Raw genomic sequence first — 46,683 nt, 5'->3', positions numbered from 1 at the left:
ACCCGATCACGCGGGGCGCACAAACAGACACCGGCCGAAACCTCTGCGGTAGCGCCGCGTTTTCCCTCCCCTCAAAACAGCGAACCGGACCCTTCTGGAGTTTCCGAATCCTCGCCCGCCCCACGCGCCCAGCCTCCCGCGCCGTAAGGGCCCGGCGACCGCGCTGCCGGCTTGGCGGCACGAGTCTGCGCCTGGCGGTGCGCCGCTTCGGCCATCACCTTGAACTGGCGTTCGCGCTGCAGCCACAGTTCCTCGGCAGTGTCGGCAGGTTTGCGCGCCGCCACGTCCTCTTCCAGCCCCGTTTCCGGGATCTTGGAGAAGGGAATCCGCATCGGCGCCGCGTCCTGCTCCAGCGCCTCCTGCATCGCCCCGAAGTAGAGCGTGTTGTTGCCATAACGTTGATTGATCGAATCCAGCGCGGCGCTGATCGCCTTGGCTCGCCCGCGTGACGCCATCAGCTCCTGGGTAATGCTGCCCGCGGACTCCAGTTGGGTCAGCGTCACGGCCACCGATAGAGGCGGATTGCGCTTCGGATTCCAGCGCCGCTGCCGGCTGTCGGATTCGAGCGATGCCAGTTCGTCGCCCAGCAGGCGCAGCAGTGCCGGCGTATCGTCCAGCGGGGCGAACGCAAGGTCGCGTTCGAAGCGGGCATCCGCGCCGACGAAGCGGATCCGTATCGACATGCCGCCGGCCAAGTGCCCTTCATGCCTTAGCCGCATCGCCGCCTTGGCGAGAAGCTTGAACAGCACCGCGCGCGCTCCTTCGAAGCTGCGCAACTCCGGCCCCAGAACGTGCGAGTGCCCGAGCGAGCCGCGTTTTTCGCTTCGCCCCGGCAGTTCATGGCCGCGAAGTTGCAGCCAGTAGCGTTCGCCCTCGATGCTTCCCCAGGCGGTGCGCAGTTGCTGGCGCGAGGCCGCGCATAGCTGTTCCGCGGTCTGGATGCCGGCCCGACGCAGGCGTTGCTCCACCGCCGGACCGATCCCGCAGAAGTCGCGCAGGTCCAGCGCATGCAGCGCATGAGGAAGGTCCTCTGCCTCCAGCACGGTCAAGCCGTCCGGCTTGCGCATGTCCGAAGCGGTCTTGGCGAGGAAACGGTTGGGCGCGATGCCGATCGAGCAACGGATCGCGGGGCTCAGGCCCTCGTCGACGAAGCGCTGCTTGATTCGCTGCGCAATCGCTTCGGCATTTGAGCGCTCGCGCTCGCGACCGATCAACCAGCACGGCACCTCATCGATCGATTCGGCCTTTCCGTGAGGAATGCAGTCTTCGATCGCCGCCATCAGCCGGTGATGCATGGCGATGTAACGCGCGGGCCGTGCCTCGCGCAGCACCAGGTCGGGGCACAGCTCCAGCGCCTCCCAGACGGGCGTTCCCGTCTTCACGCCGAAGGCCTTGGCCTCGTAACTGGCGGCGATGGCGCAGGTGGTGGCCGACATCACCGGCACGACGGCCACCGGACGCCCCAGCAATGCCGGCTCGTCGTACTGCTCCACCGAAGCGAAGTACGAGTTGAAGTCGACGAAGAGGCAGCGCAGGGTCATGTCGGGCCGGGCCGGTCGATCGGACCAGGAAAGTGTCGCCCCGCGGTGTCGCCGCGGGGCATGCGATGCGATGGTCGGCCGAGCGGATCTCAGTAGACGAGACTCGCAACCCCGGAGATCCTCGAAATCACAGGACCGTCGGCGGCTCTCCGCCCACGATCACCACGTCGGCCGGCCGACGCGCGAACAGGCCCACGCTGACCACGCCGGGAATCTGATTGATGGCCTGCTCCAGTGCGACCGGATCGACGATCGACAGACCATGGATGTCCAGGATGACGTTGCCGTTGTCGGTGATCACGCCGGTGCCGTCCGCATTCTGGCGCCATACCGGCTGTGCACGCGTCATGGCCTGGATTTCGCGCGCGACCAGACTGCGCGCCATCGGGATGACTTCCACCGGCAGCGGGAACTTGCCCAGCACGTCCACGCGTTTGCTCGGGTCGACGATGCACACGAAGGTGCGACTGGCCTCGGCAATGATCTTCTCGCGCGTGAGCGCCGCGCCGCCGCCCTTGATCAGACGCTTGTGGGGATCGCACTCATCGGCGCCGTCGACATACAGCGACAGCGTGCCGGTGGCGTTGAGGTCGAGCACTTCGATGCCGTGCGCGCGCAGGCGTTGCGTGCTCTGTTCCGAGCTCGAGACCGCGCCCTTGATGCGGTCCTTCACGCGCGCCAGCGCGTCGATGAAGAAGGCGACGGTGGACCCGGTGCCGACACCGACGATCATGCCGTCCTCGACGTACTCGATGGCTTTCTCGCCGGCCAGGCGCTTGGCTTCGCTCATGTGGTGTTTGCTTCGATGAGGGGGATTCGGGGAGCGCGTCGCGTCCGCGCGCGCAGCGTCATTCGAGGGAAAGCAGGTACTTCCACTGCGCCGACGACACGGGCAGCACCGACAGGCGATTGCCCCGCCGGATCAGCGCGAAATCCTCGCCGAGCTTGTCAGCATGCAGCTTCAGTTCGTCCAGCGTGATCGTGCGCTTGAGCTTGCGATCGAACGCGACGTCAACCAGGAACCAGCGCGGTTCCTCGCGCGAGCTCTTGGCGTCGTAGTAGTCGGATTTCGGATCGAACTGCGTCGCGTCCGGGTAAGCCTTACTCGCCACCGTCGCCGTACCGACGATGCCGGGCACGTCGGTGTTGGAGTGGTAAAACAGCACGCCGTCGCCGACCTGCATGCCGTCGCGCATGAAATTGCGCGCCTGGTAGTTACGCACGCCGTTCCACGGCTCGGTGCCGACACGTTGCAGATCGTCGATGGAGAACGTGTCCGGTTCGGACTTCATCAGCCAGTAGCGGCGGCGGGCGCTCATGCGGGGCTCCTGCAGTCGAGCGTGGTCGATCCGGTGCAGACCGCATCCAGGGCTACGTCCCAGTCGGCGCGGTCGAGTGCGTCGACGCGCTGCACGTCGAACGCGGCTCCCACCAGCCACGGTGGTGCGGCGTGCTGGTGGCGGAATGCGAAACTTCGATCGTACCAACCGCCGCCCATGCCGAGCCTGTGCCCGCGTTCATCGAACGCCACCAACGGTGCCACGACGAGGCTCATCTGCTCCGGCTCCAGCAGTGACGTTTCGGCGATATCGGGCTCCGGAATGCCGTGGCGGTTACTGACCAGGGGATCGCCCGGACGCCAGGGTGCGAAGCGCAGGCGGCCGTCCTCGCTGAGCACCGGCAGGCAGTAGATGCATTCGCGCGGCAGGCGCAGCTGCCAGACGTGCAGCGCGATCTCGCCGTCCGTGGCCCAGTAGCCGGCGACGTAACCCGATGCGGGCGCGAAGGGCAGGGCCAGCAGTTGTTGCGCGAGGCGTTCGGCGGCGGCGATGCGTTCCGCCGCGGGAAGCTCACGGCGACGGTTGCGGAGTTCGCGGCGCAGCGCCGTGCGGTCGACCGTCATGCAGCGCGGAATCCTGTGGTGCGGCGGCGTGGGGCCGGCCGGTGGACGGGAAACATCGGGTGGACGCGCGCTCGCGTCCTGCACAAAAAGTTCGGGCGCGAATCCGCGCCCGAGCTGGGTGGCGGCGTTTCCGCCGCGACCGTGAGATGGAAGTCCTCCGCCAATGACGATGCTTGCGAAACGACCTTGAACCCGGGGTTCAAGTGGGGACGCTTGGATGCCTTCGGGCTTCCCGCTACAAGGCGGACTTGCACTCCGGGCCTCCGTCGCACCCCCGGTGTCGTCATTAAGGGGCAAGGCGAATGTTTGCGCACGCTGTCGCGCACAGCAGAGGACGAGGCGGAAGTATAGCGCGCTGACCTGTTCGTGCGTGCCCGCTCGTCGGTGCCGGCGATGGAATGATTCAGTGCGGAAACGCGTAGCGCCGTTCAGCGTTGCGATCAGCGCGTCGGCGCGTCGAACAGATCGTCCAGCCGACGGTGCAACGTGCTCAGCGTGCGCTCCAGCTCGCGGTCGCGCGCGGCCAGTTCGTCACGCAGCTGCTGCAGATCGTGTGCGAGATTCAATGCCGCCAGCACCGCGACGCGATCGAGCGCCGCCATGCGGTTATTGCCGCGGACTTCGCGCATCTTGCTGTCGAGCAGCTTCGCCGCCGACTGCAGGCTGTCGCGTTCGCCGGGCTCGCAACCCACGGTGTACTCGCGGTCGAGCAGGCGGATGCTGACGACTTCGCTGGTGGTGCTCATGGCGTGCTCATGTGTGCTGTTCCAGCGACTTCAGCCGCGCGATCATCGCCTCGACCCGCGTGCGCGCCTGTTCGTTCTTGGCGAGCAGCGTGGAGCGTTCGCCCATCAGCTGTTCCTGTTGCTGGCGCAGGCTGCGGTTCTCCTCGTTGAGGCGACGCGCACGTTCGGCCAACTGCTCGACACGGTCGGCCAGCGACTGCAGTTGGGCGATCAGTTGGGCCTGTTCCATGGCGGGCACGATAGCAGGGCGGGGTGACGGGTCAAGGGCGCGCCCGGACGGGGCGGCGCGCCCGTTCACCCGGTCAGGAGACCGTGCCCACCGTCCCGCTGCCCACCGGCACCGAGTGCGGCGTCCAGGCGCGGATGAAGGACAGGCAGCTGGCGGCCTCCAGCGGGCGGGCGAGCCAATACCCCTGGATCTCGTCGCAGCCGCGCCCGCGCAGGAACTGCATCTGCGCCTCGGTCTCCACGCCCTCGGCGATCACGGTCAGGCCCAGCGAATGCGCCATCGCGATGACCGTGGTGGTGATGGCCTCGTCGTCGGCGTCGCGGGTGAGGTCGCCGATGAACTCCTTGTCGATCTTCAGCGTGTGGATCGGCAGGCGCTTGAGATAGGCCAGCGACGAATAGCCGGTGCCGAAGTCGTCGATGGCCAGGCCCACGCCCAGCGAACGCAGCGCGTCCAGCGTCGCCGAGGTCTGCCCGGCGTTGGCCATGATCACGCTTTCGGTCAGTTCCAGCTGGAGCATCTCCGGCGGCACGCCGCTCTCCACCAGTGCACGCGCGACCTGCTTGGGCAGGTTGCCGCGCAGCAGCTGCAGCGCCGACACGTTCACCGCCATCGTCAGCTGGTCCAGGCCGCGCAGGCGCCAGCCCTTGAGGACGCTGCACGCTTCGCGCAGGGCCCATTCGCCGATGTCCAGAATCTGCCCGCTTTCCTCCGCCAGCGGGATGAACTGCGCCGGCGAGATATCGCCCAACTCCGGACTGGTCCACCGCAGCAGCGCTTCCACGCCGGTGATGCGCGAATGGTCCAGCGACAGCTTCGGCTGGAAGACCAGGCGCAACTCGTTGCGATCGAGCACGCCGCGCAAGGCCGCGGAGATCGTCGCGCGACCGCGGATCTCCACGTCCATCGCCTCGGTATAGCGCATGAAGGTGCGACGGCCCGCGGCCTTGGCCTGGTACATCGCGGTGTCGGCATGCTTGAGCAGGTCCGTCGGCACCGTCGCGTGATCGGGGTACAGGCTGATGCCGATCGAGGGCGAAATGACGACGTCATGGCGCTGGTCCAGGTCCAGCGGCGCTTCGAAAGCCGCCAGCACGTCGCGCGCGACCTGCTCGGAATGCTCGACGCTTTCCAGGTTCTCCAGCAGCACCGTGAACTCGTCGCCGCCCAGGCGCGCGACCGTGTGCTGCGCGCCCACCGCCTGTTGCAGGCGATGCGCGGCCGCGCGCAGGATGCGGTCGCCCGCAGCGTGGCCGAGCGAATCGTTGATGTCCTTGAAGCGGTCCAGGTCCAGGAACAGCATCGCGATGCGCGTGTTCTGCCGGCGCGCTTTCACGATCGCCCGCGACAGGCGTTCCGACAGCAGCGCGCGATTGGGCAGGCTGGTCAGCGTGTCGTAGTTGGCGAGGTAGCGCAGTTCCTGCTCGGCGCGCTTCTGGTCGGTGATGTCGCCCAGCACCGCGACGTAGTGGCCGTGCTGGCCGCCCGCGTCGAGCACTTCGCTGCCCTGGAACCAGCACAGGAATTCGTCGCCGTTCTTGCGCTGCTGCCAGATCTCGCCGGACCAGCGGCCATTGCGGCGCAGTTCGCTGCGCACGTGCTGGTAGAACGCCGGGTCGTGCTGGTCGCTGTCCAGCAGTCGGGTCGGGCGGCCGATCACTTCCGCGTCGGTGTAGCCCGTCATGCGGGTGAAGGCGGGGTTGACCGAGACGAAGCGGAACTCGCGGTCGAACACCGCCACCGCTTCGATCATGCTGTTGAGCACCTGGCCGGCGATGCGGCGGTCGCGCTCGGCGCTGCGGCTGGCGGTGATGTCGCGCGCGGTGCCGGCCACGCGCAGGGCGCGGCCGGTGGCGTCGCGTTCCACCACGCGCCCGCGTGCGCGCATCCACACCCATTTGCCATCGGGTTCGCGCACGCGGTGTTCGGACAGGTACAGCGCCGACTCGCCGCGCAGATGCCGGCGCAGCTGCGCGATGGCATGCGGCAGGTCGTCCGGGTGGATCTGCAGGTTCGCTTCCACCAGCGTCTGCACGCCGAGGTCCGGTGTCACGGCCTGGTCGTCGGCGCGCGTGCGGCGCAGCACGCGACGTTCCAGGTCGTAGTCCCAGAACTGTTCGCCGGAAGCCCACAGCGCGAGCTTGAGGCGTTCGTCGCGTTCGCGGATCTGGGCGAAGTAGCCACGCTCGCGACGGCGATCCTGATGCCGGCGCCATGCCAGTCCGCCGATGAGCGCAAGCAACGCCAGCACGCCCGCGGCGATCACCAGCGGATGCCGCCACAGCGGCGGCGCGACGTAGACCGGGATCTCCAGCGTGCGTTCGTTCCAGACGCCATGGCGGTTGGTGGCCTGCGCGAGGAACGTGTAATGGCCGAACGGAAGGCGCGAATAGGTGACATCCTGCGCGGTGCCGTTGTCGATCCAGTCCTTCTCGAAGCCGTCCATGCGGTAGCGGTAGCGCGTGGCCGCGGTGGGCGCGAAATCCAGCGCGCCGATACGCAGGCGCAGCAGGCCGTCGCCTTCGTCCAGCTCCAGGTTCGGTGCCCGCCACAGCGATCGCGGATCGGCCTTCGCCTGGCTGCCCACCCACGCGCCCAGCAGGCGCAGCGGCGCCGTATAGCCGGATTCGGGCATGCGCCTGGGGTCGAACAGGTTGAGCCCGCGAACGCCGCCGAAGACCACCCGGCCATCGTTGAGCTGCGCGACCGAGCCGCCGTGGAACTCCAGGTCCTGCAGGCCGTCGGCGAGGCCGTAGTTGCGCGTGCGCTCGTTGTGGATGTCGTAGCTGATGATGCCCGCCTGCGTGCTCAACCACAGGCGCCCCGCGGGCGCTTCGGCGATGGCGAACACCACCGGCACCAAGCTGCTGCTGAGCGTGCCCGTGAGCGGGTGGGCGAAGCGCACGCGGCCGTCCTTCTCTTCCACCACGCGGCTCAGTCCGGCGTGCGTGCCGACCCACAGCGAACCGTCGTGCGCCAGGTGCAGTGCGCGCACGCGGTTGCCGGGGAGGCTTTCCGCGTCGGTGTTGGAGTGGCGGAAATGACGCAGGCGTCCCGTCGCGGGATCGAGCACGTCCAGACCATCGCCGGTGCCGAACCACACGTGGCCGTGGCGGTCTTCGACGATGGCATGCACGACCGGATAACTCAGGCCGCTGGGGTCGTTCTCGCGATAGGCGTAGTGGGTCAGTTCACCACTGTCGGGACGGTAGCGATACACGCCGTAGCCATGGCTGCCGATCCACAACGTGCCGTCGCGGCCCAGGCTCAGCGTGCGCAACGGCGTGCGGCCGAGTTCCGGCACCGGCATCGACCGCGCCGCGCGTCGCTGCGGGTCCAGGCGGAACAGGCCGGCGTCGGTCGCCACCCACAGGTCGTTCGGGTCGGCGGGGGCGAAGGCGGTGACGTGCGGCGAGCGTCCGTCTTCGGTGAGCAGCGCGCTCAGGTCCTCGAAGCGGTCTTCGTCCTGGGCGTAACGGAACAGACGTGCGTTGTCCGTGCCGAGCCACAGCGCGCCGTCCTGCCCCTGCACGACCGAACGGATGCTGTCGGCCGAAGCCGGGCTGTCCGGCCGGCGCGGGTGCTCCAGGTTGAACACGTAGCGGAACCGCGTGCCGCGCGGGTCGGTGACGGCGATGCCGCGGAACTGGCCGCCGGTCCACAGCATGCCGCCGCGGTCGATCATCAGGGTGTTGATGGAGTCGTCCGGGAGACTGGCATCGATGCCCGGCTCTTCGCGCACCTCTTCGACCTGACCCGACACCGGGTCGAACCGGCGCAGGCCGTAGCCGTACACGGAGAACCACAGGTGCCGGTCCGGCGCCTGCGCGATCGCGCGCACCATCGGCACGGAGTCCTCCGCCCAGGCTTGCTGCGGCCAGGCGCGCACCAGCTCGCGGCCGTTGCTGTGCAGCCGGAACAGCCCGTCGCGACGGCCCAGCCAGAGCTGGCCGGCGCCGTCCTGGAACAGTGATGTCACCGCGTCGGCCGGGCCGATGCGTTCGGGCAGGCTGCCGTCGAGCCGGTACAGCCCCTGCGGGCCGCCCCACCAGGCCACGCCATCGCGCGTGACCAGCAGGCTCTGCCGGCTGGCGCTGCCCAGCACCTGCGTCTCCAGCGGCACGACGGTCTGGCGCTGCGTGGTCTGTGGGTCCAGCCGCTCCAGGCCGGCCATCGTCCCGACCCAGACCTGCCCGCGGTGCGGCAGCACGGCCATCACCTGGCGATGCGGATGCGCGTTGCCCGACGCGCGGAAACGGCGGATCTGACCGTTGGCCAGGTCCAGCCGGCTGAGGTATTCGGAATAGGTGCCGACCCACAGCGCCTTGTCGCCGTCGAGCGCCAGCGCGGTGATGTGGCTGTCGGGCAGGCTCGCCGGGTCGCGCGGGTTGTGCCGGTAGGGCAGGTAGCGCTGGCCGTCGTAACGGTGCAGGCCGCCCTGCGTGGCCACCCAGACGTAGCCCTGGCTGTCCTGGGCGAGCGCGGTGACGGTGTTCTGGACCAATCCCCGATCGCTGCCCAGGCGGTCGAAGTAGAAATCCCGCGTGGCGGCGCCCGCCGTCCCGGCCAGGGCTGCCACGAGCACGAATGCCGACCCGGCCAGCCGGGCGGCGGAGAAGAAGGTCTGGCGATGCAACGAACACCCCTTGGCAGCGTCTGCAGCGCTGCTGTGCGCAGTGTAGGCAGGCGTTCGCGCCGGCAACAACCATCGGGTTGTTACACTGCGGCCCGTCCCCCGCTTTCAACCCAGTTTCCAGTCCTCGTGTCCGAAATCGAACTGCCCGACGTGACCGCAATCGAGGCCGAGAGTCGCCAGCTGGCGCTCGCCGCTTCTCCCTATGAACTCCACGGCGGCCTGTGCGGCTGGCTGGCCGGCGGCGGTGCCTCGCTGCGGGAGTGGCCGGCCAAGGTGCTGGCCGACGACGCCCTGCCGACGCCGGCCCCCGGCACTGCGCTGGACGAACTGCGCCTGGCCAGCGCCGCGCAGCTGGCCGACCGCAGCTTCGACTTCGCCCTCCTGCTGCCCGACGCCGACGCCTCCCTGGCCGAGCGCAGCGGCGCGCTGTTCGAGTGGTGCCGCGGATTCCTGGGTGGCTTCGGACTGTCCGCCGGCGCCAAGCCGCGCCTGTCGGAAGAGAGCCGTGAAGCGCTCGGCGACCTGGCCAAGCTCGCCGCCGCGCAGGCGCAGAGCGACGGCGACGAGGAAGACGAGGAAGCGCTGGTGGAAATCGAGGAGTTCGTGCGCGTGGCCGTGCTGCTGCTGCACGGCGACTGCGCGCTGGCGGCGCAGCATCGGCAGAAGTTGAACTGACTTAGGTATTCGGGATTCGGGATTGGGGATTCGCAAGAGCGAAAGCATGAATGCCCCGCTTTTCCATCGAATCCCGAATCCCGAATCTCCAATCCCAAGTCAAATGCACAAAGCCCTCCGAATCCCCGACAAGGCCTACGCGAAGCGCCGCAAGCAGCTCATGCGCATGGCCGGCGACGACGCGATCGCGATCCTCCCGTCCGCGCCCGAACGCATCCGCAGCCGCGACACGCACTATCCGTACCGGCAGGATTCGGACCTGCTCTACCTCACCGGCTTTCCCGAGCCCGAAGCGGTGCTGGTGCTGGTGCCCGGCCGCAAGCACGGCGAGGTGATCCTGTTCTGCCGCGAGCGCGATCCCGAGCGCGAAGGTTGGGACGGCCCGCGTTTCGGTCCGGAAGGCGCGGTGGAAGCATTCGGCCTCGACGACGCGTATCCCATCACCGACCTCGACGACATCCTGCCCGGCCTGCTCGAAGGCCGCTCGCGCGTGTACTACCACTTCGGGCGCGACCAGGAGTTCGACCTCAAGCTGATCGGCTGGCTCAACCGCGTGCGCGCGATGGTGCGCCAGGGCGCGCAGCCGCCGCACGAATTCCTCGAGCTGGGCCACTTGCTCGACGAACTGCGCCTGTTCAAGGACCGCGACGAACTGCGCCTGATGCAGCGCGCCGCCGACATCAGCGTGCTGGCGCACGAAGCGGCAATGCACGCCGCGCGACCGGGCGTGCACGAGTACCAGCTGCAGGCCGAAGTCGAACGCGTGTTCCGTGCGAACGACGCCGATCCGGCGTACAGCAGCATCGTCGGTGCGGGCGCCAACGCCTGCGTGCTGCACTACCGCGCCAACGGCGCGCAGGCGAAGGACGGCGAACTCGTCCTCATCGACGCCGGCGCCGAGTACCGCGGCTACGCGGCCGACATCACGCGTACGTTCCCGGTCAACGGCCGTTTCACGAAGGAACAGCGCGTGTTGCACGACCTCGTCGGCGAGGCGCAGGCCGCCGCGCTAGCGGTGGCTCGTCCGGGCATCCCGTACGAAGCCGGTCACGTTGCCGCAGTGGAAACGTTGACCGAAGGCCTGCTGCGCCTGGGCCTGCTCAAGGGCAAGCTGGAGAAGAATCTCGCCGACGGCAGCTACCGCCGTTTCTACCGGCACAAGACCGGCCACTGGCTCGGGCTCGACGTGCACGATGTGGGCGAGTACCGCCTCGACGGCGAATCGCGCCTGCTCGAACCGGGCATGGTCTTCACCATCGAACCGGGCCTGTACGTGTCGAGCGACGACACCACCGTCGATGCGAAATGGCGCGGCATCGGCATCCGAACGGAAGACGACGTGCTCGTGACGCGCGACGAACCCGAAGTGCTCACCAACGCGCTGGCGCGCAGCGCCGACGAAATCGAAGCATTGATGGCCGCGCGCGGCTGAGCTGCCCGTGTTCCCTCTCCCCTTGCGGGAGAGGGACAGGCCGCCGAAGGCGACCAGGGAGAGGGGGGCGCGTCGCAGTAAACCGCACCGCGCAACCGCTTTGATCCGCATCAAACAGCCGCGTCCGCGGAAGCCTATGGTCGAACCATCACCGCCGTCGAACGCGGTGTCCGGTTCCCATAGGAGACAGACCATGCTCAAAGAAGTGGAAGGCGATCTGCTGCTGACGAACGCGCAGGTCATCGCACACGGCATCGCGCCGGAAGATCATTTCGACAGCGGACTGGCGCTGGCGCTGCGCGAACGGTGGCCGTCGATGGTGCGCGACTATCGCCACGCGATGCGCCGCGAGCCGCTGGAACCCGGCGACATCTGGGCGTGGAGCGGCGTGGACGAGGGCGGCCGGCGCATCGAGATCGTGAACCTGCTGACGCAGGACATGCATCGCGGCCATGCGGGCAAGGCGAGCCTGCTCAACGTCAGTCACTCGCTCAAGGCATTGGCGCGGCATGTGCGCGAAGAAGGCATCCGCAGCCTCGCGTTGCCGCGACTGGCGACCGGCGTGGGCGGCCTGGAATGGGTGGACGTGCGGCCGCTGGTGCAGCAGCACCTGGGCGAACTCGGGATTCCGGTGATCGTCTACACGACCTACCACGCGGACGTGGCGGCGAACGAAGGATTGAGCGCGCAGCGGGACTTTTCGCCGGCTTGAGTCGATCCAGCCCCGTAGCCCCGTAGCCCCGTAGCCCGGGTAAGCGAAGCGCACCCGGGAACCCTGCCGCCCCGCGCCCCGGGTGCGGCCTACGGCCTTACCCGGGCTACGAGGAGCTCCGGGTGCGGGGCCCTTGTTCCGGCAGTTCGGCATCGAAGACGCACGGCTGCCATGGCGATGGCGCGCCGGCTTCGGATCGCCCGGCCCGGCCATCCATCCATGGCCGGTCGTTCGCAGCCTACGCGGCAGTGCGCAGCTAGGCTGCGAACCCCTCGCGCGTGAGGTTCAACGGCGCCACATCGGTGCAGGCCACATCGTCCTCGATGCGGATGCCGCCGAAGGGTTTGAACGCGTCCACGCGCGCCCAGTCGATGCTGTCGCCGTGGCCGTTCTTCTTCACTTCGTCCAGCAGCATGTCGATGAAGTACAGGCCCGGCTCGATCGTCACCACCATGCCAGGCTCCAGTACGCGCGTCAGGCGCAGGTACGGATGGCCGTCCGGCTTGGCGATCGTGCCGCCTTCGTCGCTGGCCGCAAAGCCGGCCACGTCGTGCACCTGCAGGCCGATGCCGTGGCCGATGCCGTGCGGGAAGAACGCGCTGCTCACACCCGTGGCGACGGCGGCTTCGGGCGAGACGTTGATGATGCCGAAGTCCTTCAGCACGTTCGCCAGCGCGAGGTGCGCGTCGAGGTGGATCTGCCTGTAGTCCACGCCCGCGCGCACCTGGTCGCACATCTTCAGCTGCGCGCCGTCGACGGCGTCGATCATCGCCTGGAACTCACTGCCGGCATCGTGCGCGTAGGTGCGCGTGATGTCGCAGGCGTAGCCGTGGTGCGCGGCGCCGGCGTCGATGAGGAAGCTGCGCGGCGATTGCGGCGCGACCACGTCGCGGTCGGTGTAATGCAGCACGGCGCCGTGCTCGTTGAGCGCGATGATGTTGCTGTACGGCAGGTCGTTGGCGTCCTGCGCGGCGGCCTGGCAATAGACCAGGTGGATGCCGAACTCGCTCGCGCCGGCGCGGAACGCGCGCTCGGCCGCGCGGTGCGCACGCACGCCGCGGCGCGTGGCCTGGCGCATCATCTCGATTTCGTACGGCGTCTTGAACGCGCGGTGGTACTCCAGGTAGTTCACCACCGGCGCCGGGTTGTTCGGCACGAAGCCGCCGACCGCGCTGAGCGGCTCGCCCAGGATCGCGCAGCGCGCCGGATTCGCCGGCAGGTGCTGCAGCGCTTCCTGCGGTGTGCGGATGACGACGATGTCGAAGTGCTCGACCCAGTAACCGCTCGGCGCCGACGGCACGACGTGCCAGTAGTCGAACGGCTGCAGGAAGATCAGCTTGGGCTTCTGGCCCGGCGTGACGACCAGCCAGCTGCCCGGCGCGCGCGTGAGCGGCAGCCAGGCCTTGAACTGCGGGTTCACCGCGTACGGGTAGTCGCGGTCGTCGAAGACCTGGTAGTGCGACGTGCCGCTGGGCACGACCAGATGCTCGAAGCCGCCGCGGGCCAGGGCCTGCTCGGTGCGGCGGTGCAGCTGGGACAGGTGGTGCGGGTAAAGCTCGGCGACAGTGGTCATTCGAATGCGGTCTGGGGCGAATTTCTTGCGCCTATTCTGCCGCAAAGCCGCGGGCATTCTGCTTCTCCCCGCTTTGCACGGGGAGGTTGGGAGGGGGTGTGAGGCGCGTATGCGCCGAACGTTCGTACAGGGAGCTCGCCGCTGCGCGGCTTCGCGACTCATCCGCACCCCCCTGCACGCAGGGGAGGGAGACTCAGGCGCGCCTCATGCGCGGCGCGCGGCACGCGGCCTGTTCAGATCGGCTTGCCGTGCCCGGATTCCAGCCAGTGGCGAAGCTGCTGCAGCTCGCTCTCCAGCATGGTGATGAAGCGGAAGCCCGACCACGTCTGGCCCGGCGTGCTGGTGTCGTCCTGCCACAGCAGGTGCGCGCCGACTTCGATCGGCGCGCTGTTGGAATAGCCGTTCTGGTGCGGGGCGCCGCGCAGGTTGAAGCGCAGCTGGTACAGACCGTCCTCCACCAGTGGCGTGGTCGCGATCAGCAGCATGCCGGTCTCCGACAAGTTGCTGAGCTGGCCGATCACGGTGTCGGTCATGGTGTCGACGACCTGGACCGGGTCCTGGATCGCACGGCGGCGTGCGCGGCGGAACTCTTCCATCATGCGTGAGCCTCCGAGGTGCTGTTGTGTCCGACGAGCTGGCCGAGTGCGCCCATCACGGCGCTCCAGGCGCGATCCACCAACCGGCTCTTTTCTTCGGTGACGATACGCACGCGCCCGGCGGACATGTGCCGCGCGAGGCTGTCCAGCGACTGCTCCGCCACGCGCTGGCCGCGCTGGTTCACGAACAGCGCGTTGTCGGTGACCGGACTGAACCACGACAGGCGGCGGCGCACGACCTCGCCGGTTTCGCCCAGGTCGAACTCGAACCACGTCCCGAACGGAAGCGTGCGCAGGTGGCGCCAGCACTCCTGTTCCTTGGGCGAGCGATCGGGAAGCTTCGGTGCAGGCGCTTCTTCGGTGCCCAGGCGGGTGCGCGCCTTGAGCTTGAGCGCCAGTTCGGTGCGCGAGGCGGCGTCGTCGTCATTGGCCGCCGCCGCGCCGGTGACGAGCTGGCGCGAGATCGCGCCGGCGTCCTCGACGTGGTAGCCGACCTGCGTCAGCGCGGCCTCGATGTCCTCGCCCAGTGCATGCGTGACCTGCCCGCGTTGCCCCGCCACATTGGCGGCGACGATCTCGCGCGTCGCGGCCAACTGGCGTTGCCATTCCTCCGAATCCTCGCCGCTGCGCAGCAGGGTCAGGGTGAGCACGTCCGTCCACGCCTGGCTCAGCAGCGTCTGCACGAAGCGCGGCAGTTTCTGGTCGCTGATGATGCCGGTGATCGCCTCGCTGGCCTGGCGCTTGGCCATCACCAGCTTCTCCTTGCCGCGCGCGGCTTCGACGTGCCGGCGCTCGGCGACTTCCGCCTTGCGCGCCATCGAACGCAGGTGGTCCTGCAGCTGGCGGTTGGCGTTCTCGAACACGCCGGGGTCGCCGTCGTAGTTCTCCACGACGTGGTCCACCGCACGGCGCAGCTGGTCGTTGAGCTGCGGGTCGGTTTCGTCCTTGGGAACCCAGTGCGCGCCCGCCTCGGCGACGGCGTTGAGCAACTGGCGTGCCGGATGTTCGTTGCGGACGAAGAAGCCGCGATCCTGCAGCGCCAGCCGCACCAGCGGCACCTGCAGGCGGTTGAGCAGGGTGGAGACTGCGGCGTCGGTGCGCAGTTCGCGGCCGATCTCGTTGTAGAACAGGTCCAGCAGCTCGAAGGCATCGCTGTCGTCGCGCGACAGGAATGCCGCCTCGCCACGCTGCTGGCGCGCCTGCGCGAGCAGCGTCTGGCGCACGTCGGTGAGGTTGCGCGGCGGGCTCTGGTGCAGCGGCAGGTCCTGCAACGAGGCCAGCGCGTTGACCAATTCATCCCGGGTCAGCGTGGGCCGCGCCGCGCCGCTGTCAGAGCCGGGGCGCAGCTTGCCCACCAGGTCGCGTCGCGCGGACAGCAACTGCTGCAACAGCGCGAAGGCCTCGTCCTCCATCGCCGGGCTCGACGGATCGTCGTCGGGCTGGCCGGGCCAGGCGGTCATCGGTCGCTGGCGGCCCGGGGCCGCATCGGTCGGGTCGCCGCCGCGTCGCGGGGCGTCCTGCCGCTGCGGCGAGCGCGGACGCACCGGCACGAACGACAGGCTCGGCAGCACGTTCTCGCGCGCGAGCAGGGCGTTCATCGTCTCCACCAGCTGGGCGTAGCCGGTCATGACCTGGTGATCGAAGACCTTGTACAGATGCAGTCGCGCTTCGGCGCTGATCTGCAGCGCGTGCGCGGCCTCGGACAGGATGCGCCCCAGCGCATAGGGCCCCACCGGCAGCCGCTCCGCATCGAAGGCCGGCTGCCCCGCCAGCACGCCGAAGCGCTGGCCGAGCAGCAGCAGCGGCAAGCCGGCGCGGGATTCCTGGCGCGCGGCGATGGTGTGCAGTTGGTTGGCCTCGTCGACCTCCCCGTGCTCGACCAGGCGCAGGTCGCGGAAGGCCGGCACGGCGCCGTCGCCCTCTACGGGCGCGGCGATCGGATCGCGGATCGTCGTCAGCTCGCTCTCGACCAGCGCCAGGAAGCGCGGTACCAGGTCGGCGCGGTTGAGTCGCGTGGTGCGCAGGGTTTCAAGGTGGCTGGCCTGCTGCGCGGGATTGCGCGCCAGGTCGGCGTGCTTGAAAAGTTGCTGCTCGAACTCGCCGAGCATCGCCTCGAGCTGGCGGGACATTTCGTCCGAGACCAGCGCGTAGAGATGCTCGAGCACTCGCCGCACGCGCCTGGGCAGCGCGGCCGAGGCGAGGGTAGGGCGAGGGATCGAACTGCCAAGAGGTTCGAACGTTGCGGACATGCGGGATCACCGTGTCGATCGGGACGATCATGCATCGGCCCATCGTGCCCCGCCAGCCTTGCCGCTCAGGCGGTCCCTCAGGGGGCGACCACTCGATGAAACGGCGCGAGAGATAAACAGCGGCCAGCGTGACCCGGCGAACGCGATTGTCCACTGGACAATCCGAGCGGCCGCGACCGCCCTGCCGGCGCGGGAGCGAAGCGCCACTTTCGAAGGAATGCGCGGCGAATGCCGTGTTTCCGCGACGATCAGACCACCGTGTAGCCGGCCACTTCGTGCGCGGACGTGGTCCCGGTCCCGCCGTCGAGGAAGAGCTCGATGACGTCGTTGGTGAAGCGCCGGCCGAGCTCGGTCGGACGCACGCGATCACCGTCGATCGCCAGCCACCCCTGCGCGACTGCAGCATCGAGTTGCGCGGAGATGGTCGAACGCGGCAGCCCGGTGCGCGCATCGAAAGCGTCGAGCGAGAACCCGTCCACCAGTCGCAGCGCATTGAGCATGTATTCGAACGCGCGCCGGTCCGGGGCGATGCGGTCGTCGCCGCCGATCGCCTCGGCATGCCCGGCGCGGGCGAGGTACTGGGTCGGGTGCTTGACCTTCCAGCGACGCAGGATGTCCTGTTCGGCGCCCAGGGTGATCTTGCCGTGCGCGCCCGCGCCGATGCCCAGGTAGTCGCCGTACTGCCAGTAGTTGAGGTTGTGCAGGCACTGCCGGCCGGGCTGCGCGTAGGCGCTGACTTCGTACTGCGCGTAGCCCGCCTGCGCGAGCATCGCCTGGCAGTGCTCCTGCATGTCCCAGCTGGCGTCGTCGTCGGGGATGTCGCGCGGCGGGCGCGCGGCGAAGACGGTGTTCGGCTCCAACGTCAGCTGGTAGTGGCTGACGTGCGTGGGCTGCAGGGCGAAGGCGCGCGCCAGGTCGTGCTCGGCCATCGCCAGCGTCTGCCCGGGCAGGGCGTACATCAGGTCCAGGTTGAAGTTGTCGAAGCCGGCGTCCTGCGCCAGCTTCACCGCCGCCTCGGCCTCGGCGCTGTCGTGGATGCGGCCCAGGCGCTTGAGGCTGTCGTCGTCGAAACTCTGGATGCCGAAGCTCAGGCGGTTCACGCCGGCGGCGCGGTAGAGCTCGAAGCGGCCGTGCTCGGCGGTGCCGGGGTTGGTTTCCAGCGTGATCTCGCAACCCGGCGCGAAGCGCAGGCGGCTGCTGGCGGCCTGCAGGAAGCGGTCGATGTGCTCGGGCGGGAACAGGCTCGGCGTTCCGCCGCCGAAGAACACCGAGTGCACGGTGCGACCCCAGACCAGCGGCAGGTCGTAGTCCAGGTCGGCCAGCAGGGCATCGACGTAGGTGTCGAACGGCAGCGCGCCGCGCCCTTCGTGCGAATTGAAATCGCAGTACGGGCACTTGCGCACGCACCAGGGCAGGTGGACGTAGAGCGAGAGGGGCGGCGTGGTGAGCACGTGGGCGTGGCGTGGAGCGAAAGGTCAGTCGTCGGCGTGGAACGTGCCGAGCGGGCGTTCGGTGAGCGTCAGGGCGTCGCCGCGCGCGTCCAGTTCGGCGTAGCGCGACGGCAGGTGGGCGCGGAAGGCAGTGTAGTCCTGCTCGCTGCGCCAGCGGTCGAGCGTGAGGTAGCGGCCGTCGCCGCGCAGCAGCTCGGTGCCCAGGTAGCCCGGAAACGTCCGGAACAGCGCGACCCAGTCACCGTCGGCGCCGTACATCGCTTCGAACGCGGCTTCCGAGCCGGGCCGAACCTCGTACTCCCAGACGATGACGTGCACGTCCGTCTACCGCGCCGCGTCCAGCAGCTGGCGTCGCAGCGCGGCCAGCGCGAGGCCGCGGTGGCTGATGCGGTTCTTCAGTTCGGCATCCAGTTCCGCCGCCGACAAGCCCTGCTCCGGATCGAGAAACACCGGGTCGTAGCCGAACCCGCCCGCACCGCGCCGTTCGCGCAGCACGCGGCCGCGCCAGATGCCTTCGGCGATCAGCGGCTGCGGGTCCTCGGCGTGGCGCAGCAGCACGATCACCGCATAGAAGTGCGCGGTGCGCTGCGCATCGGGCACGTCGCGCAGCGCGTGCAGCAGTTTGTCGATGTTCGCCTCCGCGTTGCCGTGCTCGCCGGCATAGCGCGCCGAGTAAAGGCCGGGCGCGCCGCCCAACGCATCCACGCAGATGCCGGAGTCGTCGCCCAGCGCGGGCAGGCCGGTTTCGCGTGCGGCTTTTCGCGCTTTCAGCAGCGCGTTCTCGACGAAGGTCAGGCCGGTCTCGTCGGCGTCGCTCACGCCCAGTTCGCCCTGCGTGACGATCTCGATGCCGCTGTCGTCCAGCAGTTCGCGGATCTCGGCCAGCTTGCCGCGGTTGCTGCTGGCGATGACCCAGCGTTCGGATGCGGCGCTCACGCCTTGGGCTCCAGCAGGTCCCAGCGGTTGCCGTACAGGTCTTCGAACACCGCCACGGTGCCGTAGGGCTCGTGGCGCGGCGATTCGAGGAAACGCACGCCGTGCGCGAGCATCGACGCATGGTCGCGCGCGAAATCGTCGGTGTGCAGGAAGAAGCCGACACGGCCGCCGGTCTGGTTGCCGACGCTCGCGCGCTGCTCCGCGCCATCGGCCTGCGCGAGCAGCAGCGCGGATTCGGCGCCGCTCGGCGCCACACGCACCCAGCGCTTGCCGCCGCCCAGGTCGATGTCGTCCAGCAGTTCGAAGCGCAGCGCGCCGGTGTAGAACGCGATGGCCTCGTCGTAGTCGTCCACGACGAGCGTGACGGTGGCGACGAAGCGCTTCATGGCTCAGCCTGCCAGCGCTTCGCGCTGCTTGACGATCAGTTCGGCGATGCCCGCTTCGGCCAGCGAGGTCAGCGCGTCGAGTTCATCGCGACGGAAGGCGTGGCCTTCGGCCGTGCCCTGCAACTCGATGAAACCGCCGCCGTCGTTCATGACGACGTTCATGTCGGTGTCGCAGTCGCTGTCCTCGGCGTAGTCCAGGTCCAGCACCGGCACGCCGCGATACACGCCGACCGACACCGCGGCGACGGCGCCGAAGATCGGATCGCGCGTGATCTCGCGCCGCGCCATCAGCCAGCGCACCGCATCGGCCAGCGCCACGTAGGCGCCGGTGATGGCCGCCGTGCGCGTGCCGCCGTCGGCCTGCAGGACGTCGCAGTCCAGCGTGATGGTGCGTTCGCCCAGCAGCTTGCGGTCGATGCAGGCGCGCAGCGAGCGGCCGATCAGGCGCTGGATCTCCAGCGTGCGCCCGCCCTGCTTGCCGCGCGCGGCCTCGCGGTCGGAGCGCGAATGCGTGGCGCGCGGCAGCATGCCGTACTCGGCCGTGACCCAGCCCTCGCCCTTGCCGCGCAGGAACGGAGGCACCTTGTTCTCCACGGTGGCGGTGCACAGCACGCGCGTTTCGCCGAAGCACACCAGCACCGAGCCCTCCGCGTGGCGGGTGAAGCCGCGTTCGATGCGGACCTCGCGCATCTGCGCGGGCGCGCGGCCGCTGGGGCGGGCGACGGTGGCCGGGGAGCCGGCGGAGGGGGCGACAGGCGAGCCGGACATGACCGAATTACCGTTTAGAGGGCGCGCGAGTTTACCATTCGCTCCCTGTCGGCCTTGGATTTCCTGATGATCCGCAGCATGACCGCCTTCGCAAGCGGCGAACGCTCCACGCCCTGGGGCACGCTCGGTTGCGAGCTGCGCTCGGTCAACCACCGTTTCCTCGAGCTCGGCCTGCGCCTGCCCGACGAACTGCGCGCGCTCGAGCCGGCCCTGCGCGAGCGCGTCTCCGGACGCGTGGCGCGCGGCAAGATCGACCTGACGCTGCGCCTGCGCGCGCCGGAAGGCGAGGGTGCGTTGCAGCTCAATAACGCGCGCCTGCGCGAGCTGAGCGAACTGGCGATGGATCTGGAGTCCCGCTTCCCGCGCCTGCGCACCGAACTGACCGAACTGTTGCAGTTCCCCGGCGTGCTGCAGACGCACGCCGGCGATCCGGCCGCGCTGCAGGCGCAGGCGCTGGCGTTGCTCGACGAGGTGCTGGACGAATTCGTGCGTTCCCGCGAGCGCGAGGGCGCCAAGCTGGCTGCGGTGATCTCCGAGCGCATCGACGGCATCGCCTCGCTCGCCGCCGAAGTGCGCACGCTGATGCCGCAGATCCGCGCCGGCCAGCGCACCAAGCTGGAGACGCGCCTGGCCGACCTCGCCCAGCCGCTCGACAATGGCCGCCTGGAGCAGGAACTGGTGATGTGGCTGCAGAAGCTGGACGTGGACGAGGAGCTCGACCGCCTCGACTCGCACGTCTCCGAAGCGCGCCGCGTGCTCAAGCTGAAGGAAGCCGTCGGCCGCCGCCTCGACTTCCTGCTGCAGGAATTCAACCGCGAAGCGAACACGCTGGGCTCCAAGTCGGTGGACGCGCGCAGCTCGGCGGTCGCCGTCGAGCTGAAGGTGCTGATCGACCAGGTGCGCGAGCAGATACAGAACATCGAGTGAGGCCGGGATTCGGGATTGGGGATTCGGGATTCGCAACAGCGGAGGCCGGGAACCCACCCCGACGACAGCATCACCGACGCAAGCGCTTCGTTTTTGCGAATCCCGAATCCCGAATATCGAATCCCGGCCAACCATGCGCGGAACCCTCTTCATCGTCGCCGCCCCTTCGGGCGCCGGAAAGTCCAGCATCGTCAACGCCGTGCTGGCGCGCGATCCGAACATCTGCCTGTCGATCTCGTTCACCTCGCGCAAGCCGCGTCCGGGCGAGCGGCATGCCGAGCATTACCACTTCGTCAGTGCGCAGGAGTTCGAGGACATGGTCGCCGCCGGCGATTTCTTCGAGCACGCGCTGGTGCACGGCGACTGGAAGGGTTCGGCGCGGCAGTCGGTCGAACCCCAACTGGCGTCCGGCAAGGACGTGCTGCTGGAGATCGACTGGCAGGGCGCGCGCCAGGTGCGCGACAAGGTGCCCGATGCGGTCAGCGTGTTCATCCTGCCGCCTTCGCGTCAGGCGCTGGAGCAGCGCATGCGCAATCGTGGCCAGGACAGCGAGGAAGTCATCGCCCAGCGCCTGGCCGCCGCGCGCGAAGAGATGTCGCACTACGGCGAGTTCGACTTCGTCATCGTCAACGAGGATTTCGAGACCGCGGTGGGCGAGATGTGCTCGATCTTCATCGCCAGCCGGGTCCGCCGCGACCAGCAGGTGGCCCGCCATTCGCGCCTGATCACGGCCCTGCTGGCGGACGATCCGGGCGTCTGAGGCCCGATTCGGGCGGTATTCGCCCGTAAGCGACTGATTCGAAAGGGCGCGCTTGCCACCGCAAGGGCGCACGGCTACACTCTGCGGTCCCTTAAAGCCTGTATGGACGGCCCGCCGGCCGCCAGGAGCCCCATGGCCCGCATCACCGTTGAAGATTGCCTGGAAGTGGTCAACAACCGCTTCGAACTCGTCATGATGGCCGCCAAGCGCGCCCGTCAGCTGGCCAATGGCGTGGATCCGCAGCTGGACAACAGCGAAGCCAACGACAAGCCGACCGTGCTGGCGCTGCGTGAGATCGCCGCGCGCCGCATCGACACCGACTACATCGACGCCGTCGAGAAGTCCGAGCGCGAGCGCAAGGAGCGCGAGGCGCTGGAATGGGCCGCGGCCGAAGTGGTGGCCGACGACGACCTGTCCAAGGGCGACGACTGATACCCCGCTGCAGCCGGTTTTCCATCGGCCATGCAGCTTCGACGGCCCCGCTTCGGCGGGGCCGTTTGCGTATGGGGCGCTGCGCGCGCGACCCCGGTTCCACTTTCGCGATCCCGCGAGATCGCCAGCGGGGGATCCCGGCATGCCGGCCCGTTCCTGCTCCTTGCCTGGCGAACACCGGACCCCATTCAGTCAATGGAGCCGTCTCGCATTGCGTGCACATTGCCCCGCGCTTAGATTCCATCCATGACCCCCGCCCAGCCCGCGCCGATTACTGCCTCCACGCTGCGGGTACCTCCCGTCCACGACGACGCGGATGTGCCCGACTACGTGCGCGAGCTGGAACAGTCCGCCGACTACCTGCCCGATGAGCAGCGCGCCCAGCTGCGCCGCGCCTGGGCGATCGGCGCGGCCGCGCACGCGGGGCAGACGCGCAAGTCGGGCGAGCCGTACATCACGCACCCGGTCGCGGTGGCGAAGGTGCTGGCCGACCAGGGACTGGACGTCGAAACGCTGATCGCCGCGATCCTGCACGACACCATCGAGGACACGCCGCTCACGCGCGAGGGCCTGGCCAGCGAGTTCGGCGAGACCGTGGCGGAGCTGGTCGACGGCGTCACCAAGCTGGACAAGATCCAGTTCCGCGATCGCCAGGAGGCGGCTGCCGAGAGCTTCCGCAAGATGCTGCTGGCGATGTCGCGCGACCTGCGCGTCATCCTGATCAAGCTCGCCGACCGACTGCACAACATGCGCACGCTCGGCGCGCAGAGCATGGAAGCGCGCCACCGCATCGCGCGCGAGACGCTGGAGATCTACGCGCCCATCGCCCAGCGCCTGGGCATGAACCTGATCAAGGCCGAACTGCAGGACCTGGGTTTCCGCGCGCTGCATCCGTGGCGCCATGCGGTGATCGAGAAACGCCTGCGCACGCAGCCGGTGGTGCGGCGCGAGTCGCTGGTGCAGATCGAAGCGCAACTCGCGCAGCGGCTGGCGAAGGAAAAGCTGATGCACCGCCTCGTCAGCCGAGTGAAGTCGCCGTGGAGCATCTACACCAAGATGCGCGCCGAGCACAAAACCTTCGCGCAGGTGATGGACGTGTTCGGCTTCCGCATCGTCGTGCGCACAGTGCCGGATTGTTACCACGCGCTGGGCGTCGTGCACGCCGCGTACAAGCCGCTGGATTCGCGCTTCCGCGACTTCATCGCGATCCCGAAGGCCAACGGCTACCAATCGCTGCACACGGTGCTGTTCGGCCCCTACGGCTCGCCGATCGAAGTGCAGATCCGCACCGAGGAAATGGACCTCATCGCCGAGCGCGGCATTGCCGCGCACTGGTCCTACAAGCACGGCGGCGACGGTCCCAACAGCGCGCAGAGCCGCGCGCACAGCTGGATCGCCAACCTGGTGGAGACGCAGCGCGCCACCGGTTCGTCGCTGGAATTCCTGGAGAACGTGAAGGTCGACCTGTTCCCGGACGAGGTCTACCTGTTCACGCCCAAGGGCGACATCATGTCGCTGCCGCGCAACTCCACCGCGCTGGATTTCGCCTACGCCGTGCATACCGACGTGGGCAACAAGGCCGTCGCCGCGCGTGTGGACGGCAAGCTGGTGCCGCTGCGCACCAAGCTGGCCAGCGGCCAGCGCGTGGAGATCATCACCGCCAAATCGTCCTCGCCGAAGCCGCAGTGGCTGGAGTTCGTGGTCTCCGGCAAGGCGCGCACCTCGATCCGCCAGCAGCTCAAGCAGCTCGAACACGAGGACGCGGTGCAGCTGGGCCATCGCATGCTCGATCGCGCGCTGGAAGCGCTGGGCATCTCGCTCGACCGCGTGCCGCCGGTACGCCTGGATGCGTACCTGGGCGAGTTCCGCTATCCGCGCCTGGAGGCGTTGCTGGCGGACATCGCGCTGGGCAACCGCATGCCGCAGCAGGTCGCGATGGCGCTCGCGCGCGAAGCGCCGGGCAAACCGCTGCGCGACCCGACCGCCGGCATGCTGCCGATGTCGCAGGACAAGATCCTGATCACAGGCGCCGAGCGCGGCGTGATCAGCTTCGCCAACTGCTGTCTGCCGATTCCCGGCGACGAGATCATGGGCTACCACACGGCCGGCAAGGGCATCGTGGTGCACCGCCTGGATTGCCCGAACGTCGCCGATTACCGCAAGTCGCCCGACCGCTGGGTGCCGATCGGCTGGGACCGCCAGGTCGCCGGCGATTTCGCCGCCGCGCTGCGCATCGAAGTCGACAACCGCCCGGGCTCGCTGGCGCAGGTCGCCGCCGCGATCGCCGAGGCGGAGTCGAACATCGACCGCGTGGAGTACATCGAACGCGACGCCAACGTCGCGGTCATGCGCTTCGCCATCGAAGTCAGCGACCGCCGCCACCTCGCCGACGTGATGCGACGCGTGCGCCGGCTCAACGTGGTGCTGGGCGTGCAGCGGATGTGAGGCCTCGGGATTGGGGATTCGGGATTAGGGATTCGCAAGAGCGCAGCAGCACCCGCTCCTCGCTTTTGATCTAATCTCCAATCCCGAATCTCGAATCCCGAAACCACCCATGTCCCGCCAGATCATCCAGACCGACAAGGCGCCGGCCGCGATCGGCCCGTATTCGCAGGCCGTGCGTGCCGGCGACACCGTGTACCTCTCCGGCCAGATTCCGCTGGACCCGAGCACCGGCCTGCTGGTGGAAGGCGACATCGCCGCGCAGGCGCGCCGTTCGTTCGAGAACCTCAAGGCCGTGTGCGAAGCCGCGGGCGGCTCGCTCAACGATGTCGTGCGCCTGGGGCTCTACCTGACGGATCTGGGCAACTTCGCCGCCGTCAACGCGGTGATGGGCGAATTCTTCAAGGCGCCGTACCCGGCGCGCTCCACCGTCGAAGTCTCCGGCCTGCCGCGCGGCGCCGGCTTCGAGGTGGATGCGGTGATGGTGCTGGACTGATTCCGCGCGCATCGCGTGGGCGGAGCTTCCGTCCGCGCGATGCAAGTCCCGATCAGAGCGCCTGCAGCGCCTGCATCAGCGTCGTCGCTTGCGGCGCGTAAACCTTCGCCGCCACGCCGAGCGCGACGAAGAACAGCAGCACTCCCAGCAGCGGCCAGAACGTGTGCCGCACGCACAGCCACCACCAGCCTTCCGATTGCGTGCCGCGCATGCGCTTGTACAGGCCGCCGGCGATGGCGGCGTCGACCATGAGCTCGGCCATCAGCGCCGGCGCGGTCCACACCACCCAGCCCGCCGCGATCACGCACACCACGGCGACGAGCGCGATCGGGACCAGCAGCGGCAGGCCGTCGCCGTCCACCCCATCAAGAAGATCCACCCCGCTGGAGCTGGACGAGGATCCCGCTCCGGACGAAGGCCCCCACGATGCAGACGCGCCGCCACCGCCCGAGTGGCCGCCGCTCCCTGACCAGCCGCCGCCGCCGGTGCGCCCGGTCGGAAGGTCCGTCAGATCCAGGGTATCCGAGGCATCGCTTCCCCAGCGCGTCCACACCGCCATCTGCACGAGGAACACGCCGTAGGCGATGAGCACCGCCAGCGGATAGCGCAGCAGCATCGATTCCAACCCGCCGGCCAGCAGCAGGAACGAAGCGAGCAGCCCGGCCGCGCCGGTGACCAGCACGATCACGGACATCTGCAGGCGAGGCCAGCCGTAGCGCTCAAGTCGCGTGCGGGCGCGTGCGATCTCGATGAAGCGGTTCATCCGTGTCCCCGGGTGCGATGCGCCGATGCGTCCTTATGCACGGCCCCGCGAAGCGACGCAAGCGCAGGCTACGCGCCGGATTTCTCCCCGGCGCGCATCTCCCGCGGCGCCACGCCCGTCCAGCGCTTGAACGCTCGCCGGAACTCGCGCGCATCCTTGAAGCCCACCGCCGCACCCACGTGCGCGATGCTCACGCGCGAATCGGCCAGCAGCGCACGCGCCGACTCGCTGCGCACGCGGTCGTGCAGTTCGCTGAACGTCGTTTGCGCGGCGTGGAGCTGGCGACGCAGCGTGCGCTCGGTGAGGTGGAGTTCGGCGGCGATTTCGACCTCGCGCGGGTTGTCGGCCAAGCGCTGGCGCAGCAGGCGTTCGACCACCGCCACGATTTCGCTGCGTGGCTGGCCGGCGGGCATCTGCTCCTCGCACAGCGCGATGATCTGCTGCGCACTGGCGGTGTTGCCGGCGGGCATCGTGGCCTGCAGCCAGCGCGGGTCGATGACGACGCGGTTGCGCGGTGCATCGAAGCGCACTTCGCAGGCGAACAGGTGCGTGTAGTCGCTGGCGTACGACGGTGCGGCGTAGGTCAGTTCGAGCAAGCGCGGCCGGAACTCCGCGCCGAGCAGTCCGCGGCACAGCATCAGCGAACTGGCGAACAGTTCCTCGCAAAGGAACGGCTCCAGCTCCGCGTCGGCACTGTGCATGCGCGCGATCACGCCCATCGCGCCGTCGTCGTACTCGTCCAGTTCCAGTTCCACCATCGCTCCGGTGATCGGTGCGTACTTGATCGCCAGTTGCAGCGCCTGGGCGAAGCGCGGCGCGGTCAGCATCGCCAGGCCGAGAAGACCGAAGTGGCCGATGGTCTGGCGTTCGCCCAGCACCAGCCCGGGGCCGCGCACGGGCAGGCTGCGCACGGCGCGGCGGATGATCTGGCCCGCCTGGCGGTACGAGAGATAGACAGGCGTTTCGCCATCGAACGCCGCCGGCCCCAGGCGCAGCCCGGAGAACCAGGGTTCGCTGGCGACGCCGTGCTCCCGCGCCATCGCAACGAGGCCGGCGACGATGCCGCTCTTGATGGTGGCGGTGTTGAGTCGGGCGTCGTCGTTGATGTGCTGGCTCGGCATACGCTGGCGTAGCTTGTCCGGTTTCCCCCCCTGAGTATGCCGGCTTTGCCCTCCACCGGGATTGCCGGATCGTCACAGACTCCCGAACGGGTCCGGGGGGCGGGCCACGCCGCAGGGTCCGGCGTGGTCCCTTGTCCGGAGGGGGCATTCGCGGCGCAGCGCCGCACGGACAGGTCGCGGCCAGCGCCGCGCGAAGAGGACGGGAGTCGGATGAAGCGGATCGTGCTTGGCGTGGCAGTCACCGTGGGGCTGGTGGCTTTGGCCGCCTGTCAGCAGCAACCGGCCGCGCCTGCGGCCAGTCCCGGGCCTCTGAACAGCGAGTTCCAGAAGGTGCTGATCGAGCGCCTGCTGGACGCCAAGCCCGGCGACGTCATCGAGATCCCCGCCGGCCGCCACGCCTTCGACCGCAGCCTCACGCTGCGCGTGAACGGCGTGACGATCCGCGGCGCCGGCATGGACAAGACCATCCTCAGTTTCAAGGACCAGAAGGCCGGTGCCGAAGGCCTGCTGGTCAACGCCGGCGACTTCACCCTGGAGAACCTTGCCATCGAGGACACCAAGGGCGACGGCCTGAAGATCAACGAAGGCGCCAACATCACCATCCGCGGCGTGCGCGTGGAATGGACGGGCGGCCCGAAGACCAGCAACGGCGCGTACGGCATCTATCCGGTGCAGACGTCCAACGTGCTGATCGAGGACTCGGTCGCGATCGGTGCCTCCGATGCCGGCATTTACGTGGGCCAGTCGAAGAACGTCGTCGTGCGCCGCAATCGCGCCGAACGCAACGTGGCCGGCATCGAGATCGAGAACACCATCGGCGCCGACGTCTACGAGAACACCGCCACCGACAACACCGGCGGCATCCTGGTGTTCAACATGCCCAACCTGCCGCAGCCGGGGCACACCACGCGCGTGTATCGCAACAAGGTGATCGCCAACAACACCGACAACTTCGCCGCCAAGGGCGCGGCGGTGGCGAGCGTGCCGGCCGGATCGGGCATCGTCATCAACTCCAACGACAAGGTCGAGATCTTCGACAACGACATCGCCGACAACCAGACAGCGAACGTGATCGTGTCCAGCTACTTCTCCACCGGCTACATGACCGAAAAGGGCGTGTCGAAGCTGTTCGATCCGTACCCGGAGGATATCGCCATCCACGGCAACCGCTTCAAGGGCGGCGGCGACAAGCCCGACGGCCTGGACCTGAAGGCGTTGAAGGTGGCGATGTTCGGTCTCAACGGCCGCCTGCCCGACGTGCTGTGGGACGGCTACGTCAACGCGCAGCGCCCGGGCGGCGCGCAGGTGTGCATCGACAACGGCGCCGCGCAGACGCTCAACGCCGACGGTCCCAACAAGTACAAGAACCCGAGCGTCGTCACCGACAAGGTGCGCTGCACGCTGCCGCCGCTGCCGGTGGTGACCCTTCCGGGCGAAGCCGCGGCGACCGCCGCGAAGGCAGCACCGTCGGCATGAAGCGGTTCGTGATCCAGGCGGCCGTGCTGGTGGCCGCGATGTCCCTCATCGGTTGCAAGCGCAGCGAAGCGCCGGTGCAGTTCCATGCCCAGGGCCAGCCGGCGACGTTGAGCGAATGGCACGTGCTCGCCGCCGACGGCAAGCGCCTGCGCCTCAACGCGGGCGTGGAGCCGTACGCGCTCAATACCGCGTTGTTCAGCGACTACGCGCACAAGCTGCGCACGATCTGGATGCCGCCCGGCACGAAGGCGACGTACCAGGCCGACGCGGCGTTCGACTTCCCGGTCGGCACGATCATCAGCAAGACGTTCTACTACCCGCGCGCCGGCGACGGCGCGGTCCTGCGCGTGGCCGAGCAGGCCGGCGAAACCCGCGACGGCCTGGATCTGACGAAAGTGCGGATGATCGAGACGCGCCTGCTCGTGCGTCGCCAGACCGGCTGGGTGGCGCTGCCGTACGTGTGGAACGAGGAACAGACGCAGGCCACGCTGGCGCGCGCCGGCGACACCGTGCCGCTGACCATGCACAAGCCCGACGGCAGCGCAAAGACGTCCTTCGCCTACATGGTCCCAGACGAGAACCAGTGCGCCGGCTGCCACGTCACCAACAACACCACGCGCGAGCTGCACCTGATCGGTCCGAAGGCGCGCCACCTCAACCGCGACGATCCATGGCATCCCGGCCAGAACCAGCTGGCGCGCATGGTCGCGACGAATCGCCTGCAGGGACTGCCGGGCGAAGGCGTTCCGCACAACGCGCGTTTCGATGATCCCGCCGCGCCGCTGGAAGCGCGTGCGCGAGCCTATCTCGACGTCAATTGCGGCCACTGCCACAGCCAGGTCGGCGCGGCCGACACCTCGGGCCTGTGGCTCGACGCCGGTACTCACGACGCGCGGCGGCTCGGCCTGTGCAAGCCGCCGGTCGCGGCGGGGCAGGGCACGGGCGACCACATGTTCGACATCGTGCCGGGCCGGCCTCAGGATTCGATCCTGGTGTATCGCATGAACAGCCTGGATCCGGGCGCGATGATGCCGGAAGTGGGGCGCAGCACCGTGCACGAGGAGGGCGTCGCGCTGGTCCGCGACTGGATCTCCGCGTGGCTGGGCAGCTGCAGCAGCGATGGCACGCACGTTGCACTGAAGTAACACCGACATGCGTCGCGCGGACAGGGCCGCGCGACGTCAATACAACAAGAAAGTCATTGGGAGGGGAGTTCCGATGTCGCCACGCAAGAGCAGGCTCGCGCTCGGTCTGGGTCGCGCGCTGTTTGGATGTTTCGCCGTCGCGGCCGCGCCGCTTACGTTCGCGCAGGCCACCGCCACGCCGGACGCCACGCAGCTGGACACGATCACCGTCACCGCGCAGAGCCGCGAGCAGGAACTGCTCGACGTGCCGATCGCGCTGCAGGTGGTCACGCAGCAATTGATCGACGACGTCGCCGCCGAGGACCTGGGCGACATCGACAGCTTCGTGCCCGGCCTGCGCATCAACAGCCTGCAGCCGACGCAGCCGAGTTTCCAGCTGCGCGGCATCGAGACCGACGACTTCGGCATCGGCACCGATCCGGCCGTGGGCGTGTACGTGGACGGCGTCTACGCCGGACGCGGCGGCGGCGTGCTGCTGCCGTTCACCGACGTGCAGCGCATCGAAGTGCTGAAGGGCCCGCAGGGCACGCTGTTCGGCCGCAACACCGCGGCGGGCGCGATCTCGATCATCACGCACCGGCCCGACACCGACGGCAACCATGCGCGCGGCAAGCTGCGCCTGGGCAACGACAACAAGACCTACTTCGAAGGCATGGCGAACATCGCGGTGAGCGATGACTCGGCCTTCCGCTTCAACGGCATCTTCAACAGTTCCGACGGCTGGGTGCGCGATGCGGTCACCGGCGAGGACCTGGCGCCGGAAGACAACTGGGCCACGCGTGCCGCGTTCCAGACGCGCTTCGGCGACAACACGCGGGCGTGGATTACGTGGGACCACGAGAGCCTCGACCAGCGCGGCCAGGCCACCACCGGCATCGTGCCGATCCCGCGCCTGCCCGCGCTGCCGACGGCGCCGGCCGATCCGGATTCGTTCCTGGATCCGGAAAACCAGCCGTACATGACCGACGCGCCCGACGCGGAGACGCGCACCTTCGACGGCGCCACGCTCATCGTCGACCACAACTTCGGCGGCTTCAGCCTGACTTCCACGACCGCGTGGCACCAGTACGACTCGCTCAACCGCGTGGAGGAAGATGGCACCAACCTCAGCTACCTCTACGTCGATTCGACCAACACCGAGAGCAACGAGAACTTCTACCAGGAGTTCAAGTTCGCCGGTTCCAGCGACCGCATCGACTGGGTCGCCGGCCTGAGCTACTTCCAGGAAGACGCCGACCAGACGAGCGAGGTCAACGCGCTCACCGATTCGGTGGACACCATCGCCAACAACCTCGGCCTGGCGCCGGGCGGCCTGTACGGCCCGCTGACGATGGCGGCGAACATGTTCGGCATTCCGGTGGACCTGACCGGCCTGCCGTGGAACGAGAAGTTCGTGAACTCGCTGGACACGAAGGCGTACGCGGCGTTCGGCGACGTGATCTGGCATGTCAACGACAAGCTCAACCTCACCGTCGGCCTGCGCTATACGCGTGACGAGAAGGACTTCACCTGGTTCAACGACCTGCGCAGCGCACCGCAGCTGGACGCGCAGCTGGCGCTGCTGGACCGCATCGGATTCCTCGATGCCGCCGGCATCCCGCTGGAAGCGCTGGTGTTCGACATCGCTTTCATCGATCCGCCGGCGGTGGCGAACAAGGGCGTGCTCAACCGTTCCAGCAAGTCGTGGGACGACTGGAGCCCGCGCTTCGTCCTGGACTACCACTTCAACGACGACCTGATGGGCTTCGCCTCGCTCGCCAAGGGCTACAAGGCCGGCGGCTTCAACGCGCTGCAGATCGGCAGCGAGTTCGAGAACGAGGACGTGTGGAACTTCGAGACCGGCATCAAGCATGCGCTGCCGGATTACCGACTGGCGTACAACGTCTCCGCGTTCTACTACGTCTACGACAACCGCCAGGCCGTCACGCTGGACATGACGACGGAGATTCCGCGCTTCGTCGTGAACACGTCCGACCAGGAAGCCTACGGCGTCGACTTCGACCTGCGCTGGCAGGCCACCGACGGTCTGGGTTTCGACTTCAACGCCGAGTACCTGGATTCCACGTACAAGACCTACGTGAACCCGCAGGGCGTGGACCTGGGCGACCAGCCGACGGGCGCGCCGGAGTGGTCGTTCGCGGCCGGTGCGAACTACGTCTGGCGTCTGGCGGATGCGGGCGACGTGCGTGCGGCGATGCGCTACTCGTACGTGGGCAAGTGCCGCAGCAACGATGAGTCGGTGTCGGTGCTGGGTTGCGGCCGCTTCGGCCAGGCCGAGGCGGGCGAGGCGCAGGAGATCCTCGATGCGCGCATCGGCTGGACCTCGGCGAACGGCCACTGGGGCTTCGCGGTGTACGGGAACAACCTGCTCGACAACCAGTACGTGAATTCCTTCGGCACCTACGGCATGACCGTGCTGGGCGCCGTCGGCGCGCGCCTGACGCAGCCGCGCACGTACGGCGTGGAGTTCTCGGCGAACTTCTGATCGGGTGTTTGGCTCCTCCCCCTGCTTGCAGGGGGAGGTCGGGAGGGGGCAGTAAGGCGCGACAGCGCCGAGCTCGCCGCGATGCGGCTTCGCACTCCTCCCCAACCCTCCCCTGCACGCAGGGGAGGGAGTAACCGACACCCCACCGCGCCATTCCCCTCTTTGTCGAACCGCGCCTTTCACGGCATCCTTTCGCGATGCCGATTCGCAAGGGCGGGCTGTCCGTCGATCTCCAGCAGCAGCCGATCAGCGCCCTGAAGGGCGTCGGGCCGCGCGTGGCCGAGAAGCTCGCCGCACGCGGGCTGGCCACGCTGCAGGACCTGTGGCTGCAGCTTCCCCGCCAGTACGAGGACCGCACGGCGATCACGCCGGTCAGCCTGCTGCAGCCCGGTGTAGCGGCGCAGGTGGAAGGTCGCGTGGAGGCGGTCGAGCGTGGCTTCCGCTACCGGCCGATGCTGCGCGTGGCGATCGGCGACGACTCGCACGGCACGCTCGTCCTGCGCTTCTTCCACTTCCGCGCGGCGCAGGTGGCGCAATTCCAGGTCGGTGCGCGCGTGCGCTGCTACGGCACGCCGCGGCCGGGCCAGCACGGGCTGGAGATCGTGCATCCCAGCTATCGCCTGCTCGACGACGCCGGCGACGATGCGCTCGGGAGCAGCCTGGACCCAGTGTATCCGGCGATCGAAGGGCTCGGTCCGGTGTCGCTGCGGCGACTGATCGGCCAGGCACTCGACCGCCTGCCCGACGAGGATGCGCTGGAATTGTTGCCGCGCGAACTGCGCGACGCCTTCCGCCTGCCCGGCGGCGGACGCGTGCCGTCGCTGCGAGAAGCGCTGCTGACCGTGCATCGCCCGCCGCAGGACGCCGATGTCGCCGCGCTGCTGGCCGGACGTCATCCCGCACAGCGCCGGCTGGCGCTGGAAGAACTGCTCGCCCACCACCTGAGCCTGCGTCGCCAGCGCATCGCACAACAGGCGCACGCCGCGCCCGTGCTTCGCGACGTCGTACTGGCCGGCAAGCTGCGCGAGCGCCTTCCGTTCGCGCTGACCGGCGCGCAGGAGCGCGTGTTCGCGCAGATTCAGGCCGATCTCACCCAGCCGCATCCGATGCTGCGCCTCGTGCAGGGCGACGTGGGCAGCGGCAAGACCGTCGTCGCCGCGCTGGCCGCGATGAACGCCGTGGACGCCGGCAAGCAGGCCGCGCTGATGGCGCCCACCGAACTGCTCGCCGAGCAGCACCTCAACAACCTGCGCGGATGGCTGGAACCGCTGGGCGTGCGTGTGGCGTGGCTGGCCGGCAAGGTCACCGGCAAGGCGCGCGCGAAGGTGTTGGAGGAAGTGGCTTCCGGTGAGGCGCAGGTCGTCGTGGGCACGCACGCGCTGATGCAGGAAGGCGTGGCGTTCCGCGATCTTGCCCTCGCCATCGTCGACGAACAGCACCGCTTCGGCGTGCACCAGCGCCTGGCGCTGCGCGACAAGGGCACCGGGGGCGGCGGCAACGGCGACGCCATCGTTCCGCACCAGCTGGTGATGACCGCCACGCCGATCCCGCGAACGCTGGCGATGGCCGCGTATGCGGACCTGGACGTTTCGGCCATCGACGAACTCCCGCCCGGCCGCACGCCGGTGCAGACGGTGGCGCTGAGCGCCGAGCGCCGGCCGGAACTGGTCGAACGCATCCGCAAGGCCTGCGCCGAGGGCCGCCAGGCGTACTGGGTCTGCACGTTGATCGACGACAGCGACGAAGTCGTCGCGCAGGCCGCGCAGTCCACCTTCGAGGATCTGTCCAAGCGCCTGCCCGAGCTGCGCGTCGGCCTCGTCCACGGCCGCATGAAAGCCGCCGAGAAGCAGGCGACCATGCGCGCGTTCAAGGACGGGGAGATCGGCCTGCTCGTGGCGACGACCGTCATCGAAGTCGGCGTCGACGTGCCCAATGCCTCGCTGATGATCATCGAGAACGCCGAGCGCCTGGGCCTGGCGCAGCTGCACCAGTTGCGCGGGCGCGTCGGCCGCGGCAGCGCGGCGTCGAGCTGCGTGATGCTCTACCAGGCGCCGCTGTCGCAGATGGCGCGGCAGCGTCTGGAGACGATGCGGGAGACCAACGACGGCTTCGTCATCGCCGAGAAGGACCTGGAACTGCGCGGCCCCGGCGAACTGCTCGGCACGCGCCAGACCGGCCTGGCGCAATTCCGCGTGGCGGACCTGGCGCGCGATGCGGACCTGCTTCCGCAGGTGCATGAGCTGGGCGAGCGGCTGCTGCGCGAATCGCCGGAACTGGCCGAGCGCATCGTCGCGCGCTGGGTCGGCGGCGCGGTCCGCTTCGCCTCGGCGTAAGGGGCGCTGCGCTGTTTGGAGGCAGCCGGGCCGAGAATCGGGCCTCTCCTCGCCCGTCGTGTGAAGGCCCGGACTGACGCCCCCTCGCCGAATTGGGCATCATGAACGCCCTCCGTCCGTTCCGATGCCGCCGATCGTGATTCCCGCTCCAACCGAACATCCCGTCGGGCGGCACGATGCCCAACCCTTCATCGCCGCCGATGTCGGCGGTACGCACGCCCGCCTGGGTCTCGTCCAGGTCCGGCCCGGCGGCAAAGTCGACGTGCTTGCCTACCATCGCTATGCCTGCGGCGAATTCCCCTCGCTCGCGGCGATCATCGACGACTTCGTTACCGCCCACGGCGCTGACAGGACCCACGCCGTGGTCGCCATCGCCGGTCGGCTGGAAGGCGACACGCTGATCAACAGCAACCTGCAGTGGCCGGTGTCGGTGGAGCGCACGCGCCGCGAGGCACGGATCGCCTACCTCGCGCTGCTGAACGATTTCGAGGCCGTGGCCTGCGCCATGCCTTACATCGACGTGGCCGCCATGACGCGCGTCTGCGGCCCGCTGCAGGCGGGCGAGGGGCCGGCGCTGGTGCTGGGCCCGGGCACCGGTTTCGGTGCATCGCTGTGCCTGCCCCGCACGTTGCAGCAGGGCGTTCCGCTGCGCGTGCTCGCCAGCGAGGCCGGGCATGCCTCGCTCGCCGCCGGCAACGCGCGCGAACTCGCCCTGATCGCGCGCCTGCTCGAACGTTGGCCGCACGTCGACAACGAACGTGTCCTCTCCGGACCCGGACTGGTCAACACCTACACCGCGTTGTGCGAGATCGACGGCGCCACGCCGCGCCTGGACACGCCGGAAGCGATCGTCACGGCCGCCCAGGCCGGCGGCGATCGGCACGCGCAGGAGGCGCTGCGCATGTTCTGCGGCCTGCTGGGCAGCCTGGCAGGCGACCTCGCGCTGACCTTCGGCGCCGACGCGGTGTATCTGGCCGGCGGCATTCCCGCGCAGATCCGTCCCTTCCTGCTCGAAAGCGACTTCGCGCAGCGTTTCCGCAACAAGGGCGTGCTGGGCGAAGTGCTGGCGCGCGTGCCGGTGTGGCTGGTGGACCATGGGCAGCTCGGACTGGTGGGCGCGGCGGCCTGGTATTACGAGCGTCACTCCGGCTTCTGACCCGACTTCGCGGACATCATTGATGGGCAATCGCCGACAGTTCCTCCAGGCATCGTTGCTTGCGGCCGGCGCGGCCGCGCTTCCCCGCGTCGAAAGCGCTCCTGCCGTCGGCGCGCGTGTCGTGTCGACCTGGGACTTCGGCGTAGGCGCCAATGCCGTGGCGTGGCCTGTGCTCGCACGCGGCGGCAGCGCACTGGACGCGGTGGAGGCCGGCGCGCGCTGGGCCGAAGCCGACCTGTGCAATCCCACCGTCGGCCGTTGCGGCAATCCGGATCGCGACGGCGTGCTGACGCTGGACGCCAGCATCATGGACGGCGACGGCCGCTGCGGCGCGGTCGCGGCGCTGCAGGACATCGCGCATCCGGTGTCCGTCGCGCGCGCGGTGATGGAGAAGACGCCGCACGTCATGCTGGTGGGCGAGGGCGCGCAGCAGTTCGCCATCGCGCAGGGTTTCGAGAAGACGCCGCTGCTCACCGAGCAGGCCCGCGCTGCCTGGCGCGAATGGCTGAAGACGTCGAAGTACGAACCGCAGATCAACGCCGAACGGCGCATGCGCCCGGGCGATTCGAGCAACCACGACACGCTGGGCATCCTCGCGCGTGACGCGCAGGGTCGGCTTGCGGGCGCGTGCACGACCAGCGGCATGGCGTGGAAGCTGCACGGCCGCGTGGGCGACAGCCCGATCGTCGGCGCGGGGCTGTACGTCGACAACGATGTCGGCGCCGCCACCGCCTCGGGCGTGGGCGAGGAGATGATCCGCAACGCCGCCAGCTTCCTGGTCGTGGAACTGATGCGTCAGGGGCGTTCGCCGGTGGATGCATGCCGCGAGGCGATCGACCGCGTGGTGCGCAAGCGGCCGGAGGCGAGCAAGCGTCTGCAGGTGTGCTTCCTCGCGATGAACAAGGCCGGCGAAGTCGGCGCGTTCGCGTTGCATCGCGGCTTCGTCTACGCGGTGCAGGACGGCACGCCCGGCCCGCACGATCGCCTGCACGATGCGGCTTCGGTGTATCGGACCGAACAGACGTGAGCCAGGCGCGCGTGCGGCTGGAGATCGCGGCCAACTCGCTGGCCTCGGCGCTGGCCGCGCAGGAAGGCGGCGCGGACCGCATCGAACTGTGCGAGAACCTCGGCGAAGGCGGCTGCACACCGTCTTACGGCACATTGGCGATGGCGCGCGAACGCCTGCGCATTGCGCTGTACGTGCTGATCCGGCCGCGCGCCGGCGACTTCCTCTACGACACGCTCGAACGCGACACGATGCTGCGCGACGTCGAGATGTGCGCGCGGCTGGGCTGCGACGGCATCGTCATCGGTGCGCTGGATGCAGACGGTGTGGTCGACGCCCCGCTGTGCCGCGAACTGATAGCCGCGGCCGGAACGCTCGGCGTCACGTTCCACCGTGCGCTCGACGTCGCGCGCGATCCGTGCGAAGCCCTGGAAAGCGCCATCGCGCTGGGCTGCGAGCGCGTGCTCACATCAGGCGCGAGCGCCAGCGCGATCGACGGCGTCGACACCATCGCCGGCCTCGTGCAGCGGGCTGCAGGCCGCATCGGCGTCATGGCCGGGGCAGGGGTGACCTCGGCCAACGTCGGCGAACTGGTGCGACGCACCGGCGTGCAGGACGTACACGCCTCGGCGAAGGCGCTGCGCCCATCGCACATGCGCCTGCACCGCGAACTGCCTGGCCTGGCGCCGGAACACTGGCGCAGCGATGCCGCCGTCGTGCGCGCGCTGCGCGAAGCGCTGGGAAACTGAAAAGCGAACGCAACCGTTCATGGAGATAATCGGTCGATGGACAAGATTCCCCTGCTGATCGACACGGACCCCGGCGTGGACGACGCGCTGGCCCTGCTGATGGCCTTCAACGATCCGCGCCATCAGGTCGTCGGACTGACCATCGCCGCCGGCAACGTCGGCCTCAGGCACACCGTCGCCAACGCACTGAAGCTGTGCGAAGTGGCCGGCGTGGACGCGCCGGTATTCGCCGGCTGCCCGGGCCCGCTGCTGCACCCCGCGCCGGATGCCGGCTACGTGCACGGGCAGGACGGTTTCGGCGATGTCGGTTACGAGCCGGCGCAACGCACCGCGCAAGCCGAACACGCCGCGCAGGCGATCCTGCGCCTGTCGCACGAGCACGCCGGTAGGCTGCTGCTGGTTGCACTGGGGCCGCTGACCAACGTCGCGCTCGCGCTGAAGCTGGATCCGACGTTGCCCGAGCGTGTCGCCCGGCTGGTCGTGATGGCCGGTGCGGTGACGGGCCACGGCAACATCACGCCGGCGGCGGAGTTCAACGTGTTCTTCGATCCGGAAGCGGCGCACATCGTGTTCGAGGGGTTCCCGCAGATCGATCTGGCCGACTGGGAAGGCACCATCGCGCACGGCCTGCTGCACGACAGCGTGCTGGAATGGCTGGCCGCGGATTCGCCGCGCGCGCGCTTCTACGAACGCATTTCGAAGAAGACCCGCGAGTGGTCGGCCGATCGCCGTGGCGAGTACTGGCACTCCGCCGATGCACTGGCGATGGCCTTCGCGCTGGAACCCGACGGTGTGACGCAGGACGTGCATCGGCCGGTGGTCGTGGAGCTCGGCCATGGCCACGCGCGTGGCATGACCGTGGTCGACTGGAACCGGCAGAGCGGCCAGGCGGACCGGTTCAGGATCCTCATGCGCTACGACCAGGACCGACTGGACGGACTGATCCGCGCGGCATTGGCCGCTCGGTGAGCGGAGAGCTTGCGCGAGGCGGGGACCGTCGCTATACTTCCGCGCTTTCCCCGAATCCTTTGGTGAGTGCCATGAAGGCCGGCATCCATCCCGACTACCGCGACGTCATTTTCCAGGACGTCACCACCGACTTCCAGTTCCTGACGCGTTCGACCCTTGGCAGCAAGGAGACGATCAAGTGGGAAGACGGTAACGAGTACCCGCTGATCAAGGTCGATATCAGCTCTGCTTCGCATCCGTTCTACACGGGCAAGCACAAGATCGTCGACACCAGCGGTCGCGTCGACAAGTTCCGCAAGCGCTACGCGCAGAAGTAAGGTTCGGTCCGCGCTCAGGCGCGGTCCTTCCCGATTTCTGCCGCGTCGCAATCGCATCACGCGATTCGCGCCGCTAAGCGATCCCCGACGGCTGCCGAAAGGCGGCCGTTGGCGTTTCCGGTGTTTTCGCGAAAGTTGGCATGCCTGGGCGCATGTCGGCGACGCGGAGTAATACCTGCCCGGAAGAGTCCCTGACGGCTGCCGAAAGGCAGCCGTTGGCGTATCCAGGCGTCCTCGCGCGGACCCGCTCGGCCTGGTCAGATTTTTCGGTTTCTGGCGGTTCCATTCGTGGAATGGTCCGGCCCGCCGCCCGAGGCGCCTGCCACCAAAGTCCGAGTCAGCGCTCGGGGACGTTGTGCGATAATTCACGGTTCGCGGCCCTGCCCGCGAACCCCGTCCCCGCCTCCTGCCGCGGCCCGCTCCGCCGGCATGCTGACATGAGGAGTGTTTCGTGTCCGATTCGACCAAACCTGGCTTCGACCAGGTCACCCTGACCGCCGGCGACAAGAGCGCCACCCTTCCGGTCCAGTATCCGACGCTCGGCACGCCGTGCATCGACATCGCCAAGCTGACCAAGGAAACCGGCTGCTTCACCTACGACCCCGGTTTCGGTGCCACCGCCAGCTGCAAGTCGGCGATCACCTACATCGACGGCGACGCCGGCGTGCTGCTGTACCGCGGCTACCCGATCGAGCAGTTGGCCGAGAAGTCCAACTTCCTCGAAGTCGCCTACCTGCTCATGAACGGTGAGCTGCCGAACAAGGACGAGTTCTCCGCGTTCGAGCACGAGGTCACGCATCACACGATGATGCACGAGGCCTTCCGCACCTTCCTGTACGGCTTCCGCCACGACGCCCACCCGATGGCGATGCTGACCGGCATGCTCGGTTCGCTGGCGAGCTTCTACCACAACGATCTCGACCTCGAGGATCCGGAACAGCGCCGTCTGGCCGCGATCCGCCTGATCGCCAAGGTGCCGACGATCGCCGCCGCCTGCTACCGCTATTCCATCGGCTGGCCGATCCGCTACCCGCGCAACAACCTCGAATACACCACGCGCTTCCTGCACATGCTGAAGGAAGTGCCGAGCGAGCCGCTGGAGCTCAGCCCGGTCGCCGCCAAGGCGATGGACCTGCTCTTCATCCTGCACGCCGATCACGAGCAGAACGCCTCGACCTCGACCGTGCGTCTGGTCGGTTCCACCGGCGCCAACCCGTACGTGAGCGTCGCCGCCGGCGTCGCCGCGCTGTGGGGCCCGGCGCACGGCGGTGCCAACGAAGCCGTGCTGAAGATGCTGGAAGAGATCGGCCGTCCGGAGAACGTCAATTCCGCCATCGCCAAGGCGAAGGACAAGGAATCGGGCTTCCGCCTGATGGGCTTCGGCCACCGCGTCTACAAGAACTTCGACCCGCGCGCCAAGATCATCCGCGAGATGACCCACAAGGTGCTGGGCGAGCTGGGCATCAACGACCCGCTGCTCGAAGTGGCGATGAAGCTGGAAGAGGCCGCGCTGAAGGACGAGTACTTCGTGCAGCGCAAGCTCTACCCGAACGTCGACTTCTACTCCGGCATCATCTACAAGGCGCTGGGCATTCCGGTGGAGATGTTCACCGTGATGTTCGCCATCGCCCGCACCGCCGGCTGGGTCTCGCACTGGCTGGAACAGCAGAACGATCCGGAAAACCGCATCGGTCGCCCGCGCCAGATCTACACCGGTTCGGCGCAGCGCGACTACGTCGATTTCGGCAAGCGCTGAGGTCTACGCGTGGCCGGCGTCCGCGCCGACACACCTTCGAAGCCGCGGCCCCGCCGCGGCTTCGTCGTATTCAAATGGACGATCTACGCGCTGCTGGCGCTCGACGTCGCGCTGTACGCACGCTACGGCCGCCTCACCGAGCTGATCGACACCGCCGCGTGGCTGGTCCTGCTGCTCTTGTTCGAATGGGAAACCGGCGGCTGGCGGCTCCCCGCGCGCTGGGTGCCGGCGCTGCACGGCGTCCGCCTGCTGGCGAGCGCGGCGGTCGTCGTCGCCGTGGCCGGCTACGCGCTGGAGCGCGTGTGGCTGGACTTCTTCAATGAAATGACCTGGCTCGGCGTGGTCGCGCTGCTGGAGCTGGAAGTCCGCCTGCCGCCCAACGCCGCGCGCCTGCACCGGCTGCGCCGCATGGCCGCCGCGGCGCTGTACCTGGCGCTGGTCGGATTCCTGCTGACCTGGGCCGTGATGGGCTTCGGCGATGACGACCCGCGTGCCGCGTGGCTCGATACCTGGGATGCGTTGCTGTGGCTGGTTGCCTTCGTGGTGATCGAGCTCAACGTCTTCGGCGCCGATACGGACCGACGTGCGCGACGGGCCCGCGCGATCGAACCGTCGCGCTGACCTTCAGCGCGACGCGTCGTTTCCGGCCTCGTAGCCCAGGATTTCTTCCTGCGCGAGCAGCTCCCGCAGTTGCGCAGCGCTGGCGCGCTTCATCGGCTTCTCGTCGGTGTTCGACAGCGGTGCCTGGCGCAGGCCATCCAGCGGCAGGATGGTGAGGTCGAAGGCCAGATCCTCGGCGGTGAATACCCAGACCGGCACTTCGGCCACGCGCTCCCGATCCAGCCGCAGGCGGCGGCTGCGCGCCTCGGCCGGAATGCCGTGCTGTTCGAGATAGCGTGGCGCCGCATCCGGGTCGTCGCTGAAAAGGTGCAACGCGACCGGGCTTCGCGTGTCGGCGGTGCCATCGAGCACTGTGCCGACCAGGCGCGGCTGGAACTGCCGGAAGAACTCCATCGCGCGCAGCGCGGCCTCGCGCCGGTGGCGCAGCGCGGGCACATTCTCGCGCTGGAACAGGCGCTGGTACTCGCGCAACGCGTCTTCGATCTCGCGGTTACGCGGCAGCGATGCGTCGTCGAAGATGCCCAGTCGCTCGGCGGCCTTGAGCTTGGCCTGGTGGTAATCGCGAATGCCACCTTCGGCCATCAGGCGGGCGGCTTCGTTGGCGAGACGGTGTCGGCGTTCGCGGGTACGCGTGAGTGCATGCTGATGAGCGTGCTGTCGGTCGTGGGGCATGAGAACCTCCGCGGCTGGCACGACGGCGGGATTTCGCCGCGGCCGGTATCACCGGCACGGCGAAACTAGCATGTTTCTTCGGGCCCGGACGTTACGCCGCGTGGCGTGTCGGAAACGTGGATGCGGCGCCTGCTGCATGAACGCCGGCCATCCGGCCCCCGGCATACGAAAAACGCCGGGCAGGGCCCGGCGTTTTCGTGTGTCGCGGATGGCGCGAAAGCGTCAGAAGATGTCGAAGGCTTCTTCGGCGGGCGCGGCTTCCTGCGGGCCGTAGTCGACATAGGTCTGCATGCGGTCCAGGTCCTCGGCCTTGACCCACTCGACGATGCCACCTTCGCCCCCCGGGATCAGCGCACCGTTGCCCGACACCGAGACCTTGATCATGCCCTCCGGCGGATCGTTCGCCGCCAGCGGCTGGTCCTTCAGTGCCACCCGCATGTAGTCGATCCAGATCGGCAGCGCGGCCTTGCCGCCGTATTCGCGGTAGCCCAGCGACTTGTAGTTGTCGCGGCCCACCCAGACCGTGGTGACGTACGGGCCGCCCACACCGGAAAACCACGCGTCGCGGTGGTCGTTGGTCGAACCGGTCTTGCCGCCGATGTCGTCGCGTTCGAGCACCTTCGCCGGCGTGCCCGTACCGCGCTTCACCACGTCGCGCAGCATCGAGACGATCTGGTAGGCGATGCGGCCGTCGATCGCGCGCGGCGCGAGCACCATGTTGCTGGTGTCGATGGCCGGCTTCTTCGGCTCGTCCTTCGGTGCTTCCGGCTTCTGTTCCGGCGTGCCCGATGCGGTCGGGCCAAGGTTGAAGCCGTCGACCACGGCGGTGTTCTGCACCGCGCGGCTGACGCCGCCGGCTGTGCCGCATTCCGGGCAGGCCACGGCCGGCTTTTCCTTGAACACCACCGCGCCCTCGCGGTCCTTCACTTCGTCGATGAACCACGGCGTGATGCGGAAGCCGCCATTGGCGAACGCGGCGAAACCGCGCGCCACCGACAGCGGCGTGAGCGAGGCGGTGCCCAGCGACATCGACAGGTTCGGCGGCAGCTCGGCTTCGTCGAAACCGAAGTGGCTGATGTACTTGCGCGCGTAGTCCACGCCGATGGCGTCGAGCAGGCGCACCGAGACCAGGTTGCGCGACTGCACCATCGCCTCGCGCAGGCGCATGGGGCCGGCGAAGTTGCCGGTGTCGTTCTGCGGGCGCCAGATGTGGCCGCGACGGTCCTTGAACACTACCGGCGCATCCAGCACCACCGAAGCCGGGTTGAAGCCGCGTTCGAACGAGGCCGCGTAGACGAACGGCTTGAAGCTCGAGCCCGGCTGGCGGCGTGCCTGCGTGGCGCGGTTGAACTTGGCGCCGGCGTAGCTGTAACCGCCGGACAGGGCGCGCAGCGCACCGTTGGACGGTTCCAGCGAAACCAGCGCGGCCTGTGCCTGCGGCACCTGGTCCAGGCGGTAGCGCGCCGGTGGCGGAACCTCGCCCGGCTTGGGCGGATTGGCCGGTTCGATGCGGCTCACCCGCACCAGATCGCCGCGCTTGACCAGGCTGGCCGGCGCGCGGCCGCCCCAACCCTGATCGCCGCCCAGTTCGACCGGCGTGCCGTCGGCCAGCACCAACTGCACCTGGCTGCCGCTCACGCCCAGCACGATCGCCGGCTGCAGGGCGGCCTGCGCCGGAACGTTGCGCAGGCGCGCGCGCACGGTGGCAGCGTCCTCGTTCGGGGCGAGGTCGAAATGCTGTTCGACGCCGTGCCAGCCGTGGCGACGGTCGTACACCGCCAGGCCGTCGCGCACCGCCTTGTCGGCCGCGGTCTGCAGCACCGGATCGATGGTGGTGGTGACGTGGTAGCCCTTGGTCAGCGCTTCGTTGCCGAAGCGGGCGACCATCTCCTGGCGCACCATCTCCGCCACGTACGGCGCGTAGACCTCAACCGGCCGCTCGTGCGGCGTGGCGTGCATCGGCACGGCCTTGGCCTGCGCCGCTTCGTCGGGGCTGATGTACTTCAGCTCCACCATGCGATCGAGGATGTAGTCGCGACGCACTTTCGCGCGTTCGGGATTGCTCAGCGGATTGCCGCTGGACGGGAACTTAGGAATGCCGGCAAGCGAGGCCATTTCGTCCAGCGAAAGCTCGCCCAGCTTCTTGCCGTAATAGAACTCCGCCGCCGCGCCGACGCCGTAGGCGCGGTTGCCGAAGAAGCTCTTGTTCAAGTACAGCTCGAAGATCTCGTCCTTGCTCAGCTCACGCTCCATGCGCATCGCCGTGAGCATCTCGGCCAGCTTGCGCGTGTAGCTGTATTCGTTGCTGAGGAAGAACTGGCGCGCGACCTGCTGGGTGATCGTCGAGCCGCCCGGCACCCGCTTGGCATCGGTGGTGGCGATCAGCCACACCGCACGCGCCACGCCCTTGAAGTCCACGCCGTGGTGCTTGTAGAAGCGCGCGTCCTCGATGGCGAGGAAAGCCTGCTTCAGGCGCTCGGGGACGTCCTGGATGGAAACGGGGTAGCGGCGGGTCTCGCCGAACAGCGCCATCAGGCGACCGTCCTTGGCGTAGACGTACATCGGCTCCTGCATTTCGACCGCGCGAAGGGTCTCCACGTCAGGCAGCTTGGGGGCGACCAGGTAGTACAAAGTGCCCAGCGCAATGGCGCCAAGCAGGGCCAGGCCGGCCAGCGCGAACAGCGCCCAGCGCAGCAGGCGGCGTAAACGGGGCATCAAGCAGATTCCGATTGCGGGTGTAGTGGGCGTGGAGTATAGAGGAGCCGGGGATAGGGAATTTTAGCGGTGGCACACCGGGGATCCGGGGGACGGATCGACCCACCCGAGGGGCGCCGCGGCAGGTTGGAAAGTGACGCAGTAAGGCAATTCCGAATGAAAAGGTTGCCAGCCTGTGCAAACTTGGTTATTTAAAGCGGGGTCACACGAAGCGCATGTAAGCGCCTGTGACAAGGGGAGAATATCGTGGGGATCGTCACAAAAAGCCAGCCGGCAGTCGTCGGCGTGGACATCAGTTCGACTGCCGTAAAGCTGTTGCAGCTCTCCCGGGCCGGCAACCGCTACCGCGTCGAGCATTACGCGGTCGAACCGCTGCCGCCGAACGCCGTCGTCGAGAAGAGCATCGTCGAGGTCGAGGCCGTGGGCGAGGCGATCCGGCGCGCCGTTGCGCGGTCGGGCACGCGGGCCAAGCACGCCGCCGCCGCCGTGGCCGGCTCGTCGGTCATCACCAAGGTCATCCCGATGCCGGGCGACCTGGATGACGACGACCTGGAGTCGCAGGTCGAGCTGGAGGCGGTGAACTACGTCCCGTACCCCATCGAGGAAGTCAATCACGATTTCGAGGTGCTGGGCCCGATGCCCGGCAGCCCGGACATGCTGCAGGTCCTGCTCGCCGCCTCACGTTCGGAGAACGTGGAAGTGCGCGCCTCGGCGCTGGAGATCGGCGGCCTCACCCCGAAGGTGATGGACGTTGAAGCCTTCGCGCTGGAGAACGCCTTCGCGCTGGTCGCCGACCAGCTCGGCGGTCCGCGCGATGGCCTGGTCGCCCTGGTCGATTCCGGCGCGACGATGACCACGCTCAACGTGCTTCGCAACGGCCGCAGCCTGTACGCCCGCGAGCAGGTGTTCGGTGGCAAGCAGCTCACCGACGAAGTCATGCGCCGCTACGGCCTGAGCTACGAGGAAGCCGGTCTGGCCAAGCGTCAGGGCGGACTGCCGGAGAGCTACGAAGCCGAAGTCCTGGAGCCCTTCAAGGAGGCGATGGTCCAGCAGATCAGCCGCCTGCTGCAGTTCTTCTACGCCGGCAGCGAGTTCAACCGCGTCGACCAGATCGTGCTGGCCGGCGGTTGCGCCTCCATCGCCGGCATCGCCGAGATGGTCGAGGAGCAGCTCGGCGTGCCGACCACCATCGCCAACCCGCTCGCCCACATGACCCTCGGGCCGCGCGTGCAGGCACATGCTTTGGCCCAGGACGCACCGGCGCTGATGATCGCCTGCGGTCTCGCCCTGAGGAGCTTCGACTGATGGCACGCATCAACCTCCTCCCGTGGCGCGAAGAGCGCCGCAAGCAGCGGCAGAAGGAAACCGGGCTGATGCTCGGCGCGGCGGCCATCGGCGCGCTCCTGCTGTCGTTCATCATCGTCAGCTACTACAACGGCCAGATCGACGGCCAGAACGAGCGCAACACGTTCCTCCAGGACCAGATCGCCGAGGTCAAGAAGAAGAACGAGGAGATCAAGCAGCTCGAAGAGAAGAAGGCCAAGCTGCTGGCGCGCAAGGAAGTGATCGAGAAGCTGCAGGCGAACCGCTCGCAGATGGTGCACCTGTTCGATTCGCTGGTGCGCACGATCCCCGACGGCGCGGTGCTGACCTCGATCAAGCAGGACAACGAGACGCTCACGCTGGAAGGCCGCGCGCAGTCCAACGCCCGCGTCAGTACCTACATGCGCAACCTCGAAGGCTCGGGCTGGATGACCAATCCGGACCTGTCGATCATCGAAGCCAAGGGGGGCGACAAGGGCCTGCCGTACCAGTTCAAGTTGCAGGTCAAGCTGGCCAATCCGAACGCACCGAAGGACGAGGACGGCGACGGCGTGCCTGACGCGCCGGCCGCACCGGCAGCGCAGATCGCCCAGTCGGGCGAAGCCGCCACCGCAAGTGCCGCACCGGCTGCCGGCACGCCGGTGACCACGCCCGTCACGCCGTCCGGCGCTGCCGCGCCGGCGCCGGCGCCGGCCGCGACCCCGGCCGCAACGCCCGCCACTGCGCCTCCGGCGCCGAATGCCACGCCGGCCAAGGGAGCGGCGTCATGAGCAAGAAGAAATCGATCAAGCTCAACGAGCTGGACTTCAACAACATCGGCGGCTGGCCGCAGCAGGCCAAGATCGGCCTGTGCGCGGTGATCGTCGTGGTGATCGTGGGCCTGGCCTGGTACCTGTTCGTCAGCGACAAGCGCAGCGAACTGGAAGGGCTCGAAGCGCAGGAAACCACGCTGCGCGCCGAGTACGAGAAGGAACAGGGCAAGGCCGCCAACCTGGAACCGCTGCGCCAGCAGCTGGCCCAGATGGAACAGCAGCTCCAGCAGATGCTGCGCCAGCTGCCCAGCAAGACCGAAATGCCCGACCTGATCGTCGACATCTCGCAGACGGCGCTGGCCACCGGCATCACCAACGAACTGTTCCAGCCCGGCGCCGAAGAACCCAAGGAGTTCTACGCCGAGAAGCCGATC

General features: G+C 68.5%; 41 protein-coding genes and 1 other RNA gene (1 of these 42 cut by a window edge). 22 read left to right on the top strand and 20 right to left on the bottom strand.

Translation table 11 applies throughout. The features are described from left to right. Nucleotides 1–71 precede the first annotated feature (71 nt). The 8 genes from AAFF32_RS19565 to AAFF32_RS19530 form a co-directional block, all read right to left on the bottom strand. Nucleotides 72–1,541 (bottom strand): hypothetical protein, encoded by a 1,470-nt coding sequence (locus AAFF32_RS19565; RefSeq protein ID WP_342316078.1) that lies wholly within the window; start codon nt 1,539–1,541, stop codon nt 72–74. Between the two features lie 127 nt (nt 1,542–1,668). Next, nucleotides 1,669–2,331, bottom strand: a complete 663-nt coding sequence (gene rpiA, locus AAFF32_RS19560; RefSeq protein WP_216964152.1) for a ribose-5-phosphate isomerase RpiA — start codon at nt 2,329–2,331, stop codon at nt 1,669–1,671. 58 nt (nt 2,332–2,389) lie between these two features. Continuing rightward, nucleotides 2,390–2,860 carry an EVE domain-containing protein gene (locus tag AAFF32_RS19555; RefSeq protein WP_216964149.1) on the bottom strand — a complete coding sequence of 157 codons (471 nt, stop codon included), beginning with the start codon at nt 2,858–2,860 and terminating at the stop codon, nt 2,390–2,392. Then, the gene (locus AAFF32_RS19550; RefSeq protein ID WP_216964147.1) at nt 2,857–3,444 is read right to left on the bottom strand and encodes a 5-formyltetrahydrofolate cyclo-ligase; all 588 of its coding nucleotides are present in this window, start codon (nt 3,442–3,444) and stop codon (nt 2,857–2,859) included. Before AAFF32_RS19550 ends, AAFF32_RS19555 begins: the two co-directional genes overlap by 4 nt. Before the next feature lie 150 nt (nt 3,445–3,594). Continuing rightward, nucleotides 3,595–3,781: non-coding RNA, 6S RNA (gene ssrS / locus AAFF32_RS19545), on the bottom strand. Nucleotides 3,782–3,884: 103 nt separating this feature from the next. Next, on the bottom strand, nt 3,885–4,190 hold the full coding sequence (locus AAFF32_RS19540) for a cell division protein ZapA (RefSeq protein WP_216964144.1): 306 nt from the start codon (nt 4,188–4,190) through the stop codon (nt 3,885–3,887). A gap of 7 nt (nt 4,191–4,197) precedes the next feature. Beyond that, nucleotides 4,198–4,419: a TIGR02449 family protein gene (locus tag AAFF32_RS19535; RefSeq protein ID WP_216964142.1), complete on the bottom strand. Its 222-nt coding sequence runs from the start codon at nt 4,417–4,419 to the stop codon at nt 4,198–4,200. 73 nt (nt 4,420–4,492) lie between these two features. Further along, nucleotides 4,493–9,055, bottom strand: coding sequence for an EAL domain-containing protein (locus AAFF32_RS19530; protein WP_216964140.1), 4,563 nt, complete (start codon nt 9,053–9,055; stop codon nt 4,493–4,495). 135 nt (nt 9,056–9,190) lie between these two features. Here AAFF32_RS19530 and AAFF32_RS19525 point away from each other — a divergent pair, with 135 nt between their 5' ends. The 3 genes from AAFF32_RS19525 (at nt 9,191) to AAFF32_RS19515 (ending at nt 11,874) form a co-directional block, all read left to right on the top strand. Continuing rightward, nucleotides 9,191–9,730 (top strand): UPF0149 family protein, encoded by a 540-nt coding sequence (locus AAFF32_RS19525; protein ID WP_216964341.1) that lies wholly within the window; start codon nt 9,191–9,193, stop codon nt 9,728–9,730. A gap of 103 nt (nt 9,731–9,833) precedes the next feature. Next, nucleotides 9,834–11,162, top strand: coding sequence for an aminopeptidase P N-terminal domain-containing protein (locus AAFF32_RS19520; RefSeq protein ID WP_216964138.1), 1,329 nt, complete (start codon nt 9,834–9,836; stop codon nt 11,160–11,162). A gap of 193 nt (nt 11,163–11,355) precedes the next feature. Continuing rightward, nucleotides 11,356–11,874, top strand: a complete 519-nt coding sequence (locus AAFF32_RS19515) for a macro domain-containing protein (protein WP_342316077.1) — start codon at nt 11,356–11,358, stop codon at nt 11,872–11,874. Between the two features lie 256 nt (nt 11,875–12,130). Here the strand turns inward: AAFF32_RS19515 and pepQ are convergent, their stop codons facing one another. The 8 genes from pepQ to rph form a co-directional block, all read right to left on the bottom strand. Continuing rightward, nucleotides 12,131–13,447 (bottom strand): Xaa-Pro dipeptidase, encoded by a 1,317-nt coding sequence (gene pepQ / locus AAFF32_RS19510; protein WP_342316076.1) that lies wholly within the window; start codon nt 13,445–13,447, stop codon nt 12,131–12,133. A 233-nt stretch (nt 13,448–13,680) separates the two neighbouring features. After that, entirely contained in the window at nt 13,681–14,043 is a 363-nt protein-coding gene (locus AAFF32_RS19505; RefSeq protein ID WP_342316075.1) for a PilZ domain-containing protein, read from the bottom strand. Then, entirely contained in the window at nt 14,043–16,292 is a 2,250-nt protein-coding gene (locus AAFF32_RS19500) for a DUF1631 domain-containing protein (protein WP_256448124.1), read from the bottom strand. The genes AAFF32_RS19505 and AAFF32_RS19500 overlap by 1 nt, the downstream gene beginning before the upstream one ends. A gap of 248 nt (nt 16,293–16,540) precedes the next feature. Continuing rightward, nucleotides 16,541–17,743: a radical SAM family heme chaperone HemW gene (hemW, locus tag AAFF32_RS19495; protein WP_342316074.1), complete on the bottom strand. Its 1,203-nt coding sequence runs from the start codon at nt 17,741–17,743 to the stop codon at nt 16,541–16,543. Between the two features lie 24 nt (nt 17,744–17,767). Next, nucleotides 17,768–18,061 carry an antibiotic biosynthesis monooxygenase family protein gene (locus tag AAFF32_RS19490; protein ID WP_216964126.1) on the bottom strand — a complete coding sequence of 98 codons (294 nt, stop codon included), beginning with the start codon at nt 18,059–18,061 and terminating at the stop codon, nt 17,768–17,770. Between the two features lie 6 nt (nt 18,062–18,067). Next, a complete protein-coding gene (gene rdgB, locus AAFF32_RS19485; RefSeq protein ID WP_216964124.1) occupies nt 18,068–18,679 on the bottom strand; it encodes an RdgB/HAM1 family non-canonical purine NTP pyrophosphatase in 612 nt (203 codons plus the stop codon). Beyond that, a complete protein-coding gene (locus AAFF32_RS19480; RefSeq protein WP_342316073.1) occupies nt 18,676–19,065 on the bottom strand; it encodes a VOC family protein in 390 nt (129 codons plus the stop codon). The genes rdgB and AAFF32_RS19480 overlap by 4 nt, the downstream gene beginning before the upstream one ends. A 3-nt stretch (nt 19,066–19,068) precedes the next feature. Beyond that, nucleotides 19,069–19,833 carry a ribonuclease PH gene (gene rph, locus AAFF32_RS19475; RefSeq protein ID WP_216964120.1) on the bottom strand — a complete coding sequence of 255 codons (765 nt, stop codon included), beginning with the start codon at nt 19,831–19,833 and terminating at the stop codon, nt 19,069–19,071. A gap of 66 nt (nt 19,834–19,899) precedes the next feature. Here rph and AAFF32_RS19470 point away from each other — a divergent pair, with 66 nt between their 5' ends. The 5 genes from AAFF32_RS19470 to AAFF32_RS19450 all read left to right on the top strand — a co-directional run bounded on the left by AAFF32_RS19470 (nt 19,900) and on the right by AAFF32_RS19450 (nt 24,890). Then, the gene (locus tag AAFF32_RS19470; RefSeq protein WP_342316072.1) at nt 19,900–20,760 is read left to right on the top strand and encodes a YicC/YloC family endoribonuclease; all 861 of its coding nucleotides are present in this window, start codon (nt 19,900–19,902) and stop codon (nt 20,758–20,760) included. 133 nt (nt 20,761–20,893) lie between these two features. After that, nucleotides 20,894–21,520, top strand: a complete 627-nt coding sequence (gene gmk, locus AAFF32_RS19465) for a guanylate kinase (RefSeq protein ID WP_342316071.1) — start codon at nt 20,894–20,896, stop codon at nt 21,518–21,520. A gap of 132 nt (nt 21,521–21,652) precedes the next feature. Next, nucleotides 21,653–21,952 carry a DNA-directed RNA polymerase subunit omega gene (gene rpoZ / locus AAFF32_RS19460; protein ID WP_216964113.1) on the top strand — a complete coding sequence of 100 codons (300 nt, stop codon included), beginning with the start codon at nt 21,653–21,655 and terminating at the stop codon, nt 21,950–21,952. A 246-nt stretch (nt 21,953–22,198) separates the two neighbouring features. Continuing rightward, nucleotides 22,199–24,397, top strand: coding sequence for a bifunctional (p)ppGpp synthetase/guanosine-3',5'-bis(diphosphate) 3'-pyrophosphohydrolase (locus AAFF32_RS19455; protein ID WP_216964111.1), 2,199 nt, complete (start codon nt 22,199–22,201; stop codon nt 24,395–24,397). Nucleotides 24,398–24,506: 109 nt separating this feature from the next. Beyond that, nucleotides 24,507–24,890: a RidA family protein gene (locus AAFF32_RS19450; RefSeq protein ID WP_216964109.1), complete on the top strand. Its 384-nt coding sequence runs from the start codon at nt 24,507–24,509 to the stop codon at nt 24,888–24,890. A gap of 52 nt (nt 24,891–24,942) precedes the next feature. Here the strand turns inward: AAFF32_RS19450 and AAFF32_RS19445 are convergent, their stop codons facing one another. Then, entirely contained in the window at nt 24,943–25,653 is a 711-nt protein-coding gene (locus AAFF32_RS19445; RefSeq protein ID WP_342316070.1) for a hypothetical protein, read from the bottom strand. 68 nt (nt 25,654–25,721) lie between these two features. After that, entirely contained in the window at nt 25,722–26,774 is a 1,053-nt protein-coding gene (locus AAFF32_RS19440; protein WP_342316068.1) for an AraC family transcriptional regulator, read from the bottom strand. A 210-nt stretch (nt 26,775–26,984) separates the two neighbouring features. On the opposite strand from AAFF32_RS19440, the gene AAFF32_RS19435 reads away from it, so the two are divergent. From AAFF32_RS19435 to AAFF32_RS19385, 11 genes are all read left to right on the top strand, one after another. Continuing rightward, complete coding sequence (locus AAFF32_RS19435; RefSeq protein ID WP_342316067.1) at nt 26,985–28,250, top strand: parallel beta-helix domain-containing protein; 1,266 nt, start codon at nt 26,985–26,987, stop codon at nt 28,248–28,250. Continuing rightward, a complete protein-coding gene (locus AAFF32_RS19430; protein ID WP_342316066.1) occupies nt 28,247–29,395 on the top strand; it encodes an SO2930 family diheme c-type cytochrome in 1,149 nt (382 codons plus the stop codon). The genes AAFF32_RS19435 and AAFF32_RS19430 overlap by 4 nt, the downstream gene beginning before the upstream one ends. A 73-nt stretch (nt 29,396–29,468) precedes the next feature. Beyond that, nucleotides 29,469–31,880, top strand: coding sequence for a TonB-dependent receptor (locus AAFF32_RS19425; protein ID WP_342316065.1), 2,412 nt, complete (start codon nt 29,469–29,471; stop codon nt 31,878–31,880). A gap of 197 nt (nt 31,881–32,077) precedes the next feature. Next, nucleotides 32,078–34,213, top strand: a complete 2,136-nt coding sequence (gene recG / locus AAFF32_RS19420) for an ATP-dependent DNA helicase RecG (protein ID WP_216964092.1) — start codon at nt 32,078–32,080, stop codon at nt 34,211–34,213. Nucleotides 34,214–34,349: 136 nt separating this feature from the next. Continuing rightward, nucleotides 34,350–35,369: a glucokinase gene (locus AAFF32_RS19415; RefSeq protein ID WP_342316064.1), complete on the top strand. Its 1,020-nt coding sequence runs from the start codon at nt 34,350–34,352 to the stop codon at nt 35,367–35,369. Nucleotides 35,370–35,391: 22 nt separating this feature from the next. Further along, nucleotides 35,392–36,396 (top strand): N(4)-(beta-N-acetylglucosaminyl)-L-asparaginase, encoded by a 1,005-nt coding sequence (locus AAFF32_RS19410; protein ID WP_342316063.1) that lies wholly within the window; start codon nt 35,392–35,394, stop codon nt 36,394–36,396. Then, nucleotides 36,393–37,124 carry a copper homeostasis protein CutC gene (locus tag AAFF32_RS19405; protein WP_342316062.1) on the top strand — a complete coding sequence of 244 codons (732 nt, stop codon included), beginning with the start codon at nt 36,393–36,395 and terminating at the stop codon, nt 37,122–37,124. Before AAFF32_RS19410 ends, AAFF32_RS19405 begins: the two co-directional genes overlap by 4 nt. Nucleotides 37,125–37,160: 36 nt before the next feature. Beyond that, a complete protein-coding gene (locus AAFF32_RS19400) occupies nt 37,161–38,093 on the top strand; it encodes a nucleoside hydrolase (protein ID WP_342316061.1) in 933 nt (310 codons plus the stop codon). A 71-nt stretch (nt 38,094–38,164) separates the two neighbouring features. After that, nucleotides 38,165–38,410 (top strand): type B 50S ribosomal protein L31, encoded by a 246-nt coding sequence (locus tag AAFF32_RS19395; RefSeq protein WP_216964337.1) that lies wholly within the window; start codon nt 38,165–38,167, stop codon nt 38,408–38,410. 451 nt (nt 38,411–38,861) lie between these two features. Continuing rightward, nucleotides 38,862–40,166: a citrate synthase gene (locus tag AAFF32_RS19390; RefSeq protein ID WP_216964084.1), complete on the top strand. Its 1,305-nt coding sequence runs from the start codon at nt 38,862–38,864 to the stop codon at nt 40,164–40,166. A 9-nt stretch (nt 40,167–40,175) separates the two neighbouring features. Next, on the top strand, nt 40,176–40,787 hold the full coding sequence (locus AAFF32_RS19385; protein WP_342316060.1) for a hypothetical protein: 612 nt from the start codon (nt 40,176–40,178) through the stop codon (nt 40,785–40,787). Between the two features lie 3 nt (nt 40,788–40,790). Here the strand turns inward: AAFF32_RS19385 and AAFF32_RS19380 are convergent, their stop codons facing one another. Both AAFF32_RS19380 and AAFF32_RS19375 read right to left on the bottom strand, forming a co-directional pair. Further along, the gene (locus AAFF32_RS19380; protein ID WP_216964074.1) at nt 40,791–41,459 is read right to left on the bottom strand and encodes a hypothetical protein; all 669 of its coding nucleotides are present in this window, start codon (nt 41,457–41,459) and stop codon (nt 40,791–40,793) included. 222 nt (nt 41,460–41,681) lie between these two features. Continuing rightward, the gene (locus AAFF32_RS19375) at nt 41,682–44,174 is read right to left on the bottom strand and encodes a penicillin-binding protein 1A (protein ID WP_216964072.1); all 2,493 of its coding nucleotides are present in this window, start codon (nt 44,172–44,174) and stop codon (nt 41,682–41,684) included. Nucleotides 44,175–44,420: 246 nt separating this feature from the next. Here AAFF32_RS19375 and AAFF32_RS19370 point away from each other — a divergent pair, with 246 nt between their 5' ends. The 3 genes in view from AAFF32_RS19370 to pilO are tightly spaced (each overlapping or abutting the next) and all read left to right on the top strand, a layout consistent with a single transcriptional unit that may run on beyond the window. Continuing rightward, nucleotides 44,421–45,479, top strand: a complete 1,059-nt coding sequence (locus AAFF32_RS19370; protein ID WP_216964071.1) for a pilus assembly protein PilM — start codon at nt 44,421–44,423, stop codon at nt 45,477–45,479. Next, nucleotides 45,479–46,267, top strand: a complete 789-nt coding sequence (locus AAFF32_RS19365; protein ID WP_342316059.1) for a PilN domain-containing protein — start codon at nt 45,479–45,481, stop codon at nt 46,265–46,267. Before AAFF32_RS19370 ends, AAFF32_RS19365 begins: the two co-directional genes overlap by 1 nt. Beyond that, on the top strand, nt 46,264–46,683 hold the 5' portion of the coding sequence (pilO, locus tag AAFF32_RS19360; protein WP_342316058.1) for a type 4a pilus biogenesis protein PilO. 255 nt of this gene lie beyond the right edge of the window; 420 of the gene's 675 nt are visible here — the first part of the coding sequence; the start codon lies at nt 46,264–46,266; the stop codon falls past the right edge of the window. The genes AAFF32_RS19365 and pilO overlap by 4 nt, the downstream gene beginning before the upstream one ends.

It is taken from the genome of Lysobacter sp. FW306-1B-D06B (assembly GCF_038446665.1).
Taxonomy (GTDB): domain Bacteria; phylum Pseudomonadota; class Gammaproteobacteria; order Xanthomonadales; family Xanthomonadaceae; genus Lysobacter_J.
The sequence above is the reverse complement of the archived record's forward strand: the minus strand, read 5'-3'. Positions and strand labels throughout refer to the sequence as shown.

What these genes read in the sequence shown, in the direction of transcription:
- AAFF32_RS19565 (WP_342316078.1), bottom strand. Translation starts at nt 1,541, where the DNA reads ATGACCCTGCGCTGCCTCTTCGTCGACTTCAACTCGTACTTCGCTTCG.
- rpiA (WP_216964152.1), bottom strand. Translation starts at nt 2,331, where the DNA reads ATGAGCGAAGCCAAGCGCCTGGCCGGCGAGAAAGCCATCGAGTACGTC.
- AAFF32_RS19555 (WP_216964149.1), bottom strand. Translation starts at nt 2,860, where the DNA reads ATGAGCGCCCGCCGCCGCTACTGGCTGATGAAGTCCGAACCGGACACG.
- AAFF32_RS19550 (WP_216964147.1), bottom strand. Translation starts at nt 3,444, where the DNA reads ATGACGGTCGACCGCACGGCGCTGCGCCGCGAACTCCGCAACCGTCGC.
- AAFF32_RS19540 (WP_216964144.1), bottom strand. Translation starts at nt 4,190, where the DNA reads ATGAGCACCACCAGCGAAGTCGTCAGCATCCGCCTGCTCGACCGCGAG.
- AAFF32_RS19535 (WP_216964142.1), bottom strand. Translation starts at nt 4,419, where the DNA reads ATGGAACAGGCCCAACTGATCGCCCAACTGCAGTCGCTGGCCGACCGT.
- AAFF32_RS19520 (WP_216964138.1), top strand. Translation starts at nt 9,834, where the DNA reads ATGCACAAAGCCCTCCGAATCCCCGACAAGGCCTACGCGAAGCGCCGC.
- AAFF32_RS19515 (WP_342316077.1), top strand. Translation starts at nt 11,356, where the DNA reads ATGCTCAAAGAAGTGGAAGGCGATCTGCTGCTGACGAACGCGCAGGTC.
- pepQ (WP_342316076.1), bottom strand. Translation starts at nt 13,447, where the DNA reads ATGACCACTGTCGCCGAGCTTTACCCGCACCACCTGTCCCAGCTGCAC.
- AAFF32_RS19505 (WP_342316075.1), bottom strand. Translation starts at nt 14,043, where the DNA reads ATGGAAGAGTTCCGCCGCGCACGCCGCCGTGCGATCCAGGACCCGGTC.
- AAFF32_RS19500 (WP_256448124.1), bottom strand. Translation starts at nt 16,292, where the DNA reads ATGTCCGCAACGTTCGAACCTCTTGGCAGTTCGATCCCTCGCCCTACC.
- AAFF32_RS19480 (WP_342316073.1), bottom strand. Translation starts at nt 19,065, where the DNA reads ATGAAGCGCTTCGTCGCCACCGTCACGCTCGTCGTGGACGACTACGAC.
- rph (WP_216964120.1), bottom strand. Translation starts at nt 19,833, where the DNA reads ATGTCCGGCTCGCCTGTCGCCCCCTCCGCCGGCTCCCCGGCCACCGTC.
- AAFF32_RS19470 (WP_342316072.1), top strand. Translation starts at nt 19,900, where the DNA reads ATGATCCGCAGCATGACCGCCTTCGCAAGCGGCGAACGCTCCACGCCC.
- gmk (WP_342316071.1), top strand. Translation starts at nt 20,894, where the DNA reads ATGCGCGGAACCCTCTTCATCGTCGCCGCCCCTTCGGGCGCCGGAAAG.
- rpoZ (WP_216964113.1), top strand. Translation starts at nt 21,653, where the DNA reads ATGGCCCGCATCACCGTTGAAGATTGCCTGGAAGTGGTCAACAACCGC.
- AAFF32_RS19455 (WP_216964111.1), top strand. Translation starts at nt 22,199, where the DNA reads ATGACCCCCGCCCAGCCCGCGCCGATTACTGCCTCCACGCTGCGGGTA.
- AAFF32_RS19450 (WP_216964109.1), top strand. Translation starts at nt 24,507, where the DNA reads ATGTCCCGCCAGATCATCCAGACCGACAAGGCGCCGGCCGCGATCGGC.
- AAFF32_RS19445 (WP_342316070.1), bottom strand. Translation starts at nt 25,653, where the DNA reads ATGAACCGCTTCATCGAGATCGCACGCGCCCGCACGCGACTTGAGCGC.
- AAFF32_RS19440 (WP_342316068.1), bottom strand. Translation starts at nt 26,774, where the DNA reads ATGCCGAGCCAGCACATCAACGACGACGCCCGACTCAACACCGCCACC.
- AAFF32_RS19435 (WP_342316067.1), top strand. Translation starts at nt 26,985, where the DNA reads ATGAAGCGGATCGTGCTTGGCGTGGCAGTCACCGTGGGGCTGGTGGCT.
- AAFF32_RS19430 (WP_342316066.1), top strand. Translation starts at nt 28,247, where the DNA reads ATGAAGCGGTTCGTGATCCAGGCGGCCGTGCTGGTGGCCGCGATGTCC.
- AAFF32_RS19425 (WP_342316065.1), top strand. Translation starts at nt 29,469, where the DNA reads ATGTCGCCACGCAAGAGCAGGCTCGCGCTCGGTCTGGGTCGCGCGCTG.
- recG (WP_216964092.1), top strand. Translation starts at nt 32,078, where the DNA reads ATGCCGATTCGCAAGGGCGGGCTGTCCGTCGATCTCCAGCAGCAGCCG.
- AAFF32_RS19410 (WP_342316063.1), top strand. Translation starts at nt 35,392, where the DNA reads ATGGGCAATCGCCGACAGTTCCTCCAGGCATCGTTGCTTGCGGCCGGC.
- AAFF32_RS19400 (WP_342316061.1), top strand. Translation starts at nt 37,161, where the DNA reads ATGGACAAGATTCCCCTGCTGATCGACACGGACCCCGGCGTGGACGAC.
- AAFF32_RS19395 (WP_216964337.1), top strand. Translation starts at nt 38,165, where the DNA reads ATGAAGGCCGGCATCCATCCCGACTACCGCGACGTCATTTTCCAGGAC.
- AAFF32_RS19380 (WP_216964074.1), bottom strand. Translation starts at nt 41,459, where the DNA reads ATGCCCCACGACCGACAGCACGCTCATCAGCATGCACTCACGCGTACC.
- AAFF32_RS19375 (WP_216964072.1), bottom strand. Translation starts at nt 44,174, where the DNA reads ATGCCCCGTTTACGCCGCCTGCTGCGCTGGGCGCTGTTCGCGCTGGCC.
- AAFF32_RS19365 (WP_342316059.1), top strand. Translation starts at nt 45,479, where the DNA reads ATGGCACGCATCAACCTCCTCCCGTGGCGCGAAGAGCGCCGCAAGCAG.